This window comes from Chryseobacterium sp. 2TAF14 (assembly GCF_052115105.1).
In the GTDB taxonomy this organism is placed as follows: Bacteria; Bacteroidota; Bacteroidia; order Flavobacteriales; family Weeksellaceae; genus Chryseobacterium.
In genome coordinates this window covers 57,672-115,342 of the sequence record NZ_JBFRGA010000006.1, presented here as the reverse complement: position 1 = coordinate 115,342, position 57,671 = coordinate 57,672, and the positions used below count along the sequence as shown (strand labels likewise).

At 35.9% G+C, this 57,671-nt stretch carries 53 protein-coding genes (1 of these 53 only partly in view); 18 read left to right on the top strand and 35 right to left on the bottom strand.

All coding sequences use genetic code 11. The annotated features are described in order from the left end of the window. Positions 1-157 precede the first annotated feature (157 nt). Positions 158-646 (top strand): YkgJ family cysteine cluster protein, encoded by a 489-nt coding sequence (locus AB4Y90_RS01910; RefSeq protein WP_441555566.1) that lies wholly within the window; start codon positions 158-160, stop codon positions 644-646. Positions 647-937: 291 nt separating this feature from the next. Here the strand turns inward: AB4Y90_RS01910 and AB4Y90_RS01905 are convergent, their stop codons facing one another. The 4 genes from AB4Y90_RS01905 to AB4Y90_RS01890 form a co-directional block, all read right to left on the bottom strand. Next, a complete protein-coding gene (locus tag AB4Y90_RS01905) occupies positions 938-1,147 on the bottom strand; it encodes a hypothetical protein (protein ID WP_441555565.1) in 210 nt (69 codons plus the stop codon). Positions 1,148-1,285: 138 nt separating this feature from the next. Next, a complete protein-coding gene (gene gdhA / locus AB4Y90_RS01900; protein WP_441555564.1) occupies positions 1,286-2,644 on the bottom strand; it encodes an NADP-specific glutamate dehydrogenase in 1,359 nt (452 codons plus the stop codon). Positions 2,645-2,835: 191 nt separating this feature from the next. Next, complete coding sequence (dprA, locus tag AB4Y90_RS01895; protein WP_441555562.1) at positions 2,836-3,945, bottom strand: DNA-processing protein DprA; 1,110 nt, start codon at positions 3,943-3,945, stop codon at positions 2,836-2,838. A 35-nt stretch (positions 3,946-3,980) separates the two neighbouring features. Further along, on the bottom strand, positions 3,981-4,745 hold the full coding sequence (locus AB4Y90_RS01890; protein WP_441555561.1) for a rhomboid family intramembrane serine protease: 765 nt from the start codon (positions 4,743-4,745) through the stop codon (positions 3,981-3,983). 199 nt (positions 4,746-4,944) lie between these two features. Between AB4Y90_RS01890 and AB4Y90_RS01885 the strand changes: the two genes are divergently transcribed. Next, positions 4,945-5,877, top strand: coding sequence for a DUF3078 domain-containing protein (locus AB4Y90_RS01885; protein WP_441555559.1), 933 nt, complete (start codon positions 4,945-4,947; stop codon positions 5,875-5,877). Between the two features lie 65 nt (positions 5,878-5,942). Continuing rightward, a complete protein-coding gene (locus AB4Y90_RS01880; RefSeq protein ID WP_441555558.1) occupies positions 5,943-6,866 on the top strand; it encodes a DUF3078 domain-containing protein in 924 nt (307 codons plus the stop codon). 70 nt (positions 6,867-6,936) lie between these two features. Here the strand turns inward: AB4Y90_RS01880 and sufD are convergent, their stop codons facing one another. The 4 genes from sufD to AB4Y90_RS01860 all read right to left on the bottom strand — a co-directional run bounded on the left by sufD (position 6,937) and on the right by AB4Y90_RS01860 (position 11,086). Then, complete coding sequence (gene sufD / locus AB4Y90_RS01875) at positions 6,937-8,244, bottom strand: Fe-S cluster assembly protein SufD (protein ID WP_441555557.1); 1,308 nt, start codon at positions 8,242-8,244, stop codon at positions 6,937-6,939. A gap of 101 nt (positions 8,245-8,345) precedes the next feature. Further along, positions 8,346-9,089, bottom strand: a complete 744-nt coding sequence (gene sufC / locus AB4Y90_RS01870; RefSeq protein WP_441555556.1) for a Fe-S cluster assembly ATPase SufC — start codon at positions 9,087-9,089, stop codon at positions 8,346-8,348. Between the two features lie 132 nt (positions 9,090-9,221). Beyond that, positions 9,222-10,670 carry a Fe-S cluster assembly protein SufB gene (sufB, locus tag AB4Y90_RS01865; RefSeq protein WP_441555555.1) on the bottom strand — a complete coding sequence of 483 codons (1,449 nt, stop codon included), beginning with the start codon at positions 10,668-10,670 and terminating at the stop codon, positions 9,222-9,224. A gap of 86 nt (positions 10,671-10,756) precedes the next feature. After that, on the bottom strand, positions 10,757-11,086 hold the full coding sequence (locus AB4Y90_RS01860) for a HesB/IscA family protein (RefSeq protein ID WP_441555554.1): 330 nt from the start codon (positions 11,084-11,086) through the stop codon (positions 10,757-10,759). A 145-nt stretch (positions 11,087-11,231) separates the two neighbouring features. On the opposite strand from AB4Y90_RS01860, the gene AB4Y90_RS01855 reads away from it, so the two are divergent. Continuing rightward, positions 11,232-12,059, top strand: coding sequence for a GLPGLI family protein (locus AB4Y90_RS01855; RefSeq protein ID WP_441555553.1), 828 nt, complete (start codon positions 11,232-11,234; stop codon positions 12,057-12,059). A gap of 37 nt (positions 12,060-12,096) precedes the next feature. Here the strand turns inward: AB4Y90_RS01855 and ypfJ are convergent, their stop codons facing one another. The 12 genes from ypfJ to AB4Y90_RS01795 all read right to left on the bottom strand — a co-directional run bounded on the left by ypfJ (position 12,097) and on the right by AB4Y90_RS01795 (position 25,388). Beyond that, positions 12,097-12,951, bottom strand: coding sequence for a KPN_02809 family neutral zinc metallopeptidase (gene ypfJ / locus AB4Y90_RS01850; protein ID WP_441555552.1), 855 nt, complete (start codon positions 12,949-12,951; stop codon positions 12,097-12,099). A gap of 48 nt (positions 12,952-12,999) precedes the next feature. Further along, positions 13,000-13,527 carry a 6,7-dimethyl-8-ribityllumazine synthase gene (gene ribH, locus AB4Y90_RS01845; RefSeq protein WP_441555551.1) on the bottom strand — a complete coding sequence of 176 codons (528 nt, stop codon included), beginning with the start codon at positions 13,525-13,527 and terminating at the stop codon, positions 13,000-13,002. A gap of 3 nt (positions 13,528-13,530) precedes the next feature. Further along, positions 13,531-14,241, bottom strand: a complete 711-nt coding sequence (locus AB4Y90_RS01840) for a tetratricopeptide repeat protein (RefSeq protein WP_441555550.1) — start codon at positions 14,239-14,241, stop codon at positions 13,531-13,533. 235 nt (positions 14,242-14,476) lie between these two features. Further along, the gene (locus tag AB4Y90_RS01835; RefSeq protein WP_441555549.1) at positions 14,477-15,013 is read right to left on the bottom strand and encodes an adenine phosphoribosyltransferase; all 537 of its coding nucleotides are present in this window, start codon (positions 15,011-15,013) and stop codon (positions 14,477-14,479) included. 3 nt (positions 15,014-15,016) lie between these two features. Then, the gene (locus AB4Y90_RS01830) at positions 15,017-15,868 is read right to left on the bottom strand and encodes a hypothetical protein (protein WP_441555548.1); all 852 of its coding nucleotides are present in this window, start codon (positions 15,866-15,868) and stop codon (positions 15,017-15,019) included. Between the two features lie 165 nt (positions 15,869-16,033). Then, positions 16,034-17,053 carry a hypothetical protein gene (locus AB4Y90_RS01825; protein WP_441555547.1) on the bottom strand — a complete coding sequence of 340 codons (1,020 nt, stop codon included), beginning with the start codon at positions 17,051-17,053 and terminating at the stop codon, positions 16,034-16,036. Positions 17,054-17,209: 156 nt separating this feature from the next. Further along, on the bottom strand, positions 17,210-18,541 hold the full coding sequence (locus AB4Y90_RS01820) for a quinol:cytochrome C oxidoreductase (protein WP_441555545.1): 1,332 nt from the start codon (positions 18,539-18,541) through the stop codon (positions 17,210-17,212). 8 nt (positions 18,542-18,549) lie between these two features. Beyond that, on the bottom strand, positions 18,550-19,236 hold the full coding sequence (locus tag AB4Y90_RS01815; RefSeq protein WP_441555543.1) for a c-type cytochrome: 687 nt from the start codon (positions 19,234-19,236) through the stop codon (positions 18,550-18,552). Continuing rightward, the gene (locus tag AB4Y90_RS01810; RefSeq protein ID WP_034677736.1) at positions 19,229-19,750 is read right to left on the bottom strand and encodes a DUF3341 domain-containing protein; all 522 of its coding nucleotides are present in this window, start codon (positions 19,748-19,750) and stop codon (positions 19,229-19,231) included. The genes AB4Y90_RS01815 and AB4Y90_RS01810 overlap by 8 nt, the downstream gene beginning before the upstream one ends. Beyond that, the gene (gene nrfD, locus AB4Y90_RS01805) at positions 19,737-21,134 is read right to left on the bottom strand and encodes an NrfD/PsrC family molybdoenzyme membrane anchor subunit (protein ID WP_441555541.1); all 1,398 of its coding nucleotides are present in this window, start codon (positions 21,132-21,134) and stop codon (positions 19,737-19,739) included. Before nrfD ends, AB4Y90_RS01810 begins: the two co-directional genes overlap by 14 nt. A gap of 25 nt (positions 21,135-21,159) precedes the next feature. Continuing rightward, positions 21,160-24,006, bottom strand: coding sequence for a 4Fe-4S dicluster domain-containing protein (locus tag AB4Y90_RS01800; protein ID WP_441555539.1), 2,847 nt, complete (start codon positions 24,004-24,006; stop codon positions 21,160-21,162). A gap of 23 nt (positions 24,007-24,029) precedes the next feature. Beyond that, positions 24,030-25,388, bottom strand: coding sequence for a c-type cytochrome (locus AB4Y90_RS01795; protein WP_441555537.1), 1,359 nt, complete (start codon positions 25,386-25,388; stop codon positions 24,030-24,032). A gap of 184 nt (positions 25,389-25,572) precedes the next feature. Between AB4Y90_RS01795 and AB4Y90_RS01790 the strand changes: the two genes are divergently transcribed. Continuing rightward, on the top strand, positions 25,573-26,109 hold the full coding sequence (locus AB4Y90_RS01790) for an SPOR domain-containing protein (RefSeq protein ID WP_441555536.1): 537 nt from the start codon (positions 25,573-25,575) through the stop codon (positions 26,107-26,109). A 54-nt stretch (positions 26,110-26,163) separates the two neighbouring features. Here AB4Y90_RS01790 and AB4Y90_RS01785 read toward each other — a convergent pair whose 3' ends face one another. From AB4Y90_RS01785 to AB4Y90_RS01760, 6 genes are all read right to left on the bottom strand, one after another. Further along, entirely contained in the window at positions 26,164-27,438 is a 1,275-nt protein-coding gene (locus tag AB4Y90_RS01785; protein WP_441555534.1) for a DUF6080 domain-containing protein, read from the bottom strand. A 79-nt stretch (positions 27,439-27,517) separates the two neighbouring features. Then, positions 27,518-28,357: a T9SS type A sorting domain-containing protein gene (locus tag AB4Y90_RS01780; RefSeq protein ID WP_441555532.1), complete on the bottom strand. Its 840-nt coding sequence runs from the start codon at positions 28,355-28,357 to the stop codon at positions 27,518-27,520. Positions 28,358-28,426: 69 nt separating this feature from the next. Further along, positions 28,427-29,968 (bottom strand): protein adenylyltransferase SelO, encoded by a 1,542-nt coding sequence (locus AB4Y90_RS01775; RefSeq protein WP_441555531.1) that lies wholly within the window; start codon positions 29,966-29,968, stop codon positions 28,427-28,429. Between the two features lie 76 nt (positions 29,969-30,044). Further along, positions 30,045-32,423, bottom strand: a complete 2,379-nt coding sequence (locus AB4Y90_RS01770; RefSeq protein WP_441555529.1) for a penicillin-binding protein 1A — start codon at positions 32,421-32,423, stop codon at positions 30,045-30,047. Positions 32,424-32,429: 6 nt separating this feature from the next. Beyond that, the gene (locus AB4Y90_RS01765) at positions 32,430-32,891 is read right to left on the bottom strand and encodes a gliding motility lipoprotein GldH (protein ID WP_441555527.1); all 462 of its coding nucleotides are present in this window, start codon (positions 32,889-32,891) and stop codon (positions 32,430-32,432) included. Beyond that, positions 32,884-34,314, bottom strand: coding sequence for a PSP1 domain-containing protein (locus AB4Y90_RS01760; protein ID WP_441555525.1), 1,431 nt, complete (start codon positions 34,312-34,314; stop codon positions 32,884-32,886). Before AB4Y90_RS01760 ends, AB4Y90_RS01765 begins: the two co-directional genes overlap by 8 nt. 277 nt (positions 34,315-34,591) lie before the next feature. Between AB4Y90_RS01760 and AB4Y90_RS01755 the strand changes: the two genes are divergently transcribed. The 7 genes from AB4Y90_RS01755 to AB4Y90_RS01725 all read left to right on the top strand — a co-directional run bounded on the left by AB4Y90_RS01755 (position 34,592) and on the right by AB4Y90_RS01725 (position 42,528). Beyond that, complete coding sequence (locus AB4Y90_RS01755) at positions 34,592-35,830, top strand: OmpP1/FadL family transporter (protein WP_441555524.1); 1,239 nt, start codon at positions 34,592-34,594, stop codon at positions 35,828-35,830. A gap of 9 nt (positions 35,831-35,839) precedes the next feature. After that, entirely contained in the window at positions 35,840-37,276 is a 1,437-nt protein-coding gene (locus tag AB4Y90_RS01750; protein WP_441555523.1) for a G-D-S-L family lipolytic protein, read from the top strand. A gap of 85 nt (positions 37,277-37,361) precedes the next feature. Beyond that, entirely contained in the window at positions 37,362-38,300 is a 939-nt protein-coding gene (locus tag AB4Y90_RS01745) for a ribose-phosphate pyrophosphokinase (RefSeq protein WP_441555521.1), read from the top strand. Positions 38,301-38,356: 56 nt separating this feature from the next. Next, the gene (locus AB4Y90_RS01740) at positions 38,357-38,998 is read left to right on the top strand and encodes a 50S ribosomal protein L25/general stress protein Ctc (protein ID WP_441555519.1); all 642 of its coding nucleotides are present in this window, start codon (positions 38,357-38,359) and stop codon (positions 38,996-38,998) included. 380 nt (positions 38,999-39,378) lie between these two features. Beyond that, the gene (locus tag AB4Y90_RS01735; protein ID WP_441555517.1) at positions 39,379-40,599 is read left to right on the top strand and encodes a cysteine desulfurase; all 1,221 of its coding nucleotides are present in this window, start codon (positions 39,379-39,381) and stop codon (positions 40,597-40,599) included. A 43-nt stretch (positions 40,600-40,642) separates the two neighbouring features. After that, positions 40,643-41,761, top strand: coding sequence for an aspartyl protease family protein (locus tag AB4Y90_RS01730; RefSeq protein ID WP_441555516.1), 1,119 nt, complete (start codon positions 40,643-40,645; stop codon positions 41,759-41,761). A 134-nt stretch (positions 41,762-41,895) separates the two neighbouring features. After that, a complete protein-coding gene (locus AB4Y90_RS01725) occupies positions 41,896-42,528 on the top strand; it encodes an NAD(P)H-dependent oxidoreductase (RefSeq protein ID WP_441555514.1) in 633 nt (210 codons plus the stop codon). Between the two features lie 62 nt (positions 42,529-42,590). On the opposite strand, the gene AB4Y90_RS01720 is transcribed toward AB4Y90_RS01725, so the two are convergent. The 8 genes from AB4Y90_RS01720 to hemA form a co-directional block, all read right to left on the bottom strand. Continuing rightward, positions 42,591-43,112, bottom strand: a complete 522-nt coding sequence (locus AB4Y90_RS01720; RefSeq protein ID WP_441555512.1) for a hypothetical protein — start codon at positions 43,110-43,112, stop codon at positions 42,591-42,593. Position 43,113: 1 nt separating this feature from the next. Then, positions 43,114-44,145 (bottom strand): uroporphyrinogen decarboxylase, encoded by a 1,032-nt coding sequence (gene hemE / locus AB4Y90_RS01715; RefSeq protein ID WP_441555511.1) that lies wholly within the window; start codon positions 44,143-44,145, stop codon positions 43,114-43,116. Between the two features lie 38 nt (positions 44,146-44,183). Beyond that, on the bottom strand, positions 44,184-44,558 hold the full coding sequence (locus tag AB4Y90_RS01710; protein WP_441555509.1) for a uroporphyrinogen-III synthase: 375 nt from the start codon (positions 44,556-44,558) through the stop codon (positions 44,184-44,186). Between the two features lie 327 nt (positions 44,559-44,885). After that, positions 44,886-46,427 carry a T9SS type A sorting domain-containing protein gene (locus AB4Y90_RS01705; protein WP_441555507.1) on the bottom strand — a complete coding sequence of 514 codons (1,542 nt, stop codon included), beginning with the start codon at positions 46,425-46,427 and terminating at the stop codon, positions 44,886-44,888. 180 nt (positions 46,428-46,607) lie between these two features. Beyond that, on the bottom strand, positions 46,608-47,264 hold the full coding sequence (locus AB4Y90_RS01700; RefSeq protein ID WP_441555506.1) for a peptidoglycan recognition protein family protein: 657 nt from the start codon (positions 47,262-47,264) through the stop codon (positions 46,608-46,610). 7 nt (positions 47,265-47,271) lie between these two features. Then, on the bottom strand, positions 47,272-47,853 hold the full coding sequence (locus AB4Y90_RS01695) for a DUF1287 domain-containing protein (protein ID WP_441555505.1): 582 nt from the start codon (positions 47,851-47,853) through the stop codon (positions 47,272-47,274). 120 nt (positions 47,854-47,973) lie between these two features. Then, entirely contained in the window at positions 47,974-48,882 is a 909-nt protein-coding gene (gene hemC / locus AB4Y90_RS01690; protein ID WP_441555503.1) for a hydroxymethylbilane synthase, read from the bottom strand. After that, positions 48,869-50,143, bottom strand: coding sequence for a glutamyl-tRNA reductase (gene hemA / locus AB4Y90_RS01685; protein ID WP_441555501.1), 1,275 nt, complete (start codon positions 50,141-50,143; stop codon positions 48,869-48,871). The genes hemC and hemA overlap by 14 nt, the downstream gene beginning before the upstream one ends. 238 nt (positions 50,144-50,381) lie before the next feature. Here hemA and AB4Y90_RS01680 point away from each other — a divergent pair, with 238 nt between their 5' ends. From AB4Y90_RS01680 to AB4Y90_RS01655, 6 genes are all read left to right on the top strand, one after another. Further along, positions 50,382-51,407 carry a rod shape-determining protein gene (locus AB4Y90_RS01680; RefSeq protein ID WP_066678895.1) on the top strand — a complete coding sequence of 342 codons (1,026 nt, stop codon included), beginning with the start codon at positions 50,382-50,384 and terminating at the stop codon, positions 51,405-51,407. A 28-nt stretch (positions 51,408-51,435) separates the two neighbouring features. Then, on the top strand, positions 51,436-52,290 hold the full coding sequence (gene mreC / locus AB4Y90_RS01675; RefSeq protein WP_441555499.1) for a rod shape-determining protein MreC: 855 nt from the start codon (positions 51,436-51,438) through the stop codon (positions 52,288-52,290). Then, entirely contained in the window at positions 52,283-52,789 is a 507-nt protein-coding gene (locus tag AB4Y90_RS01670) for a rod shape-determining protein MreD (RefSeq protein WP_441555498.1), read from the top strand. Before mreC ends, AB4Y90_RS01670 begins: the two co-directional genes overlap by 8 nt. Beyond that, the gene (locus AB4Y90_RS01665) at positions 52,786-54,813 is read left to right on the top strand and encodes a peptidoglycan D,D-transpeptidase FtsI family protein (protein WP_441555497.1); all 2,028 of its coding nucleotides are present in this window, start codon (positions 52,786-52,788) and stop codon (positions 54,811-54,813) included. Before AB4Y90_RS01670 ends, AB4Y90_RS01665 begins: the two co-directional genes overlap by 4 nt. Continuing rightward, entirely contained in the window at positions 54,810-56,057 is a 1,248-nt protein-coding gene (gene rodA / locus AB4Y90_RS01660) for a rod shape-determining protein RodA (RefSeq protein WP_441555496.1), read from the top strand. Before AB4Y90_RS01665 ends, rodA begins: the two co-directional genes overlap by 4 nt. A 137-nt stretch (positions 56,058-56,194) precedes the next feature. Further along, positions 56,195-56,779, top strand: a complete 585-nt coding sequence (locus AB4Y90_RS01655) for a pentapeptide repeat-containing protein (protein ID WP_441555495.1) — start codon at positions 56,195-56,197, stop codon at positions 56,777-56,779. 227 nt (positions 56,780-57,006) lie between these two features. On the opposite strand, the gene AB4Y90_RS01650 is transcribed toward AB4Y90_RS01655, so the two are convergent. Further along, positions 57,007-57,671 carry the 3' portion of a C40 family peptidase gene (locus AB4Y90_RS01650; protein ID WP_441555494.1) on the bottom strand. It continues 25 nt past the right edge of the window, so 665 of the gene's 690 nt are visible here — the last part of the coding sequence; the start codon falls outside the window, past its right edge; its stop codon occupies positions 57,007-57,009.

Genomic DNA, 57,671 nt, shown 5'->3' with positions numbered 1-57,671 from the left:
ATTTAGTTTAATTCTAAATCTTAATGAAGCTCTATTAATTGATAAAATTCATATATTGAATTTTTATTGTTTTTAATTTGTTATATGTAATCAGGAGATTTCATAAAAACAATATTTTATCTTTGCAGTCTGCTTTCAGCATATAAAAATAGAGACATTGAATTTAGACAATTATAAAACTCAGGCTTTACAAAAACAGAAAGAACATAAAAAGTTTTTGGATGGTTTAAAGAAAAAGCCGCCTAAAAACCTGGATTATGTTGTTCAGGAAACTCATGACGAAGTTTTTGAGAGGGTAGATTGTCTTCAATGTGCCAATTGCTGTAAGACAACCGGGCCGCTTTATACTGAAAAAGATATCGAGCGCATTTCAAAACATTTACGGATGAAACAGGCTGATTTTGAAAGTAAGTTTCTCAGAGTTGATGAAGATAATGATAAGGTTTTGCAGAACCTTCCGTGTTATTTTTTGAATAATGATAATACTTGTTCGATTTACGATGTCCGTCCGAAAGCGTGTCGTGAATATCCGCATACAGACCGGAAGAAAATTTATCAGATTAATCATTTAATGATAAAAAATACGGTGATTTGTCCGGCTGCGTATGAGTTTGTGGAAAGTATGATGAGGAATCTGAACAAGTAAATTTATGGTTCAGAGTTTAAGGTTTAAGGTTCAAAGTTTTGAATTTATTGAATGAAGATAGCAGTCCTACGGATTGCGTTGTCATGCTTATTTGCACTTATTTTTACACAGGTTCGGCTCTGAAGGAGCCGAACCTCCAAACTTTATTACATCAAATTTCATCAATTTCAGAGATTCTAAACTTTACAATTTCTTTAACTAAATCCAAAGGCAATTCTTCTTTTAACGGAAATTGTACAGCGCCTTTAGAGTATTTATATTTTCGGTTAATAAATTCATTTCCAAATGCTTTTAATGCTTCTGGGAGCGGATAAAAACCAATGTGATAAAATAAGCTAAAGGTTTTTCTTTATACTTAAAAGCAGTCATTTGATAGCTGATACATTCTTCAAAATCAGGATTTTGAGAAAGAATTGTTTTTCTTAAAGCTTCAAGTTTTATCTGTACTTCTTCAGGGAATAAAAGAAAATATTCTTCAAAGTTTTTAAATGTGTTTTTCATTTCAATATTTTAATAAAAATACAAAAAAAGCGCTGAAAATTTTCAACGCTTTCCCCTTTCACTATTACTTTTCCCATTTATAATCCCGGGACAGGTTTTAAGAAAAAAAGCCGGGAAAACTTCCCGACTTTTATATTTTTACACTACACCTTGAGCAAGCATTGCTTCAGCTACTTTTACGAATCCGGCGATGTTTGCGCCTTTTACGTAGTTTACGTAGCCGTCTTCCTCTTTACCGTAGTCTCTGCAAGCTTTGTGGATTCCGATCATGATCTCTTTCAGTCTTGCATCAACCTCTTCTGAAGTCCAGTTTAATCTGATTGAGTTTTGAGTCATTTCTAAACCTGAAGTTGCAACACCTCCAGCGTTTGAAGCTTTTCCTGGAGAGAATAATACTTTATTTTCAAGGAAATAATTGATTGCGTCTAATGTAGAAGGCATGTTTGCCGCTTCTGTTACGCAAACGCAGCCGTTTTCTACCAATAATTTTGCATCTTCCAAATGAAGTTCGTTCTGGGTTGCAGAAGGGATTGCTACATCACACTTCACTTCCCAAGGACGTTTTCCTGCGTGGAATTCTGCTGAAGGATATTGTTTAGCATAATCTTCGGCTCTGTTGTTTCCTGAAGATCTTAATTCTAATAAATAATCAATTTTTTCACCGTCGATACCGTCTTTATCGTAAATGTAACCATCCGGACCAGAAATAGTAACCACTTTTCCGCCCAATTCGTTTACTTTTTTGATAACTCCCCAAGCTACGTTTCCGAAACCTGAAACCGTTACTGTTTTATCTTTAAAAGTTTGGCCGATTGTTTTCAGCATTTGCTCAGCGAAGTAAACAACACCGTAACCAGTCGCTTCAGGACGGATTAACGAACCACCGTAAGCAAGACCTTTTCCGGTAAGAACTCCTGTAAATTCGTTTCTTACTTTTTTGTACTGACCAAATAAATATCCGATTTCTCTTGCTCCAACACCGATATCTCCTGCAGGAACGTCTGTTTCAGGACCGATGTGCTTGCATAATTCTGTCATGAAAGCCTGGCAAAAACGCATTACTTCCATATCAGATTTCCCTTGCGGATCGAAGTCTGAACCTCCTTTTCCACCTCCCATCGGAAGCGTAGTCAAAGAGTTTTTGAAAACCTGCTCGAAAGCCAAGAATTTAAGTACAGAAAGGTTTACAGTAGGATGGAAACGGATTCCTCCCTTGTAAGGCCCGATTGCAGAGTTCATCTGAATTCTGAAACCTCTGTTTACCTGAATTTCACCTTTATCATCAACCCATGGAACTCTGAAAATAATAATTCTTTCCGCTTCAGCCATTCTTTCAAGCAGCTTCATTCCGGTATATTCTTTTCTCGTCAAGATAAACGGAATTACAGTTACAGCAACTTCTTTTACTGCCTGTAAAAATTCCGGTTCGTTAGGATTTTTTGCTTCAATTTTAGCAATAAACTCCTGAATTTTCTGGTCAATATTATATTGTTCCATATTAGGTAGGGTTGAATATTATGTCAACAAATTTAATTTTTTTTTCAAGATTCACAATAGCATATTTAATAATTGCTAAAAATTCAATTATAATGAACGGGAATATTATTAAATTGATAATTTTAAACTAAATTTTATTAAAAATTAAATGTTATATATGAAATAATGAAATATTAAGAAATCGTTAATTCTTACATTGCTACAAATTGTCTCCCCGAAAACGATTTTACTTTTCCTAAAAGCTCTAATTCTAAAATTACAGGCAATAATTTGTGTGAAGACACCAACATTTTCTCGGCCAAATCATCCAAAGAGATGTGTGGGTTTTCTGCAATATTTTTATATATTAATTCCTGATTTTCAGATAATTGAATTGTCGTTTTGCTGTGTGGGAAAAGTTCTTCTATTTTTTCTTTGGGATCATTAAAACCAAGCAGATCAAGAAGGTCTTTCATAGTGGAAATTGCAGTCGCTTTATTCTGAAAAATTAAATGATTGCATCCTTGACTGTATTTATCGCCGATTCTTCCCGGTAGAGCGAAAACGTCTCTGTTGTAAGTGTTTGCAAAAGTTGCAGTACTGATAGATCCGCCTCCGAATGCAGTTTCTACAACGATTGTAGCAGGAGAAATACCGGCAACAATTCTGTTTCTCTGGATAAAATTTTCGCGATCCGGCTTTCTTGACGAATTAAATTCGGTGAGTAAGCCTCCGTTTTCTTCGAGAATTTTTTCTGAAAGTTTCTTGTTTTTGGAAGGATAAAAAGTATGAAAACCATGGGCTAAAACTCCAATGGTAGGAATATGATGTTTCAGAGATTGCTCGTGAACTTCWTTGTCAATGCCCAAAGCCAAACCGCTGATAGAAATAAATTGATGAGATTTTGATTCTTCAAAGAAATCTTCGATAAATTTTTTGCCGTAAGACGTTATATTCCTTGTTCCAACTAAACTTATAGTTTTGAGTTTTGTATCAAAGTTTCCTTTCTGGTAAAGAATTGCGGGCGCATCATCGCATTCATCAAGCAAAAACGGAAGACCGTTCTGATGTCTCAAATTAATTTTCACTGAATTTTTTTCGCAAAATAAAAGTTCTTTTTCAGCAAATTTGAGATGTTCCGGATTTCCAATATCGGAAATGGTTTTTGTACCGATTCCGTCGGTTTTGCTGAGTTCCTTTTTAGAAGCTTTCCAGACGTTTTCTGCTGTTCCGAAACGACGTACGAGCTTAAGAAAATTAATGTCGCCAATAAGATTACATTCGCGGAGAGCAATAGAATAGAGATGTTCTTCAGAGTACATTTGTGTTATTTTATTCAAATGTAGCAAATTAGGATTTATTTTCTCCTTAATTCTTCCAAATAATCCCAATCTTCATTTTTTTTGTAAGGTAATTCCAGAAAATCGTCGGGATGGTTTTCTTTATATTCCTGCCAGAGTTTATCGTCTTTTTCGCTGTAATAATTTGGAAATTCCCAGATGTATTTCTTTTTTTTTTCTCCGGAATTTTTAAATATAAAAGCCATTGCGCTTCCCATTAATGCACCAGATAAATGAGCCTGCCACGAAATTTTGCTCGGCTCTTCAAGGTTATAAAATAATTCTTCGGGAAACATTCCCCAGATTAAACTTCCATAATATAAGACCACGAGAAGTGAAATGGTCAGAAGTTTCATATTCCATCTGAAAACTCCGCTGAAAAATAGAAAAAACGCCAAAACATAAACAACACCGCTTGCTCCGATGGTACAGGTGTAAAGATATTCTCCTGTCATCATATCAATCGGAGGCAAGAGCCAAAGAAGAAGCCCGGTACTGATCCAGCCCATTACAAAAACTTTGGTGGCGACTTCAGAATAAAACTGATACAATAAAAACATGAGTACAGCAATCGGAATAGAATTGCCTACAATATGATCGATGCTTCCGTGTAAAAGAGGAGAGGTAATGATTCCCAATAAACCTTCAGGCAAAAGCGGAATAATTGCCCCGAAACAGCTGGAGAAAAACCCCATCGCCTGTAAAAGGTAGCCAAACCACATTGCGGCAAGCATAATGATGGGAGCAATAAATGCTTTTTTGTGAATTATATTTTTAATCATACGGATAAGATGACAAATCAAAAGCCAAGTATAAATTTCGGAAATTTTGGCGATGATTTTACATTGAGGTTGTCACTTGAGACAAAAAGTAATAAATTTGATCATCAGGAGGTTTTTTTTAAATAATAATGTCTCCTTAGAATTGAATTTCAAGATTCAGTTTATTTGTTAAATTTTAGTTCAGAAAAAAAAGGATTTTATGAAAAGGATCTTAATGTTATTTTTTATTTATTTGAGTACGAGTTCTTTTGCTCAGGTAATCATCAATGATTCGGTCGCAGTAGATACCATTAAAAAACCAAGGCATTGGTCTATAATTGCCAAAAACAGTGTAATGTTTAATCAGGCTGCATTCTCAAACTGGGTTGGTGGCGGAGCCAATAATGTGGGTTGGCTTGCAAGTGCAAACTATAATTTGACCTATGAAAAAGAGCGTAATCTTTGGGAAAACATTATTATTTTGAATTATGGACAAAATACAACAAAAGGAATAGGAACAAGAAAAACTCAGGATGTTCTTAATTTTTCAACTAACTATGGAAGGCAGTTTTCTAAAAGCTGGTATGTATCAGCCGGAGCAAGTTTGCTGTCGCAATTTTCGGGAGGATTTGAAGACGGAAATAATCCGGAAGCTAAAAAAATATCAAATTTTATGGCTCCCGGTTATGTAAATGCCGGTTTGGGGATTACCTACAGACCCAATGAAAACTTAACAGTGACTTTGCGTCCTGCCAATGGCAGATTTACTTTTGTTTTAGACAAAGAATTACAGTTTGCAGGAAGTTACGGTTTAAAAGCAGACGGAGATTTCTTTTTAATGCAGCTGGGTTTTCTTGGCTCTGCAATTTATAAAGTAAAATTGATGGAAAATATTGAAATGACCAATACAGGATCGATTTTCTCTAATTATTTAGATAAGCCGGATCACATGGTTTTGTCGTACAATATGCTTTTAAATATGAAAATTAACAAGTATATCTCTTCGATTATAACTCTTGATTTGATGTATGATCACAATCAGATCCAGAAAACGCAGCTGAAGCAGACTTTAGGGATCGGTTTTGCATACAACATTGATAACGGAGTGAAACGTTCTGACAGAAAAGACAATCAATCTTGGCTGAAAAAGTAAAGATCTGTATAGATTAGTATGTATTTTTTATTTAAATGAATAAAACATTTTAAAATAAATTAATGATGAGAAAAATTTTATTTCCGTTTTCCGTATTTCTTGGAATTCTCGTTTCTTCTCAGGAAACAAAGGCAGATTCACCTGCGACAGATACTTTAAAAACTTGGTCCATTCAGGCTCAAAATACGTTAATGCTCAATCAGGCTGCTTTTTCAAATTGGGTAGGAGGCGGAGCCAATAATGTGGGCTGGCTTGCCGGAGTAAATTACAACCTAACCTACGAAAAAGGGCAATATCTCTGGGAAAATATTATTGTTTTAGGATACGGACAGAATAATACCAAAGGAGTGGGAACACGAAAAACCCAGGATGTGATCAACCTTTCAACCAATTTCGGAAAAGAATTTGTAAAAAACTGGTATTTTTCAGCAGGAGCAAGTTTGCAATCACAGTTTGCAGCAGGTTACGAAGATGGCAACAATCCTGAAGCGGCAAAAATCTCAAATTTTATGGCTCCCGGTTTTGTCAATATTGGGGTAGGTGTTACTTACCGTCCCAATGATAATTTTACAATGACATTAAGACCTGCAAACGCAAGAATGACCTTCGTTCTCGATGAAGATCTGCAAAAAGCAGGAACCTATGGTTTGAAAAATGACGGCGATTCTGTGCTGTTTCAGTTCGGTTTCTTGGGAACGGCTGTTTATAAATTAAAATTAATGGAAAATATTGATCTGATTAATACCGGATCTGTTTTTTCAAATTATATCGATGATCCGGAAAGACTCGTGCTTTCTTACGGAGCTGTTTTAAACATGAAAATCAACAGGTTTATTTCTACCAATATTACCGTTGATCTTTTGTATGATCATAATCAGATTCAGAAAACCCAGTTAAAGCAAACTCTGGGCGTTGGTTTTGCTTATATTATTGATAATGGGGTGAAGAGATCGGATAGAAAAGACAACCAGTCGTGGCTGAAGAAATAAGAAATTTTCACTATAAAAAAGAAGCACCTCAAATCGAAGTGCTTTCTTTTTTTATATATTTTTGTTGAGCTTAAAACTCTATACTAACTTCCAGTTTTTCTGTCAGAAGTTTTGAAATTTTCTCTTTCAAAGGTTCGATGTCGATATTCTGCATCGCATCGTTTGCAAAAGCAAATAATAATAAAGCCTGCGCTTCTTTTTTAGAAATTCCTCTTGCTCTCAAGTAGAATAAAGCATCTTCATTAAGCTGACCAACGGTACAACCGTGAGAACACTTCACATCGTCTGCAAAAATTTCCAACTGAGGCTTGGTGTCGATTGTAGCACCTTCGCTTAAAAGAACGTTGTTGTTTTGCTGATAAGCATTGGTTTTCTGGGCAATTTTATCTACAAAAACTTTCCCGTTGAAGACTCCGTGAGATTTATCTTTAAAAATACCTTTATAATTCTGGTAACTTTCACAGTTTGGCTGATTGTGGTGAACAGCAGTGTGATGATCTACCAACTGATCTTTTCCGATAATCGTGATTCCGTTCATAAACGAATTGATATTCGATCCGTTTTGAATGAAATCTAAATTGTTTCTTACGATTTTTCCGCCAAAAGAGAAGGTGTTAACTGTCGTTAAACTGTCTTTTTCCTGTTTTGCAAAAGTATGATCTACCAAATACGAAGTATCATTATCATTCTGCAATTTATGCCAATCTGCTTTTGCATTTGGGTACGTGAAAATTTCAGTTACAGAGTTGGTGAAAACATAAGTCTCATCAAAATTGTGGTGACTTTCAATGATTTCTACTTTTGCCCCGTCTTCTACAATTAATAAATTTCTTGTGTTGTAGAAAGTGTTTTCTTCCTGATTTTGCGAAAGATAAAAAACGTGAATTGGTTTTTCAATCACCACGTTTTTAGGCACTTTCAGGAAAAATCCATATTTGCAGTAAGCTTGATTTAAGTTGGTAAAAGCTAAATCTTTCGCAGCAATCGTATTGAAATAGGTATCGAAAACATCTTTGTGGTTTTCATCATTCAACGCATAATTGAAAGATAAAAATTCTGCATTTTCAATAGAAATCTTAGAAAGCTCTTTGTGAAGCTGGCCGTTTACAAAAACGATCCAGTCAAAATTTTCTTCTCCTAAGTGTAGCTCATCAAGCTGTTCTTTGGTGATATTGTGACTTTCTTTCGGGAAAAAATTGTAATCTTTCTCGATGATTTCCTTAATGTTGGTATATTTATATTCTTCGTCTTTCTTTGTAGGAAAACCAAGTTCAGCAAATTTTCTTAATGCCTCCACTCTCGTTTCATCTAAAAAACGGTGACGAAGTGTACCAAGAAATTCGCTGTGATTGTTTAAAATTTGTTCGTTTAAACTCATTATTTGAACGTTTATTTTGCCACCGTAAGAAGTTTAGATTCTTATGAAATGACAAATATTGCGTTTAATTTTTAAATATTTAAATGCTTTTAATCTTTAAATTAATTAAGAAGCCAGTCGTAACCTTTCTCTTCCAATTCTAATGCTAAAGATTTGTCGCCTGTTTTGATGATTTTTCCGTTCGCTAAAACATGTACATAATCAGGTTGGATATAATTAAGCAATCTTTGATAATGCGTAATCAAAAGAACTGCATTTCCTTCGTTTTTGAAAGCATTTACACCATCTGCAACGATTCTCAGCGCATCGATATCCAATCCTGAATCGGTTTCATCAAGAATAGCCAATTTTGGATTCAGCATCATCATCTGGAAAATTTCGTTTCTTTTTTTCTCACCTCCCGAAAAACCTTCGTTTAGTGATCTTGAAAGGAAATCTTTTTTAATGCCTAATTGCTCAGATTTCTCACGAATCATTGCCAACATTTCTTTTGCAGGCATATCTTCCAATCCGTTTGCTTTTCTGTTTTCATTTAAAGCAGCTTTAATGAAATTGGTCACAGAAACTCCCGGAATTTCCACAGGATATTGAAAAGAAAGAAAAACTCCTTTGTGAGCTCTTTCTTCAGGTGCATCTTCGATGATGTTTTCACCATCAAATAAAATTTCACCTTCAGTAACTTCGTAATCTTCTTTTCCTGCAATGACAGACGAAAGAGTCGATTTCCCGGCTCCGTTTGGTCCCATGATCGCATGAACTTCGCCCGGTTTTATTTCAAGATTGATACCTTTTAATATCTGTGCGCCATCTTCAATTCTGGCGTGTAAGTTTTTGATATTTAACATTATATATGTTTGAAACTTTTATAATTTATTTTTGTCATTTTGACGAAGGAGAAATCTTTTATAGAGATTCTTCACTCCGCTTTGCTTCGTTCAGAATGACAAAAATGTGTCAGACTGAGCGGAACAGAAGTATTATCCTACGGAACCTTCTAAGGAAATCTCCAATAATTTCTGAGCTTCAATTGCAAATTCCATTGGAAGCTTATTTAAAACTTCTTTACTGAAACCATTTACAATCAAAGCAATTGCTCTTTCGGTATCGATTCCTCTTTGGTTGCAGTAGAAAATTTGATCTTCTCCGATTTTTGAAGTCGTAGCTTCATGTTCCAATTGTGCGGTAGGATCTTTAATCTCGATGTATGGGAAAGTATGCGCACCACATTCGTTGCCCATCAATAAAGAGTCACACTGTGAGAAGTTTCTAGCACCTTTTGCAGAAGGCATTACTTTTACCTGTCCTCTGTAAGAGTTCTGAGATTTTCCTGCAGAAATTCCTTTAGAAATGATCGTTGATTTTGTATTCTTTCCAATGTGAATCATCTTTGTACCTGTATCGGCGTACTGATGATTGTTGGTTACTGCAATAGAGTAGAATTCACCAATCGAGCTGTCTCCTTTCAAAATACAAGAAGGATATTTCCATGTTACGGCAGAACCTGTTTCAACTTGCGTCCATGAAATTTTTGCTTTGTACTCGCAAAGTCCTCTTTTCGTCACGAAATTGAAAACTCCACCTTTTCCTTCTTCATTTCCCGGATACCAGTTTTGAACGGTAGAATATTTAATTTCAGCATTATCTAAAGCAATAAGCTCTACAACCGCTGCGTGAAGCTGGTTTTCGTCTCTCGACGGAGCTGTACAACCTTCAAGATAAGAAACATAACTTCCTTCGTCTGCAATGACCAAAGTTCTTTCAAACTGACCTGTTCCTGCCTGGTTAATTCTGAAATACGTTGATAATTCCATCGGACATCTTACTCCTTTCGGAATATAGCAGAAACTTCCGTCAGAAAATACTGCGGAATTTAAGGCAGCGTAGAAATTATCTCCTCTCGGAACTACTTTTCCAAGATATTTTTTAACTAAATCAGGATGATTTTTTATCGCTTCGGAAATTGAACAGAAGATAATTCCTTTCTCAGCTAAAGTATCCTGAAACGTTGTTTTTACTGATACAGAATCTATTACAATATCAACAGCAACTCCTGAAAGTCTTTTCTGCTCTTCGATGTTAATTCCTAACTTTTCGAAAGTCGCCAATAATTCAGGATCAACCTGGTCTAAGCTTTCCAATTCCGGCTTTGCTTTTGGTGCAGCATAATATTTGATTGCCTGAAAATCCGGTTTTTCGTATTTGATATTTGCCCAAGTTGGCTCAACCATTTTTAACCAGATTCTGTAAGATTCCAAACGCCATTCTGTCATCCATTCCGGCTCTTCTTTCTTCGCAGAAATTGCACGGACGATGTCCTCATTTAAACCTGTCGGGAAATCTTCATAATCGATCTTGGTTTCCCAACCAAATTCATATTTTTTATTTTCTAAATCGACTCTCAGGTCGTCTTCAGTATATTTACTCATTTTAATAGATTTTAGAAATTAGATTTTAGAAATTAGATTTCAGACTTTCAAAGTCTTGAGTCTAGTTTCTGGCATCTAGTCTCTAATTATAAGCTAAAACTCTCTCCACAACCACACGTTCTGGATGCATTAGGATTATTAAAAATAAATCCTTTCCCATTCAAACCTCCGGAATATTCTAAAACAGTACCTGCCAAGTAAAGTATAGATTTTTTTTCAACAACGATTTTTATTCCGTTGTCTTCAAAAATCTGGTCTGTTTCGTTTTGCTTATTATCAAAACCCAAAACATACTCTAATCCTGAACATCCACCGCTTTTTACCCCAACTCTTATATAATCTTCAGCAGGGTTAAAGCCATCTTCTGTCATCAGTTGAATCGCTTTTACCTTTGCCTGATCTGAAACCTTTATCATTGTATTAATTTAGAATGATTTAATTGTGCAAAAATACGAACAATAATCAGTAAATAAAAATCGACGTTTTTATTTTATCGATTTTTATCATCGATGCTTTAACTTTGATTAAAATTTAAAATCAAAACTATAAATCAGGAAAATAATGAAAAAACTGGGCTTTCTTGCCGTAGCCTTATTCATGCAGGCTACTTTTGCACAAACCAACAGATTTGTTTATCAGGTTACATCAAAACCGGATATTAATAATAAAAGTGATATTAAAACTGAAAATGCTTATTTAGACATTTCAGCAGAAAAATCAATGTTCTATTCTGAGAATAGAATTAAAAGAGATTCTGTAATGAAAGCCAACTTCCAAAGTGGCGGAGCGAGAGGTTTTAACAGAGAACAGATGGAAGGTTTGAGATCGACTATTAATTATTCCATCGAAAAAAATAAAAAAGATCAGAAAACAATTTATAAAGACAGGATCGGAAGAGATGTTTACACGTATGAAGAAGACCGTCCTCTGAACTGGAAAATTTCTTCTGAAACTACAAAAATAGGAGAGTACAAAGTACAAAAAGCCGAGACCGATTTTGGCGGAAGAAAATGGACAGCCTGGTTTACAACAGACCTCCCTTATCAGGACGGACCTTACAAATTCAGTGGACTTCCCGGTCTGGTTGTAAAAGCTGAAGATTCTACGGGTGATTATTCTTTTGATTTAATGAAGAACTATAAAATCGCCGATTTTCCTGAGATGAATACTTTTGGAAATGTGATGAAGGTAAAACGTACAGATTATGTTAAACAACAAGAAAAGTATAAATCTGACCCAACTGCTTTTATGAACAGTCAACGCGGAAGCAGAGGTGTTGTAATGGGATCGAGAGGCGGAAACCAAAACCCAGCCGAAATGCGAAAAAGAATGGAAGAAAGAGTGAAAGAGGAAGCAAAAAACAACAGCAATCCAATTGAATTGAAATAATAAAAAACCTGAAGGAATTCCTTCAGGTTTTTGTTTTTTATCTTAAAAGCTGGCTGAATGTATCGCCCTGTTTAATATCGGTTGCATTGTATCCTTTCATAAACCATTCTTTACGTTGTGCAGAAGAACCGTGCGTAAAGCTTTCCTGATTTACATAACCTTGCGATCTTTTCTGGATATTGTCATCTCCCACAGCTTCGGCTGCATCTACAGCAGATTCTATGTCTCCCGGTTGTAGAAAATGTTCTCTTTCATTAGAATATTTTGCCCAAAGTCCTGCATAAAAATCGGCCTGAAGTTCTGTCGCTACAGAGATTTTATTCATTTGCGCTTCAGAATATTTTCCGCTTCTTCTTGCATCATCTGTTTTTTGTAAAGTTCCCAAAAGATTTTGTACGTGATGCCCCATTTCATGGGCCATTACATAAGCAATGGTAAATTCTGTGACTTTAGCACCAAAGTTTTTCTGCAGCTCCTGGAAAAAACTCATATCCATATAAACTGACTGATCTGCAGGACAATAAAACGGTCCCATTGCTGATTGAGCCGTTCCGCAACCAGATTGGGTATTGCTTTCAAATAAAACAACTCTTGCAGGTTTGTATTGCCATCCGTTGTCTCTGAAAATCTGCGCCCAGGTTTGCTCGTTTTCGGCGGTAATCATCTTTACAAACTCTCCGATTTTTAATTCTCCTTCTGTTAACTGTCTCTGTTCTGTTTGTTGCGGAGAGCTTCCTCCGCCTGAAGAAAGAATTGCAGAAGGATCTCCGCCTAAGAAAAATACAATTGCTGCAATGATTAATGTTCCTAATCCGCCGCCTACAATTGCACCTCCACCTCCGGAACCACGCCTGTCATCTACGTTGCCGCTTCTGTCGTCAGTCCATTTCATATTAAAGTAATTTTAAGAGTAAAGTTAAAAATTTTCTTAATACAGAAATTATTTGTTTTCAGAATTTCCAAAGCCGATATTTCCTTTTTTATCGGAAAGATTTCTTTTAAACTGAATCATGCTTAAAGCGGTAACCGCTGCTTCAACACCTTTGTTTCCAAGATCGCCGCCGCTTCTTGCAATTGACTGTTCTTTGGTGTCATCTGTCAAAACACAGAAAATAGTAGGAGTATCGGTCAAAATATTACAGTCTTTAATTCCCTGCGCAACTGCATCACAAACGAAATCGAAATGCGGTGTTTCTCCTCTGATAACGCATCCTATTGCAATTACCGCATCAAACTTTCGTTCTTTGCAAAGCTGCATGCTTGCATAGTTTAATTCAAAAGCTCCCGGAACGGAAAACTGTTTTATGTTTTCAGCTTTTACGCCTTCTTTTTCAAGGATTTCTAAAGCTGCATCACGTAGATTATAGGTTACAAAGTCGTTCCACTCAGAAAAAACAATGCCGATAGAAAAATCTTCGGCATTGGTAATATTAAGTGGCTTGTAATCTGAAAGATTAACTGTTGCCATGTTTTAATTTAAATATTTAGTCATTTCGATATAAGAATCAGACATTCCGTTGTCGTAATCCTGATATTTTTCGTCGATGGTTGCAAAGTATTTTTTAGCCTCTGCATTTTTTTTCATTCCTAAAGCTACGATCCCTGCTTTTCTTGTGAAATAATAAGAAGTGTAAGGATCATCAGAAGCTGAAGCTGCTTTGTCTAATAATGCTAAAGCCTCGTCGTTTTTATTAAGACCAGATTTTGCATCTGCCATCGCACCAAACTTCATTGCTACCAATGTTTTGTTATCTGAAGAAAATTTGTCTAAAAGATCAAAAGCTTCCTGATATTTTCCTTCTTTAAGCTTTAATAAACCTGCATTGTAAGCAGAAAGTTTACCCACTTTAGTAGAAGAATATTCGTTATAGGTTCCTAAAAACCCAGGATTAGCTGCAGATTTTCCGCCTAAAGCTTCTTTATCTTTACCTTCTGTAAGGTTTTTTTGTGCAGCCAAATAAGTTTTTACGGCTTCAGCATTCTTTGGAGCTACCACAAATTGCTGGTATCCGAAAAAGCCTAAAACTCCTAAAACTAAAACCCCGAAAGCAATGCTCAATGGTTTTTGATATTTTTCCAGGAATCTTTCTGTGTTTAAAGCCTCTCTGTCAAGGTCTTTAAAGAATTCCACTGTTTCTTTACCTTCTTGCTCATTCGGAGCATTTTTTCCCAATTTTGCCATAAATTCTTAAAAAATTGAACTGCAAATTTAATTGTTTCTGAGTGATTTACAAAATACTTTGCAGTTATTCTCAAATGATTTTTAATTTCCTTTCTGTTTAATTAATTTTTTGTAATTTTTGTACTCAATCTTTTAACGCAAAGTTCGCAAAGATTTTTTAATTGTTGAGTGTTTTTAAGTTCGCAAAGGCGTTTCACTCAGCTAAGAACACAAAGTTTTTAAATTTATAAGAATTTTAATATTCTAACGTGTGATAAATTTCAGCGTTAAATTTTCTGAGTTTTTCGTCTCCTTTCAAATCTTTTAAGCCGATTAAAAAACTAAACTGAACGACTTTTGCGCCTTGTTTTTCTACCAGTTTTGCTGCGGCTTCTGTTGTTCCGCCGGTTGCCAAAAGATCGTCGTGAATTAAAATTCGCTGTCCTTTTTTTATCTGTCCTTCCCGTGTTTCTATTTCTGCGCTTCCGTATTCCAGATCATATTTTTCTGATATAACTGGTGGCGGAAGTTTTCCTTTTTTCCTGATCAAAATAAACGGAACTTCCAAAGCGACTGCGATCGCAATCCCGAAAAGATAACCCCGGCTTTCAATTCCGCAGACTGCATCTACTTYTCCTTTGCTGAATTTTACCAGATCTTCGATTACTTCTTCATACAGTTTAGGGGCAAGAAAAATCGGAGAAATATCTTTAAACTGAATTCCCGGAATCGGAAAATCAGGAATATTTTCTATGGTTTCTTCCAGTTTTTTGATAAGTTCCTGAGATGCCATATTTTAAGGATTGATCTTATAACTTGAGATTTTCCACTCTCCGTTTACGTTTTTAAGACCGAAAGTAACTTTTAAAGAGGTCGTTCTTCCGTTTTTATCGGTAACATCATAAGTTGCATTTACACTTGATGCATTAGTACCTGTCGCATTTGTGGAAATATTTTTAACGCTTACATTTTTTACGGCTCCAAAACCTGAAGTAGGGTTTGAAAACGATTCGTAAGATCCCCAACTTGGGTTGCTTGATGCATCGAAAGCCGCCTTTAAATTTTGAGAGCTTACATTATTTAAAAACTTGCTTACCGTCGCTTTTGGATCTGAAGTCGGCTGCTTTGGCTGAGCCGGAACCGTTCCCGGATCTGTTCCTGTTGTTGGCACAGTCGGGTTATTCGGGTCAATAACTGCATTGGGATCCTGATCGATCATTGTAGAATCGGTTTTTGGTACTTCAGGAACTTTTAAAGCTGAAGGATTTACATCCAAACCAATTTTAGACATTTTAAATGTTTTCGCCGTCGTCTTTACTGAAACAGTTATGTCAATTTTATTGTCGACAATTTTTGAAGCCAATAATGATGAAAACTTAAGATGAAAACCTTTAAAGTTGTTATCCTGCATTAAGTTTTTAGCTGTAGAAAGCTTTACGCCGTTGCTGAAAACTTCTAAAGTTGTTTCCAGTGCAGCACCTGTAAATGTAATGGGATTTCCTGCATTATCGACTAATCTTGGAACGATCTGCATTGCAGTTGGACCGTTTCCGGTGTCTCCTGAAAGTTGAGTAAGAATGCTAAGTGAGCTTGCTCTTACGTCATTCGGATCGCTTTCTTTAGCAGTTTCGTCTCCGAAGATATTCATTTCACCTAAAGATGGCGGAGCTGTACTTGCCCATTCGATCCCGTTTTGTTGAGCAACCTGATCGCTGTAAATAGCAAGAGGCTGAAGATGAGTAGCAAAGAAAACTTTTTCATTTTAATTATGGTTTATGGCAAATTTAGTAAAACCTTTATTAAAACTGATTTTTTATTTTTTGTTTTCTTTTTCTTTTAAATCTTCTTTAAAAAATGAAGAGAAAATTGCCTGCATATTTGGAAAAGAAGCTTCTTGCCAATAGTTTGAAGAATAGTTGCTGTTGTTTTTATTTAGTTTAACTTTTCCTTCCACATCATTGTCGTCACGGAAGTCTAATTCTGTAGGGTAAAAGTTTTTGTAAGAAATAAGCTGGTTATAATCCGGCTCGCTTTTATGCTTAAATTTAATGTAGCCAATCTCGTTTGATTCTAAGAAATCTCTCAAATCTTTTTTAGAATCTTTTTCGTAAGAATGATTGATTAATGCTTTGATATCATAAAGTCTGTAACCAAAAAGAGCCATTTCTTTTTCCTGTAAAGCAGTTCCGCTGATTTCTATTTCGTCTTTTGTTTTTCCCTTTAGTTCTTTGATTGTTGCTCTTCTGTTTTTGTATTCGTCAATATTTCCCACATTCGGAAGTTGCGGAAGATCTAAAAATGCATTGTAGTCTAAAAGTCCGGTTTGTTTTCTGTCGGTTGACGGATTTTCTAATCTGAAAACTCTGTATTGCTCAATGTTTTTGCTTTTCAGTTTCTTAGTTTTATTATCAAATACATAAGTTGCAATCCCGTCCATATAGCAATTCAGTTTACCGTTTACTGTAAGATAAGCATTAAAGTTGCCTTTTACAAAGACATATTTTGCAGGTTTACTGTTTTTAATAACCACCGCTTCAATATCTTTTACTCTGTCATTCAGTTTTACAACATCTTTATTGATTTCGTTAAATGAAAGTTTTGCGATAGAAATGTTGTCGTACACCAACTGAAATTGTTCCTGCTCCTGAGAAAGAACCGATTTTTCAATTTTCCCGTCGATGTCTGATGTTGCCAGAATATTTCCGTCTTTTCCGAATACGACTACTTTTGGTAATGGCTGTCCTGTTTTTTCAGAAATGAAACTGATGTGCTGCGCATTAAATAAATTAAACAGAATGATGAACAGAAAGTTTAAAAGGTAAGTTTTTTTCATAGTTTTTATTTAGTTTAAAAAAATTAGGTTTAAGTCTATTATTAAGACAGCATATTTCTAAAAAGGTTGCCTTTGTACTTTAAAAATTAGCTTTAATGCAAAAAAAAGACTGATTATTGAAATCAGTCTTTTTAAAATTTATTTTGTTACAAGTCCTTAGAAAGGATACTCGTAAATTTCAGATTCGTGTAAGTAAGGGTTACCTGTAGGAATCAGTTTTAGTTTAGATAATGCTGAAAGCACAGTAAACATAAATAATCCGGCTACGAATAGGATAGCACCCAATACTAACAACAGAACTTCAGGAGTGTTCCAGTAAGGTCCTACTGTTCCCGGCATTACCATGTTGAAATAATCTAAGATGTGACCTAAGATTACCACAACCGCCATTGTAGTTACTACTTTATAGTTTCTCTTGATGCTGCTGCTTACCAATACCAATAATGGCAATAAGAAGTTAATAATAAGCATAGGCAAGAAAGTAGGAGAGTAGTGCTGAAATCTTCCGAAGAAATAATTTACCTCTTCCGGGATGTTTGCATACCAATATAACATGAACTGTGCAAACCAAGTGTACGTCCAAAGCATACTTGTAGCGAAAAGGAAAACTCCTAAATCGTGTAAGTGATTGTCGTTGAACTGTGGTAAGAAACCATTTTTCTTAAGATAAACACTCAATAAAATAATTACCGCAATACCACTTGAAAGGCAGCTCACCATTGAATACCAAATATACATTGTAGAATACCAGTGAGGATCAATAGACATTAACCAATCCCAAGCCCAAGCTGCAGAAGCAAACCCAAAGAAAGCGATATATCCTACTGCCCATCTGTAAAGGTACTGATACTCAACCAAAGATTTTGTATCATCTACTTTTTTAGACTGAGCTTTTAATTTCCATGCAAAGAATGAAGCTCCGATTACATAAATTAAAGTTCTTACTGCGTAGAAAGGAATATTTAAGAATATTTTCTTTTCAAATAAGATGACATCGAAGTGTGCAGATCCTTCTTTTGTTAATTCCGGATCCATCCAATGGAAAAGGTGACCGTTGTGCGTGATGTTAAGAATCATTAAGATCACTAAAATAGCACCACCCCAAGGAATGTAAGAAGCAATAGCTTCCATCACTCTGGTGATAATAATTGGCCAACCTGCGTGAGCGGCGTGCTGAATACAGTAGAAAAACAATACACAACAGCTTACTCCGAAGAAAAATACTGCTACAAAATGAATTGAAGCTAATGGCTGATTGTGAACCTGCATTTCTGCGTGCTCTAAATGAGCAGCATGATCCTGAGGTCCTACCATTTCGCTTGAGTGTGTAGGAGCATCATGACCTGCAGCATGAACTGCTTCCATCATGTGTTCTATTTTTTCTGTAGTAATTCCTTTATTTAAAAAGAAACCTGCAGCAAATAAAACTAAACCTACAACAAGAAGGATAATAGAAGTTGATTTTAATTTTGGTGAAAAACTATACATTTCTTTTCTTATTTTTTAGTTTCGGTAGTCTCAGTTGTTGCTGTCGCTGCTGCGGGAGCCGGAGCTGCGCTTTTCTTGAAAGCGCTCATTACATACATTGCCACTCTCCATCTGTCTCCAGGGTTTAGCTGTCCTGCATAAGAACCCATCGCGTTTCTACCATTTGTTAATACATAATGTACAGATCCTACAGTGATTTCTCTGTCTGCATAATTTGGTACACCAGAATAAGCTCCGCTTTGTACGATCGGTCCTTGTCCGTCACCGCCTGTACCATGACAAGCCGAGCAAGTACGATCAAAAAGCATTTTACCTCTTTCTATATCTTTAGCTGCATTAGCTGCATTAAGCGGAGAAGCAGTTATTGCTTTCGAAGCATCGTAGCCTGCGTTATATTCGTCCGGAGTTTTAGGAAGTTTATCTTCTTCAAAAATGCCGTCTTTATTTTGAGCTACCGATCCTTCTACAGGAGAAAGACCAGTTGCACCGTTGTTTTTTACAAATGCAGGGATTTCATTTTCATGATCTGAATAGGCATCCTGAGCTTTCATCAACGGATCGTATGCCACTGGGAAATACATATCCGGAAAATAAACTAGAGGTGCATTTTCATTCGGTCCGCAAGAATTAAGTAAAACTGTAGTTAAACCTAAAACCGCTGTAATTTTTAAAATATTTTTCTTCATTTTAAGCATCTTTAACGGTTATTTCTTCTACTCCTGTTTCTATCAGCAACTGTTTTACAGATTCTACATCTTCAGTTACAAACTCCATAAGGAATTTATCATCTGTAGTTCTCGGATCAGGGTTCTGAGCCGGAGCACCCGGATACATTTTGTTTCTAACTAGGAAAGTTAAAGACATCATGTGTGCTGCACAGAATACCATTAATTCAAACATTGGAACTACGAATGCAGGCATATTGTGTGCCCAGTCGAAAGCCGGTTTACCACCGATATTCTGAGGCCAGTCATGGTTCATTACGTACCAGGTAACTGTAGCACCGATACTCACACCGTATAAAGCATAAATAAAAGCAGCATCAGAAATTCTTGTTTTCTTTAAACCTAAAGCTTTGTCAAGTCCGTGAACCGGAAACGGAGTATACACTTCGTTTATCGCGATTCCTTTATCGTTGAATGCTTTAACGCCGTTCATCAAATCGTCGTCGTCAGCATAAAGTCCGTATACAATTTTAGTGGTGCTCATCTCCTTCTTTTGCTTTATAAGTTTCACCTGAGATTTTCAAAATCGATTTTAATTCGGCCTGTGCAATTACAGGGAATGTTCTTGCATATAATAAGAATAATACAGAGAAGAATCCGATTGTTCCTAAATATACACCCACGTCAATGATTGTTGGTTTAAACATCGTCCATGAACCAGGCAAGTAGTCTCTTGAAAGGTTAATTACGATGATATCGAAACGCTCAAACCACATACCGATGTTGATGATTAATGCAACGATGAACGTCCAGATAATATTCGTTCTAAGTTTTTTGAACCAGAATGAAGCAGGAACTACAAGGTTACAGATAATCAATGACCAGAATGCCCACCAGTAAGGTCCAACAGCAGCACCCGGAGAAAGATAAGTAAAGTCTTCATATCTTGAACCAGAATACCATCCGATGAAATATTCAGTTGCGTAAGCTACAGTTACCATACCACCAGTTAAGATGATTACGATGTTCATAATTTCGATATGATACATAGTGATGTAATCTTCAAGGTGACAAACTTTTCTTGCAACCAACAATAGGGTCTGTACCATTGCAAATCCTGAGAAGATCGCACCGGCAACGAAATAAGGAGGGTAGATTGTAGAGTGCCATCCTTTAATAACCGAAGTTGCGAAGTCAAAAGATACGGTAGTGTGTACTGAGAATACAAGCGGAGTTGCCAAACCTGCAAGAACCAAAGAAAGTTCTTCGAATCTTTGCCAGTGTTTTGCTTTACCACCCCAACCGAATGCAAGGAATGTATAAATTTTCTTAGTCCAAGGAGTTTTTGCTCTATCTCTGATCATTGCAAAGTCAGGGATAAGACCCATGAACCAGAATACTGTTGATACTGAGAAATACGTAGAAATTGCAAATACGTCCCAAAGTAGAGGAGAGTTGAAGTTCCCCCAAAGAGAACCGAACTGGTTTGGTAAAGGGAATACCCAATATCCTACCCACACTCTACCCATGTGAATTACCGGGAAGATTGCTGCCTGTACAACCGCAAAGATCGTCATCGCCTCTGCAGATCTGTTTACAGACATTCTCCATCTCTGTCTAAATAATAATAATACCGCTGAGATTAAGGTTCCGGCGTGACCGATACCTACCCACCATACGAAGTTGGTAATATCCCAACCCCAGTTAATAGTTCTGTTAAGCCCCCATGCTCCAATACCTGTTCCGATCGTGTAAGCGATACAGCCAAATCCATAGATGAAAAGAACTAAGGCTGCATACAATGAAATCCACCATAATTTACCTGCTCTTTCTTCGATAGGTCGTGCAATATCTTCTGTGATATCGTGATAAGTTTTGTGACCAATAATCAGAGGTTCCCTTATCGGAGCTTCGTAATGTCCTGACATTTTTTACCTATTTATTATTTAAACTTTATTTTTCTACTCTGTTTCTTACTTTAGTGTGATAGAACACGTTTGGTTTAGTGCCTATCTCTTCAAGTAAATGATATCTTCTGTTGCTAGAATATAGTTTTCTAACTGCAGATTCTTTGTCATTCATATCTCCAAACTGCATTGCTCCAGTAGAACATGCTGCTGCACAAGCACAAGAGTTTTGGAACTCTGCGTCTGTTACTTTTCTGTTTTCTCTCTTAGCATTTAAGATTGTAGCCTGAGTTTCCTGGATACACATAGAACATTTCTCCATAACCCCTCTTGTTCTTACAACAACATCCGGGTTAAGAACCATTCTTCCAAGATCGTTATTCATGTTGAAATCGAACTTGTCATTCAGGTTATAGGTAAACCAGTTGAATCTTCTTACTTTGTAAGGACAGTTGTTTGCACAATATCTTGTACCGATACATCTGTTGTAAGCCATGTGGTTTTGTCCTTGCTTACTGTGAGAAGTTGCCGCTACCGGACAAACAGTTTCACACGGAGCATGGTTACAGTGTTGACACATTACCGGCTGGAAGATTACATCTGGATTTTCTGCTGGGTTTTCTAATGCTCCATCAATACCTAATACACTACTTCCGTAAAGCTCAGGTACTGCCATTCCTTGTTTAAGACCATCATAAACAGTAACTTTTTGCTCAGATGAATAATAACGGTCAATTCTCAACCAGAACATATCTCTCGACATTCTGATCTCTTCTTTACCAACTACAGGAACGTTGTTTTCTGCCTGACAAGCAATAATACAAGCTCCACAACCCGTACAAGAGTTTAAGTCTACTGATAAGTTGAAGTGAGGACCATCTGTATCATCAAAAGCATCCCAAAGGTCAATTTTACCTGCCGGAAGAGCTCCGCTTATTGTATGATATTCCAAAGGCTTATTCCATCCGCTATGTTCATCATCGAAAGGTACATTAATAAATTGCGCCAAAGGTACTTCTTTTGCAATTTCGTAACGTCCCATCAGTGTATTCTGAAGCTGAACTCCTGCAAACTCGTGCTCTTCTCCTGTTTTCTCAATTGAAACATTTGAAATAACCAGGTTTGAACCATCAAATAAAGGATAAGCATTTACCCCGGTATCTGCAGTTTTTCCAGAATCTTTTTTACCGTATCCTAAAGCTAAACCGACAGATCCGTCTGCCTGACCCGGCTGGATGAATACAGGTACGTTTTCTATTTTTATACCGTTTACTGTAAGATTTACAAGAGAACCGTCTAACTGCATTCTTGCATTAAGGCTGTTTTCTATTCCTAATCTTTCAGCATCTTTAGTAGAAATTGTCAAGTAGTTATCCCAAGACATTCTTGTAATAGGATCCGGTAATTCCTGCAACCAAGGGTTGTTTGCCTGAGTTCCGTCTCCGATAGAAGTCTTTGTATACAATACTAATTCTAAATCTGAAGCTTTAAAATTACCTAATTCTGCAACAGCTTGAGCACCGTTTCCACCAGCATAAGATAAAGTAGTTGCATTAGCAGAAGCTACAATACCATTGTATAATGCTTTGTTGAATGATGTTCCTCCTAAAATAGAAGCTGCATTAGCTTTTAAGTAATCGTAATAATTGTTTGCAGCATTGTTTTTACCATTTTTCCAAACCAATAAAGATTCTTCGATCTGTCTTGACTTGTAAATTTTTTGGATAGTTGGCTGCATCAATGTATAAACTCCGGTCTGAGGTTCCATATCACCCCAAGATTCTAGCCAATTCGCTACCGGAATTACAGCTTTCGCTGCTTTATACATTTCGTTTTTCTTATCTGTAACTGCAATTACATAAGGAACTTTAGCCAAAGATTTTTTGAAATCCTGACCTTTGTTGTTAGAATAAATCGGGTCAACGTTGTTAGTAATCAATACACCGACCTGTCCTGCATTTACCCAACCTAAAAATTCCTGATATCTTGCTTTATCAAATTCTTTTAAGAAGTTTGCTTTACCTGTGAAAGCAACTGAACCTAATTTTTGGTTAATTAAGTGTGCTAAAACCTGTGCCGCTTTAGAACCATCAGCTAAAACAACTGCCTTGCTTCCTTTAGCCTGCAATTCTTTTACAATTTCTGTAGCCACTTTAGTAGTTGGTGCAGATCCTGTAACGATAGCGTTGTAAACTTCCACCAAAGCTTTGTTTACATCACTTGGCTTTAATCTGTATCTTGAGTCAGAGTTTGCACCTGTTAAAGACATATTAGATTCAACCTGAATGTGTCTCAACATGTTTGGTCCCGGAACTCTTGCCACAGCATAAGAAGTTTCTAAGCTTGCAGCGTTATAGTCTCCTAAGAAATCAGCCTGGAATGCAACCACCAATTCAGATCCTTTAAGATCATAAACCGGTAATGCTCTTTGTCCGAAAACTTCCTGAGCTGCATCTAAAGCTGCAGAGTGAGGAAAAGCATCATAAGTTACTAATTCAGCGGTAGGATATTTTGCTTTAAATTCAGAAAATAATTTTTTGAATGTAGGTGAAGCGAAAGACTGAGATAAAAGAACAATCTTTTTACCTGCAGACTGAGCTTCATTTAATCCTTTTAAAACGAAATCATCTACTTTATCGAAAGTTTCGTCTTTACCGTCAAGTTTAGGCTGCTTTACTTTATCATTATCATAAAGTGAAAGTACTGCCGCCTGAGCTCTTGCATTAGTTTTACCTAAATCTCCGCTTCTGGATGTACCGTCAGTTTTTTCGGCACCTTCTATGAAATCTTCTACCGGAATTTCTTCTTGGAACTCTTTAAGAGCCAGCTTACCGTTTAGGGCAGGGTCTTTAAGTTCGTGAATACTTCTAAATTGTATTTTGTTTGAAGCCATTTATACTTCTAATTTTTTAGTTATTAATAATGACATTTACCACACTCAAGACCTCCAATTGCATCTACAGTAATCTTACCGCCATCTTTAGGGTATTGCTTTTTAAGCTTTTCGTGTAGATTTTTGAAGTATTCTTTATTATAACCGTTGTTCATATCAATTTCGGTTGTTCTGTGACATTCGATACACCATCCCATAGTGAAATCGTTTGCCATTTGTACAACGTTCATTGTATCGATTTTTCCGTGACAAGCTTTACAAACTACGTCGATTTTGTTGTCCGGATTTTTCTTGTTGAATGAATTGATGATCGCCTTTTCACCTGCTACTACGTGCTGAGAGTGGTTGAAGTACACGAAATCCGGCATGTTGTGGATTCTTGTCCATTCTACAGGAGTTGTTTTTCCGGTATACTGTTGTTTTTCAGCATCCCATCCTGTTGCAGCATAAATTTTCTGGATTTCTCCATCGTAGAATGCTTTGTCTTTTCCTGGCTCAATGTATTTACCGTTGTATTCAGAAATTGTTCTGTGACAGTTCATACAAACGTTCATAGAAGGGATTTCAGATACTTTACCGTATTTAGCACTTGAGTGACACAATTGACAGTCGATTTTGTTTTCTCCAGCGTGAATTTTGTGAGAGAAATAGATCGGTTGTTCAGGCTTATAACCTTTGTAAACCCCAATCCACATAATCCAGTTCCAGATACCGTAAGTTGCTAAAATAGCTAATATAGCCAATAAGCCTTTTCCGATATAGTGGTACTTTGCGTAGATTTCGCTGAAAGATTTTACTCTGGTTTCGTTAAGACCGGTAAGCTCTTCAGACTGACCCAGTTTTACTAACTGTCTTAGTTTAACCAAGATCCAAACCAATAAACCAGCAATAGCAATAAGTGAAATGATTACAATACTTGAAGTGGTATTGTTTACTGGTGCAGCATTTGCAGTGTCAGCTGCTGTTCCTGCAGCAGGAGCCGGGTCTGGTTCCGGAGCAGGAGGATTAGATGTGTATGCTAAAATATCATCAATATCCTTATCAGAAAGATTCGGAAATTGCTGCATGACGGTTTTATTATGCTTTTCAAAAACCTCATTTGCATACTTGTCACCTGAAGCTCTCAGTGCAACATTGTCTTTAATCCACTTGTGAAGCCAATCTGTGTCAAGTCCCTGCTCAGTTTTAAGTCTTTCTACCACACCTTTCAGTGCAGGTCCTACAACTTGTTTGTCTAAAGCGTGACATGCCGTACAGTTTGCCTTAAAAAGTTTTTCGCCATTTTTAGGATCGCCGTCTTGCCCGTAAATTGAAGCACTCGTTGATAGCAATAAACCTATCGCAATCAGCCCTTTTTTATAATGCTTTCTCCAACTAATCATTTAAATTGTCTTATGTTAGTAAATATTGAATGTGTAATCAATCCCGCAAAAATAATATTTTTAAGAAGAATTTAACGGCTTTAACAAAAGGTAAAATGTCATATAGCTTTAATTTGTAACTATTCTAAATAACTGTATTTGCTGTATTTTTTAAATTATTATAACTTTGCGGAAATAAGTTTAAATGAAAAATTTAATCAAAATATTTTCGCTATTCTCTTTAATGGGTTTTTATACTCTTGAAGCACAGCAGGTTGTAAAGAAAGATACCTTGTCGGGAACTGAGCTTACGATTACCATGGATTCTCGTGTAAGTGAGGCTTTAGATGCAGTAGAAGACCGTTGTGCAAAGGCAACAGCCGCAAAAATTTCTTCAGGAATTGATGATGATTCGCCTTCAAAACCAACAAAAATATTAGTTCCGAGCCGTGAACTGACCAATGCGGAAATCTGCAGGAGAAATCCCAGAATATTAGGTTTTAAAATTCAGATTGCTGTTGTAAAAAGTAATGATGAAGCCAACGAAATTAAAGCTTATTTCAGAAAAAGATTCCCGACTCTTAAAGTTGAAACAGATGCTTCTTTAAGACCAAATTACAAGATTTTGGCAGGAAGTTATTTTACAAAACAAAGTGCAGCAGGCGATTTGGCAAGGGTAAAAGAATACTTTAAATCTGCAACGCCAATTCAGTACAGGGTTTTCTGTGCAGATGCAAAATAAAGATTTAATTAAAATAAAAAATGAAAGGCTGAGATTATTTTTCTCAGCCTTTTTTTATCGGTAAAATTGATTGACAAAATCATAAAATTCCCACATTCTCATATAATTATTAAAGAGTAGGTAAACCAGCATTACTCCAATTACAGCTGTGAAAAACGACGTCATTTTGGGTGATTTTCTGTAAGAAAAAAAGAGCCATCCCAACATAATCGGAAAAACAAAAACAAAGTGTCCTCCGTAAATATATGAGGTGTGAAGCCCAAATCTGAAAACGCAATGAATTAAAACGTCTACAAGTAATGAAAGCATTACGATCTGTACCAATTTATTTTTAAAATTTCTAAAATAACTCCACAAAATCAGTATTAAAAGCAATCCTATGAACAAATAAGGAATAACAGAAGTGTAGACATCCATGAAAAGCGCTTTGTAGTAGAAGCCTTTCATATTGTGTTTTTCTCGGATAAAAAAGCTTGGAAAAAGCACGCTCCCGCCAAAGAAATACGAGTAAATCATATCCCAGGTCGGGGTAGATTTTACATTAGAAAATTTCTCGTACTGTTCTCCCGATTTTGACAGGATGTTTTTGTATTTAAAATCGATCCGGTAAAGATATAGCAAGATAAATGTTGCACAGGTAAGTGTCACTCTGAGAACGGCATTGCCAAATTTTTTCCAGCTTTTAAAAAGATCTTTTTCAAATGCAACCGGAATGAAAACTTTAACAATATTTGTAACGGTTAATCCGCCGACTGTAACTCCTGCCAAAACCAAAGCAGAACCGGCAATTTTTTTGTCTTTTTTAAACTTTATTGCAGTGTAATAATTAAATAAAACCAGCAAGAAGAGTGTGTATGTATAGGTTTCCGGCGTGAATGATAATAAAATATTAGTTGAAAAGATGCTGAAAAAAGCAATAATCAGCAAGTTTAATCCGATAGGAAGAAAAGTGATGTTTTTTAAATATTTATAAATCTGAATCAGGCTTAAGCTGATGGTAATGTTGCTTAGCCAAGCTAATGTTAACCTGAAATTACTTCCTGTTTTTCCGTCAGAGACATAAAAAGCAAGCTCCTTGATCCAATTAAAAAAATAATACGACAAAGGGTGTCTTTCAAAGCTTCCGCCACTCATCACAATGGCTTTATTGTCGAAGCTGAAATATCCGTCCCAAGGAATTCTGGCGTCAAAAATAATACGATAATGTTGTGCTAAATAAGTTCCAAATGCGCCATATGCAACAAGAAAGAACGTAAATAATCCTAATTCTACAAGCGAAGAAGGAAAAACGATTTTAAAAAAGTTTAAAAATTTTGATTTGAATGACACTAATTATAGTTTTTGCAAAAATAGAATAAAAAACTCACCCAAAAAGGTGAGCTTTACAATATTAGAAAAAGATGTTTAATTAATTTTTAATGATTTTTTCTGTTTTGCTGCTTCCGTCAGAAAACTCTACTTTTACCAAGTAAGTTCCTTTGGTAAATGCGCTAAGGTTTACTTTTTCAGAACTTCCTGTTGTAAGTACTTTACCTGATAGATCTAGTACCGTTGTTGATTTTATTTTTTTATCGGTTTTGATATTTATTTCTCCTTTTGTAGGGTTGGGGTAAATGCTTGTTTTAGATTTTGAAACTTCATCGGTTGATAAAGTTGAGGCTAAAACTTCAATATCATCTATTGAAACAGCATCAGCGTCATTTCCTACATATTGGAATCTAATTTGAACGTTTGTCTGACCATTATAAGCAGAAAGACTTTTTTGTACATTAACTGTATTATAAAGGTCTGTGTCTGGATCGTTGTCGCCATCATCTCCGAAGAGAGGTTCTGTATCTTCGTCCCAAAGAGTTGACCAGCTTGTACCTCCATTTGTAGAAATTTGAGCTACAAGGTCACCAGCGTCATCATCAATCATATAAGACCAGCCTACTTTTACTTTAAATTTAAGTGTGGGATTGGTAGCAGTAGCTAAACTAAATGATGGGCTTACCAAACTGCCGGTATTCGCTGAATCAATCCAATCTATACAAGCTGATTTGTTACCTGAAATCTTGAAAGTTGTTTCTAAAGTCGAAGCCGGAGTAAAATTGACATTTGTAAAATCCCAAGGTCTATTCGCATTGGTATTTGATCTGATCCATCCTGTTGGAGGGAAAGCAGCTCCTTCAAAGTTTTCAGATAATAATGTCTGAGCATTCATTGACATACAAGATAAAATGCCTAAAGAAAGTAGAAGTTTTTTCATTTAAAATTATTTTTTTTCAAAATTAATAAAAATAATCTTTTATGATTAACAACTTTTCATAAAATTACGTTATGAACTGCAAGAAAGCATAGAACATCCGGAAATATCGTCATAATCTGTAGGTCTTTTTACGGAAAACTCCGGGAAAATTTCTTCATATGGATTTTTTAAGGCTTTTGTGAGTTTTTGCAATAATTCTGTTTTACCATTATTGATTTCTTCAATACATTCAAAAAGAAGATAGTTTCTGAGAAGGAATTTTGGGTTTGCTTTTTTCATTAAATCTAAAGATTCCTCTTTTGAAATACTATTGTTTTTTAATCGAAGAGAATAAATTTTGATAAAATGTTCGAGTTTTTTTACTTTATCATCATCTAAAAAGGCATAAGATATTTTCTGAAAATCTGTTTTAATATCTGTAATACCATCCAGTTTTTCTAAAAGATTAAAAAATAAAGTGTAATCAAGCCGAAGTTCCTGCATCAGACCTTGCCAATTGATGAAAAACTCTTCATCCTCTTTTTTGAATTCACCAAAACCGAATTTTCTGCAAAGCATCTTATCGTGGTTTTCCCAAAAATAATTTCCGTAAGAATTTAAAGTTTCTTCCAAAAATTTTTCATCTTTTATTAACGGGAAAAGTGCATTGGCAAGCTGCCACAGATTCCATTGCGAAATTTGCCCCTGTTTTCCGAAAGCGTATCTTCTTCCGGGTAAATCTGTTGTGTTGGGAGTGAAATTTAAATCATACTCATCCATCATTGAGTAAGGTCCAAAATCGATTGTTAATCCTAAAATCGACATATTATCGGTGTTCATCACGCCGTGTACGAAGCCAACTCTGAACCATTCAACCATTAAATCAGCAGTTCTTTTACAGACTTTACCGAAAAAATCTTTGTATTTCTGTTCGCCTTCAGATTTAATGTCTTTAAAGTAATTTTCGATCRTAAAATCGGCGAGGTCAATTAAAGTATTAATTTCTTTTTGTGCAGACATCAGTTCAAAATGACCAAAACGAAGAAAACTTTCAGCCGTTCTGATAATTACTGCGCCTTTTTCTTCCTGAGGATTTCCGCTGTACATCATGTCACGAACTACATTTTCGCCCGTGAAAGACAAACTCAAGGCTCTTGTTGTAGGAATTCCCAGATGATGCATTGCTTCACTCATCAGATATTCACGAACGGAAGATCTCAAAACGGCTCTTCCATCTGCATGACGGGAATAAGGCGTTGCACCTGCTCCTTTCCACTGAATTTCATTTTTTTCTCCTTTTTCATTAGTGATTTCTCCTGCAAGAATTGCACGACCGTCTCCTAACTGACCCGCCCAGTTTCCGAACTGATGACCTGCATAAGCAGTCGCATAAGTTTTTATATTTTCAGGCAGATTGTTTGCCGCTAAAAAATTAAGGTCATTTACGTTAAATTTTCCCAGGCCTATTTCTTCTGAAAGTTTTTCGTTAAAAATAATTAATTCGGGATTTTCAAAACCAACGGGATCGATAGTTGAAAAAAGGACTTTTGGTGTGTTTCTCTGTAAGGTATTTCCTGAAAAATCTCCCGGAAAAATCTTTATAAAAGGTTGGGTAATCTTGTCGATATTCATATTTCAAAGATATTAAAGTAAGAAATAAAAAAGACCTCTCAATTATTGAAAGGTCTTATGATGATTATAAAGAAATTTACTTATTAAAATCTATATCTTCACTGGTATTGAGATGTTCATTTACATTTTCTTCTTTTTTACCAGAGTTGTTCTTCGGTTCTTCTGCAGGACGTGGATTTTTTAAGTCGTCAATAGTCTGTAATCCGCCATCGTCACCATATCCTCCGCCAAGACCCTGAAGGTTTGAGCATCCGTCTTTCCAGTCAAGAGGTTTTACAAATTTATCATCAGGAGATATTTTTAAGCTTTTATCTGCCCAGACTTTTTTCATAAAAATCGCCCAGATCGGAAGCGCCATTTTAGCACCCTGACCTTCACCGGTTCCCCAGAAGTGAGTCGCTCTGTCTTCCCAGCCAACCCAAGCTCCGGTTGCAAGTTTTGGTACGATTCCCATAAACCAACCATCGGAATTATTTTGAGTTGTTCCTGTTTTACCGGCAATTTCTACATTTTTAGAGATTCCTTTTCTTCCCAGTTCGCCTGATGCGGTTCCGTATTGTGCCACACCTTTCATTAGCTCAATCATGGTGTAAGCGTAATTAGGATTCATGACTTCTTTAGGTTCAGAAATGACTTCTTTTATTACTCTTCCGTTTACATCTTCAATTCTCCAGATCATTTCAGGTTTGTTGTAATTTCCATAGTTGGCAAACGTGCTATACGCTCCAAGCATTTCATAAATTGTAATATCTGAAGCTCCTAAAGCCATTGGCAAGCTGGTAGAAATTTCTTCTGTTACCCCTAAATCTCTTGCCGTCTGAATAACACTTTGAGTTCCTGTCATTTCAGCCAATCTTAATGCTACAGGGTTTTGAGAATGTGCTAAAGCATCTTTTAATGTTAACATTCCGCCTCTTCCCGGAACACGATAGTTTCCTTTGGTAAATGTTGCATTTGAAATGGTTGAACAAGGCGTTAAACCTAGTTTCATAATTGCTGTAGCATAAACAAATGGTTTAAAAGTGGATCCCACCTGTCTTTTCCCCTGCTTAATATGATCATACTGGAAATGTTGCCAATCAATACCTCCAACCCAGGCTTTAATTTCACCTGTTCCCGGAACCATAGACATTAAACCAGCCTGTGCAATTTGTTTGTGCCATCTTATAGAATCCCACGGACTCATTTCTACTTCTTCTTCACCTGCCCAAGTAAATCTTGACATTTTTATAGGCTTGTGGAATTCTAACATGATCGAATCTTCAGGAACTCCGGCTCTGCTCAATTGCTTGTAACGACCGGTTCTTTTTACAGCCTGCATCATTACTTTATTTACCTGCTGGTCATTCAGGTAATAGAAAGGTCTGTTTTTTCTGCCTCTCTGCTCTGCATCAAATCTTTTTTGAAGATCAGTTAAATGTTCTTTGATAGATTCTTCTGCATATTTCTGCATTTTAGAATCCAGGGTTACAAATATTTTTAAACCATCTTTGAATAGGTTTAATGGTTTTCCTGTTTCTTTTTCGTAATCTTTAAGATATCCGTCTATTTCTTTTTTTAGATAAAACTTATAATATGCAGAATAATCATCAGTTATATTTTTAATCGGACGATAATCTAAAGTAATAGGCGTTGCTACTGCTTTTTCATAAGTTGGCTGATCTAAATATCCTGTTTTAAGCATTTGATCTAAAACGACATCTCTTCTTGCTTTGGCTCTTTCAGGATTACGTAAAGGATTGTTTTTAACAGGGTTTTCGAGCATTGCTACAAACATTGCCGCTTCAGGCAATGTCAGTTGTTGAGTCGATTTATTAAAATATATTTTTGATGCCATTTCAATTCCGTTGGCATTATATAAAAAGTCGAACTTATTAAAATATAATTTTATAATTTCTTCTTTTGTATATCTCTTTTCAAGACTTACGGCTACAACCCATTCTTTTAATTTCTGAAATCCTCTTTGTATTTTGTTTTGAGAAGCACTTCCTGTAAAAAGCAATTTAGCCAACTGCTGGGTAATCGTAGAACCCCCTCCTCGTTTCCCTCCGTAAACTACTGCTCTTGCGACTGATTGTAAATCAACTCCTGAATGCTCTTTAAAACGCTCATCTTCTTTTGCCTGAAGCGCATAAATCAAATAAGGAGGTAAGTCTTTATACTCAATAGGCTGCGTTTTTTCTTTTTCAAATTTGCCTAAAAGAACTCCGTCTGCAGAATATATTTCGGATGCAACATAAATATCGGGATTTTCAAGCTCTTTTACATCGGGCATTTCACCAAGAAAACCTTGGGAAACTGCAAAGAAAAGTCCTGAAATGCCTAAAACTACTGCAATAAGCCCAATCCAGATGAATTTTACCCATCTTTTCCAGGCAGAATTTTTAGCGTTTTTTTTAGGAGGAAGCGGGAAGTTTTTTCCCCTGTTTCCTGTATTTTGTTTGTTCTCTTCCATGTATAATTACGGTTTAGCCGTTTCTACTTTTATACCTAAGTCTTCAATTCCGGGAAGATTATCGTTTCTCATCGCCTGAGCGACAGCAATTTCATAATTGCCTTTTTCCGGAAATTTATAATTCAGTTTATACTGAAATAATGTCTCTTTCGTTTCTCCAAACCCTGTTCCAAGCCATTCACCGTTTGGTTTTGCCAGAATATAATTTAGCGTATCGGTTTGTTTAGCTTTGGTTTTCGGGTTGGTAAGATTTACAATAAACCTTATGTTGCTGTAAGGATATTCATTATTGTTTCTTACAACAAATATAAGATTTTTAGGATTTTGCGGATCCGAAATTTCAAGATTAAATTTTTGTTCGGTCTTCTTATTCCATTTATTATCAACGTTATTCATCATAACATCCTCTCCGGAAGCGTTGCAGCTTACCAGAARAATAAGGAGAAAAAGTCCTGAAATTTTATGCATTATTATCTTTTTTTGGAGGAAATTTCTTTTTAAACTTCTTTTTCGGTTGTTGATTTTGAGGTTTCTTCTCACCATCGTTTTTTACAGCTTCTGTTTTTTCCAATTGAGGCTTTTGCTGTTGCTGCTTTTGAGGTCTTTGGTTGTTGTTTTGGTTAGACTTCGCCGTTTTTTCTGGTCTTGGTTGGCGTTCTTGTCTTTCCTGTTTTTCGCCTCTGTCGTTTCTCTCAAGTCTATCGTTATTATTCTCAGGTCTGGGTTTTCTTGGTCCCTGATTTTGATTATTATTTGACCTGTTTTGATTCCCCTGATTTCTGTTTTTGTTGAAACCTCCTCTGTTTTTCTTTTCAAAACGATCCACACTGTTTTCCTGAATTAAATCTACTGTTTTTACAGAAATTTCAGGTTGTTTTAAATCTTCGAGAGGTAACGTTTTTTCACCTCTTTTATTTTGCGAGATCATTTTTTTAACTAAATCAACATCGAAATCATACCACGCCATCGAGCTGTCAACATAAGCAAACCACATTTTCTTTTTGAAAACGTCGATCTTTATACAGAAGGCTCTTCCTTTTTCAGTATCAATCATTGTTGAAGAAGAAGGGAAATGGCTTAATGCGTCAAGATAGCTGTCTAATTCATAGTTTAAACAACATTTAAGCTTACCGCATTGTCCTGCAAGTTTTTGCGGATTGATGCTTAATTGCTGGTATCTTGCAACATTGGTATTTACAGACCTGAAATCAGTCAACCAGGTTGAGCAGCACAATTCTCTTCCGCAAGATCCAATTCCGCCAACTTTTGCAGCTTCCTGCCTGAAACCGATTTGTTTCATATCGATTTTCGTACGGAAAGCTCCCGCAAATTCTTTAATCAACATCCTGAAATCCACTCGGTTATCAGCGGTGTAATAGAATGTTACTTTAGAAGAATCGCCTTGATATTCCACATCTGTGATCTTCATTTCAAGACCTAATCGGTGTGAGATTTTTCGGGCTTCTATTTTTACATTTTCTTCTTTTTTTCTAGCTTCCTGCCAAACCTCAATGTCTTTTTGGTTGGCAAGTCTATATATTTTAAGCGGGTTTTCTTCTGAAGATCTTTTTTTCTTCATCTGAATTTTTACTAATTCTCCCGTGAGGCTTACTACGCCCACATCATGTCCCGGACTCGATTCTACTGTTACTACGCTACCTATATGTAAAGGAATATTGTTTACATTTTTATAAAATAATTTTCTGTCATTTTTAAATCTAACTTCTACAAAATCACACCTGTTTGATGCAGGGTTTTGTACGTTAGACAGCCAATCGAAAACACTTAATTTATAACTATTACCGCAGGTATTTACACTTTCACAGCCATTCGCAGATTTTGTTCCGCAAGAATGTGCAGAATCGCCGGATGTTTTACATCCACAACTCATATTATAATTTGTTTAATCTTGCAAATTTATTGATTTTTATCTTTATACAATTCCAAATGTACTAAATATTAATTTTTGAAAATGTTTAATATTAAACAGAGCGAAAATTGCGGAATTGGTTTTTCTTTAACGCCATGTTATAGAGTATGTTATTTTAAATTTTACGTAAAATGTTATTTTAAACATAGTTTTCTTTTAATGCATTGTTTAAAAATTTAAGAATTATTAACAGACCTAAACAAAATAATTTTATATTTGGGTTATATAATAAAAGTCTATGAAAAAAATATTAATATCAACTGCTTTATTGGCTGGAGTTTTATCTTATGCGGGAGGCTTTAGAGTTTCTTTGCAGGGGGTTAAACAATTGGCAATGGCGCACACAAGTGCTCATGCCGAAGATGCGAGTGTTGCATTTTTTAATCCGGCAGGTATGTCATTCATCCCTTCTAAACTGAGTATTGTTGCGGGAGGTTTCGGAGCAAGTAATAAAGTTACTTTTCAGAATTTAAACACTTTGCAGAGTACTGTTACAGATAATCCTCTAGGTACTCCAATTTATGCGGCGATCGCTTATAAGCCGATTGAGAAACTATCAATTGGTTTTAGTTTTTCTACCCCTTTTGGAAGTACAATTCAGTATCCTTACGATTGGGAAGGAAGAGAAATGGTACAAAAGCTTGAGCTGAAAAGCTATTATTTCCAACCAATGGTTTCTGTGAAAATGGCTGACTGGGTTTCTTTCGGGGCAAGTTACATTTATGCAAGAGGATCGGTAAACTGGGATAAAGCAGTGACGCAATTTGGCGGAACAGTTAATATTAACGACGATAAAGCAAGCGGTCATGGCTATGGTTTCGGCTTCTACTTCAGACCAGATCCAAAATTAGATGTGAGTATCGCATACCGCTCACCTGTTGATATGAAAGCTAAAAAAGGTACAGCTACATTTGTTGCTCCTTCACAGGCAACAGTAAACACACTTTTAGGACTGAACGGAGCCGGACAGGATAGTTTCACCGCTACTTTACCTCTTGTAGAAGAATATACTATTGGTTTAACGTATAAAGTTACTCCGAAATGGTTAATTTCAGCAGATTTCAATTATCATGGCTGGGAAAGATACAGCAGGCTGACTTTAGATTTTGCTAATGCGCCTATCGGAAACCAGGCTGATCCTACTATTTTGGTAGCTCCAAAGAATTTTAAAAATTCCAAAACAGTGAGATTGGGAACTCAGTATGCATTTACGAATATGATTTATGGTCGTTTAGGTGCTTATTATGATGAATCTCCATATTCTGACGAAAATTTCATTCCGGAAACTCCATCGTTTGACTCTTTTGTGCTGACAGGAGGTTTAGGTTTCAAGCTTAAAAAATTCGGAGTAGACGTTGCTGGTGGTTATGCAATGCCACAAAGCAGAGATGTGAAAAATGATTACTTAGGTTTCTATGGTCAGGCAAAGGCTAAAGCATTCTATTTTGGTCTGGGTTTATCTTATAATGCTTTTTAATTTTAAATTATGAAAAAAATATTAATATCTACAATAGCTGTTTCGGCGCTTCTTTTTACAGTAAGCTGTAATACAGATTTTGATACCGATGTAGAAGATATCGTTGTAACGAAAGGTGATGCCGATTTTTCTAAGTTTATTTCTTTAGGAAATTCTTTAACATCAGGTTACAGAGACGGTACATTATATTCTGGCGGACAAGCTGAATCTTTTCCAAGTATGATTGCCATGCAAATGAAACTTGCTGGTGGAGGAGAGTTTAAACAACCACTTATGCCAAATAACGTTGGTGGTTTTACAAACTTACCTGGTTTCCCGGGGAAGCTTGAGCTTAAAATGGTTAATGGCGCGTTAAGTCCGGTTGCTAATGCTCCTGCAGCAGCTTTAGATAATGTTGCGGCGGGAGGACCTTACCAAAACATGGGAGTTCCGGGTGCGAAAGTTGCTCACTTATTAGCTCCGGGTTATGGTAATGCAGCAGGACTTTCTGTAGGTCTTGCAAATCCTTATTTCGTAAGGTTTGCCTCTTCTACGACAGCATCTGTTGTTGGTGATGCATTAGCCCAGAATCCTACTTTTGTTTCTTTGTGGATCGGGAATAATGATGTTTTAGGATACGCAACTTCAGGTGGAGACGGAACCAACCCTATCACTCCGGTTGATGGAGCCGTTGGTATAGGATTTAACAGTACTTACACAGCTTTAATCACTACGGTTTTCCCTACAGGAACTACAAGAAAGGGTGTTGTTGCCAATATTCCTAATGTAACCAGTGTGCCGTTCTTTACAAGAGTTCCGGCAATGCCTCTTACAAATCTTACAGATACACAGGTTTCTCAGCTGAATACAGCTTATGCTACTTATAATGCAGGTTTAGCGCAGGCCAAATCTTTAGGAGCAATCAATGATGCGGAATATCAGAAAAGGCTGATTAAATTTACTGCAGGAGCTGTTGCTAATGGAGCGGTTATTTCTGATAAAGATTTGACTACTGTTCCTGGTTTACCAAAATATAGACAGACAACAGCGAAAGATTATATCTTATTAACTGCAAGTGCTGTACTTACTCCGCAAGCAGGAGGTGGTACTTCTGTTCCTTTGGAAGACAAATTGGTTCTTACAGAAGCTGAAGCTGCAAAAGTATTAGCTGCTACAACTGCTTACAATACTACAATCAGATCTTTGGCAGATTCTAAAGGCTTAGCTTTTGTTGATATGAATGCTAAAATGATTGAATTAAACTCTAAGTCAGGAATTTCTTGGAACGGAGTTAGATATACTGCAACTTTTGTTACCGGAGGAACATTCTCTTTAGACGGAGTTCACCTTACTGGAAGAGGATATGCAGTGGTTGCGAATGAGTTTATTAAGTCAATTAATAAAAAATACAGATCAACTTTACCACAGGTAGATCCTAACAAATATTCAGGAATTACTTTTCCTTAATCAGGAATAAAAATAAATAATAGAAACCACAGGATTGATTCTTGTGGTTTTTTTTTAAATTTGCAAAATCTTTTAAAAAGTAAAAATGGCCGATCAGTTAAGTTATCTATTTTCAACAAGAACAAGTAAAGATCTTGCAGAAAAAATTGCCCAGCATTATGGGAAAGAATTAGGAAAAATCAACTTTCAGGAGTTCAGCGACGGAGAATTTGAACCTGTTTTAGATGAATCTGTAAGAGGAGGAAGAGTTTTCCTAATCGCATCTACGTTTCCGCCGGCAGACAATCTTTTAGAATTGCTTCTGATGATTGATGCATCAAAAAGAGCTTCTGCAAAAAGCATTACCGTAGTGCTTCCGTATTTTGGGCTTGCAAGACAAGACAGAAAAGACAAGCCAAGAGCTCCGATCGGGGCAAAATTGGTTGCAAATCTTTTAACTGCTGCAGGCGCAACCAGAGTAATGACGATGGATTTACACGCAGATCAGATTCAGGGATTCTTTGAAATTCCTGTAGATCACTTGTATGCTTCTACAATTTTTGTAGATTACATCAAAGATCTTAATCTTGATAATCTTACCATTGCTTCTCCGGATATGGGAGGTGCAAAAAGAGCGAAAAACTATGCGGGTCACCTTGGTGCAGATGTAGTAATTGCTTATAAAGAAAGAAAAAAGGCAAACGTTGTAGAAGAGATGTTCCTTATCGGGGATGTTGAAGGTAAAAACGTTATCCTTATCGATGATATGATCGATACTGCAGGAACACTTTGTAAAGCTGCAGGCATCTTAATGGAAAAAGGAGCAAAATCTGTAAGAGCAATGGCTACTCACGGAGTGCTTTCAGGAAAGGCTTATGAGAATATTGAGAACTCACAATTGTTGGAAGTAATCGTAACTGACTCAATTCCTGTAAAAACTAATTTGTCATCTAAAATAAAAGTGCTATCTTGCGCCCCATTATTTGCAGATGTTATGAAGATGGTGCATGAGCATCAATCTATTAGCAGTAAGTTTGTTATTTAATTGATAGTTAGCTGATTGCAATTTAAATTGAAACAATTTTTTTAAATTTTTTATAAATGAAATCTATTACAATTCAAGGTACAAAAAGAGAAAGCGTGGGCAAAAAGTCTACAAAAGCTTTACGTGATGCTGAATTAGTTCCTTGTGTTGTTTACGGAGGTGGTGAGCCATTGAACTTCTCTGCAGAAGAGAGAGCATTCAAAGGTTTGATATACACTCCTGAAGCACACACGGTATCTATTGAGGTTGACGGACAAACTATTCCGGCTGTTCTTCAGGATATTCAGTTCCACCCAATTACTGACAAAATTATTCACATCGACTTCTACAGATTATCAGACGATAAGCCTGTTATTATGGAAGTTCCTGTAAGAATTACTGGTCGTTCTAAAGGTGTGGTTTCTGGTGGTGTTTTACGTCAGTCTTTCAGAAAACTAAAAGTAAAAGCGATCCCTGCAAACTTACCTGATGAGGTAGTTGTAGACGTTACTCCTTTGAAAATCGGTAACAAGCTTTATGTTGGAAGCATTAAAACTGAAGGCTATACTTTCGTTCACCCAGACAATGCAGTGGTAGTAGCTGTTAAGATGTCTAGAAATGCAATGAAAGGAGGTGCTGCAGCAATGGATGATGAGGATGAAGAAGAAGTAACAACTGAAGGAGAAGCTCCTGCAGCTGAAGAAACTTCTGCAGAATAAGAATTTTCTTACTCGAAATAAATGAACCTGTCAATTTTTTGGCAGGTTTTTTTGTTTAAAAAGTTCATGTTCTTAATTTTCTTAACTTAAATAAACTTTGTTTATTCTTTATTTTAAACATATGTAATTAAGAATTTCTTTGATAATAAATAGTTTGAGAAACCGAAGATTAAGATTCGGAGAAAAATTGATTTCATTAAGCTTAAATTTTTGAAAATCTTAATTTTCTTAATGGTAAAAAATAGATTATAAAATAAAGAGGCTCTAAAATTTTTGAAAAGAATAGAAGAATTCTATCCCGAATCTCACACCTCAAATCCCGAAAAAGCCGTAAAYTTGATGCGTTCTAAATAAAGAACTTTTAATTAAAATTTTAATAAATGTTTGACATTCAGGAAATCAGAAGTCAGTTTTCTATATTAAATCAGGAAGTGAACGGTAAGCCATTGGTTTATCTAGACAATGCAGCAACATCTCAAAAACCCAACTCAGTGCTTAAAGTTTGGGAAAAATATTATAAAGAACTCAATGCAAATGTACATCGAGGAATTCATACCTTGAGCCAGTTGGCAACCGAAGAAATGGAGCTTTCGAGAAGAAAAATCCAGAAATTCATCAATGCCAAACATGATTTTGAAGTTATTTTCACCAAAGGAACAACCGAAGGTTTAAACCTCATCTCTTATATTTTAACATCAAAACTAAAGAAAGATGACGAGATTATTATTTCGTATCTCGAGCATCATTCCAATATCGTTCCTTGGCAATTGCTTTGTGAAAGAACCGGTGCAAAATTAAGAGTAATCCCGATCGATGAAAACGGTATTCTTCAGCTTGATTATTTAGATAAATTTTTAAGCGAAAAAACAAAAGTAGTATCTGTTAATCAGGTTTCTAATGCTTTAGGAATTGTAAATCCTGTTGAAGAAATTATTGCTAAAACAAGGGCTAATTCAGAGGCTTACATTGTGATTGATGGCGCACAATCTGCTCCGCATTTTACAATTGATGTTCAAAAATTAGATTGTGATTTCTTCGTGTTTTCAGGGCATAAAATGTACGCTCCGATGGGAACCGGGATTTTATACGGAAAGCAGGAAATCCTTGAGGATTTGCCGCCTTTTCACGGTGGCGGAGAAATGATCGCAGTTTGCTCGTTTGACGGAACAACTTACGCAGGTTTGCCTTTTAAGTATGAAGCAGGAACTCCAAACGTAGGCGGAAATATCGCTTTGGGAGCGGCTGTTGATTTCATTAAAAAAGTAGGTCAGGAAAACATTCAGAATCACGAAAATGCGTTGCTGGAATATGCGCAAAGACAGCTTTTGGAAATTGAAGGTTTAAAAGTTTACGGCGAAAAAGCGCACAGAACGGGTGTAGTTTCTTTTAATCTTGAAGGAATCGGGATTTCTTCGGATGTTGGGATGATTCTCGACAAAATGGGGGTTGCAGTAAGAACAGGACATCATTGTACACAGCCAATCATGGATTTCTTTAATATTGCCGGAACCGTAAGAGCAAGTTTTGCAGTTTACAACACATTCAACGAAATAGATTTGCTTGTAGAAGGCGTGAAAAAAGCGCAAAGAATGCTTTCTTAATAATTTAACAGGCTGCTTCGTTGAAGCAGCCTTATTTTTTACGATGAGATATAAAATTTTTTACACATTTGCTTTATTGATGTTTCCGTTGTTTTTCTGTGCAACAACAATTCCTTTCGAATATATCGACGGAAAAATGATCATTAATGTTGAAATTAAAAATAACAAACATCATTTTATTTTTGATACCGGTGCTTTAACGATTATTTCTTCTGAACTAAAAGGTTCGTTGAACGAAAAGAAGAGCAAAATGGTATTTGAAGCAACAGATGCCAATAATTCTAAATCAAAGATGGATCTTTTCTCAACCAACGAGTTGAAGATTGCCGATCTGAAATTTAAAAATATTGATTTTTCTTTTGCGGATATTAGCTGGATGGAATCTCGTGCCTGTAAAAAAATCAGTGGAATTTTCGGAGCCAATATGATGAACGGTAAAGTTTGGCGAATCGATTTTAAGCTTAAAACAATTATTGTTTCTGATAAAGTAACCGAAAACTCTTCCCAATCATCGGTTTCACTGCCTTTTTCCGAAGAAAATTTCACTCATGTTCCTACAATTAATCTCAATATAAGAACGCAAAATTTTAATGTATTTTTCGATACAGGAGCGGGTTCAGGTTTTTCGCTCGATTCAAAATCTTATCAATTAGTAAAAGACGATCATTTTCTAACTTTTGAAGGGCTTTTATCACAATCGTTAAGTAGCATTAGTAAAGGCGAAAGACAGCTTGATGTGATGGAAGTTGAGGTTGATAATAAATTTCTTGGCAACCAGATAGTCGATATCAGTTCAGATTCCCGAAACTTGGTTGGGACGAGGTTTATGGAAAATTACATTATCGATTTAGACTTTGTCAATAAAAAAATTATTCTTACTCCAACAGGTAAAGCTGCGGAATATAATAGCTTCGGAATTGCTTTTGCTCCCATTGAAAATCATTTGGTTATTGTTAATAAATTAAAGATTCCTCAGTTATCAGAATTAAATGTGGCAGATAAAATTGTTAAAATAAATAATATGGATATCTCAAAAATAAATTCTGAGAAATTTTGTGCAATTAAAAACATTATTGATGACAGTTTAGAAATGACCATTCAAACCGAATCCGGAAACGAATATAAGCTTGAGAAGAAAAATGTTTTACAATATTTAAATTAATTTAAAATCAATCTCAAAACATTCTGTAATAGCTTTTGTTACATTATAGATTTTAACAATTGTTCAAATTGCCTTTTTATCGGTTTTTTTTAAATTGTTTCAGCTAATTTTGTCGGGTAAAATTTATTCAATTTATGGAATTGTTAGATAAACTAAACTGGAGATTTGCTACCAAAGCAATGAACGGGCAGAAAGTGCCACAGGAAAGATTAGATAAAATATTAGAAGCGGCAAGATTGGCTCCTACATCAAGCGGTTTGCAGCCTTTTGAAGTGATTGTGATCAGCAATCAGGAAATCAAAGAACAAATAAAGCCTCATGCCTGGAACCAGCCTCAGATTACAGATTGCTCGCATCTTTTGGTTTTTGCAGCTTGGGATAATTATACCGAGGAAAGAATCAACAAAATGTTTGATTTAACCAATGAGGTAAGGGGTTTTAAAAACGAGGGCTGGGAAAATTACAGACAACAGCTTTTACAAATGTATCCTCCAAGACCGGCTGAAGAAAATTTCATACATGCAGCAAAGCAGGCTTACATTTCTTTTAGTGCAGCAATTATCGCAGCGGCTTTCGAAGGGGTGGATTCTACACCAATGGAAGGTTTTTCACCTGAAGCGGTAGACGAAATTTTAAATTTAAAAGAAAAAGGTTTAAGAAGTGTTCTTCTTTTGCCAATCGGTTACAGAGATTCTGAAAACGATTGGTTGGTAAACCTTACCAAAGTGAGAAAATCGAAAGAAGATTTCGTCACAGAACTCAATTAACGGCTAATTTTTTTCTTCATAGAAAAATCCCTTTCAAAGTTATTTTTGAAAGGGATTTTATTTTATTTATCTGAGTTAATTTTATGTCCAAATTCTATTAAAAGTTTTTTTAGATTTTCATAAACACTTTCATCAGCATCTATGAAATCTTTATTTGAGTTTTGAATAAACTCACAAGAAAAACAAATATTTAAAACTTCAGTAATGCAATTCTCTTTATCATAAAATACAATTGCATCACGGTAAATTGGAGTACACATCCAAGACGGAATGTTTTGAGTTTTAGTTTTAAATATTTTAATTAATTCTTTTGCCTCATTTTCTTTTGAATAAAATCTCTTCTGTTTCTTAGCTGAAAAGTGTAATTCATGAAATTCATCAAACAAAAACTGAACATTATTTAATTGAAAATCTAGGAGTTCTAACTCTTTACTTTGTTCTGTTTTTTTAATTAACCGATTATAAAGTTCTTCTTTTTCGTGAATAATTTTTTCATATTCCGAACCACGCTGTAAAGAATATGTTTCAAAATATTCAAAATTAAAGACATTACTTAATTCTGATAAATCAAAATTGGGCTGCATTTTAATTATTAGGCTTCCAGTCTACCACCGCTCTGATAAACGCTTCCGCATTTTCCAAAGGAATATTCGGTAAAATTCCGTGTCCCAAGTTGGCAATATATCGATCTTTACCAAAACGGGTGATCATTTCATTCACCATTTTCTTGATCGTTTCTGGTGTAGAATGTAACCTTGCAGGATCAAAATTTCCCTGAAGCGTCATCGTGTGATTCGTCAGAGTTCTTGCAAATTCAGGTTTGATTGTCCAGTCAACTCCCAAAGCTGAAACCGGCGCCATTGTCATTTCTTCCAAAGCAAACCAGCATCCTTTTCCGAAAACCACAACATGCGTTAACGGGCTCAAAGCTTCAACAATCTGGTTGATGTATTTCCACGAAAATTCCTGATAATCTGCCGGAGAAAGCATGCCGCCCCAAGAATCGAAAACCTGAACGGCAGAAACACCTTTTTCAACTTTTCTTTTTAAATAAGCAATGGTAGTGTCTGTAATTTTCTGAAGTAACAAATGCGCCGCTTCCGGTTGCTGGAAGCAGAAAGATTTGGCAATATCAAAAGCCTTGCTTCCTTTTCCTTCTACGCAATAGCAAAGAATCGTCCACGGTGAACCTGCAAAACCGATCAAAGGAATTTCGTTGTCTAATTTTTGTAAAGTAAGCTCAATCGCATCAAAAACGTAACCTAAAGTATCATTCACATCCGGAACGACTACATTTTGTACATCTTCCATCGTTCTGATCGGATTATCCAACCATGGACCTACATTTTCCTTCATTTTAAAATCAATTCCCATTGCCTGAGGAACTACCAGAATATCAGAAAATAAAATTGCAGCATCCAAAGGATATCTTTTGATGGGCTGAACTGTAATTTCAGAAGCCAGTTCCGGAGTCTGACATCTTGTGAAGAAATCGTACTTGTCGCGAAGTGCAATAAATTCCGGTAAATATCTTCCTGCCTGTCTCATCATCCAAACCGGCGGTCTTTCTACAGTTTCGCCACGAAGGGCTTTTAAATATAGGTCGTTTTTAATCATATCTTTTAGTTGATCGTTGACGGTTTTTAGTAGATGGCTTATGAAAGATCTTTCACCAATCTGTTTTTTATGACCGACAATATGTTTAATAAAGTATTTTCCTGACTTGTAAAAATCTCAGAATTTGTATGTTTTCTTATCTCTTTAGAAGTGGTTTCACCTATCGAAAAAAGGATGGCATTTTCTAAAGAATTATTTTTCGCAAAACTACGAACTCCGCTCGGGCTAAAAAAAACTATCGCATGATATTTTTCATGTATCACAGGATTAAGCGCTTCGGTCTCATAAACAGTGACTTTTTTATACGAAATATTCTGCAGCGGAAGCTCTTTGTCTAAAACATCCAATGCCAAATTTCCGCAAAAATGAATGAATTTTTCGTGAACGCAGTTTTCAATAATAAATTGAGACAATATTTCTGCGTTTTTCAGAACCTTGAATGTTCCAAAACCGTTTTTACGAAGTAATCTACAGAAATGTCATTTCCTAATTTTTCGGAGATGTATTGCCGGTCTACATTTTTGGTGAATAAGATTTTCATTATCTGTTGCGTTAAAAAAAACTGAAGAGCAGATGTTTATTTTATTAAAAAAACTTGTCAGCAAAGTTACGAACAATGTAACCGAATATGATTTATTTGTCTGTTTTTTTGATGCTTCTCTTAATTTCGGAAAGTCTGCAAATTTTTATAAAAAAACAGCAAACCAAGATTATCGATTTGCTTGTTTATATTTATTGTTTTATTCCTTTAAAAATTTTTTACTGAATATTTTTTTGTTGCTCATTTCTATACGAATTACATACGCACCGGCAATTAACCCGGAAGTAGAAATAGGATTTTTCCATTCTTCCTGCGGAACGGTTGCGATAAGGTCACCATTCATTCCATAAATCTGAACGCTAAGAATGTCTGCAGATTGAGATTCACACATGTCGATATGAATATATTCTTTGGCCGGACTCGGATAAATTTTAATGTCTTTTTCTGAACATCCTTCTTCGATTGCTTCAGCTAATAAGGTTTTGTTGTTGAAAATACGTAATATATCGTCATTTCCAAGGGAAACCAGTTCCAGGTCATTGTCATTATCAAGATCGGCTAAAAGTAATCCGTGTCCATGTTTTTCAACCTCTGTATTCTCCATATCTAATGTGAGTCTACTGAAGTTGCCATTGATGTTCAGCGGATCTTTTATAACTTCAAAACTGTTTTGATTTGGCGCATAAAATCTGTTATGGGTTACAAAATCTTCTTCTCCGTCATTGTCAACATCTCCCCATACTGCCTTTTGTAAAAAATAGCCGAGAAAACCTCCGCCTCCACCAAAGGAAGGTCCCTGAAAATCTGCTGAGGTTCCAAAATGAGGAGTCTGCGGCTCGGAGTAGGCTACCTTTACGCTTTTACTATGTATATCATCAATGAAAAGGAGATCTTTATGATGGTCTCCGTTTACATCTTTGATCCAGTAAGTAAACCGTTCATTAACAGTGTTTTGCATGTCCGAAGAAATTATCTGTACTTCAGCTGTAAATGTTTTGTCGACATTCTGTATCCAGCTGTTCATTCTTTCCTTGTTGTTGGCTGCTCCGTCTGTAGAAAAACTTATAACATCATGCCGATTATCTCTGTTGAGATCAAGGATAAAAAATACAATATTGTAGCCATGGTCTGGCTGATGAAAATCTGTTCCTGTAATAGTTGCCGAACTCGATTTGTTGAAAGTATTCCCAAGATTTTCAAAAACATGCAGGGTGACTACTGCGGCAGATCCTGAACTTATATTGACGATGTCGAGATCCCCGTCTTGATCAATATCATTAAACTTACCCTTTGCGCCATGTACTCCGGTTGGTAAAGTGTGAGCAAGCGTAAAGGTGAAGTCGCCGTTTCCGTTGTACAGCCGCATTCCGTTTGCCCAAAAATCAGCAACCAGAATATCTGCAAAGCCGTCTTTGTTGTAATCGGCAGCATCACATATGAAAGATGAGTTTCCGGGATGTGCAAAAGCTGTAGTCAAAGGGATGAGATTTGATGATCCGTTACCTGAAAAAAAGATAGGTTTTGAGTTGAACTGGATAAAACCGGATTGATTCAAAGGTAAATCTCCGTCGACAACGACGTCCATATTGCCATCATTGTTAAAGTCAGCAGCGATCATTTCTGCAGGCTTATCATTTGCTAAGTTTTTGTGAAAAGGAACTTCAATAATATTGTCTACACTAAACTGCGCAAAAAAATGTCCTGCAAAAAAGACAGATAAAAAAAGTAGAGTTTTATTCATAATATTATAATTGTTTAAATTAAATGACAAATTAATAACAAATATAATAAAAAAATGAATTTTTAACACAAAACAAGAGGTTGTATTAAGATTAATATTTTTTAAATTTAATTTAGTGATTAAATTAATAAAACACCAGAATTATATTTAAATAATGTAAAATATAATGGAAAATAAGAATTAAGGTTTATCTTTTAAATTTAAATCATCAATCAATACCCTTACTTTTTTCATAAAGTCTTTTCCCGGATCTTCTTTTCCTGTGAAATATTTCGGGTCAGATTCTTTCCATAATTTAGAATTTCTGAAAGCCCCGTATTCAGAATGACCGATGAGGTATTCGATCTTGTATTTTTTTGTTAAATATCTTACCAGCTGTGCGTTGGCTTCAACCTGTTTTTCGGTAAGCGGTTGTTTTTTGCTCCCGATATTTTCAATTCCGATGGCGCAATAATTTAATCCGATCGTGTGTCTTGCAAACCGAGTTGGCTCCATCAATTGATAAATGGTTCCGTCGCGGTCGATGATGTATTGTGAAGAAACATTTAAGGTACTTTGTTTTTTTAAAGTATTTCTCGCACTTTCAAGATGGGTTTTATTGAAATATTTAAAGTTGCTTTCTACGGTTCCTCCCGCTGTGTAGTGTAAAACGATTATTTTCGGAACAATCGTCGGCGTTTTTTGAGTTAAACCGTGATGTTCTTTTAGATATTCCAGACTTAATTTAATTCTTTCCGCAGAATAATTGATGGGCTTTTCAATGATCTTTAAATCTGAGTTTTGCGCCGGAACAAAATTTAAAACAAATAAAAAGAAAACAAAAATTACCTTTTTCATGATAAAATTATTTTGAATACTGGTAATGTCCGGTAATTGTAAATTTAAATAAACAATCTTCTAGAACTTGCCCTGCTCCGATGTTATGTACAATTAAATATCTTTTTCCGTCTGCAGATTTTTTATTCACAACAATTCCGATGTGCGTTAAATTTCCGGGAAGAAGCCAGGTTACAATATCTCCCGGAACGTAAGAAGCAGGGTTTTGATCTGCTGGTTTTGATTTACCAAATTTCGCAAAGAAAACTCTTAGGTTTGGAACTCTTCTGTGGTCGATATTCGTATCCGGTCTTTTTAAACCCCAGTTTTTAGGATATTTAGAAAAATTCTTCTTCATATCTTCATGCACTTCCTTTTGAAGATCAATCCCTAATTTTCTGTAAGCTCTTATTACGACGTCTGTACAAACGCCTTTGTCAGCCGGAACATCGCCATTCGGGTATTTGATCGTGAAATAAGCAGGGTCGTAAGTAACTTTATCTTTCGTTAAACTTAAAGCCGCATCAGATAATTTTTGTGCAAACTGATTCTGAGCATTCGCAATAAAAATAAAAAACAGAAAAATGAAGATTGAAAAGAACTTTTTCATCGGCTTAAAATTTAAAATTGAAAAACAGTTCTGTAAAGTTCAAAAATTAATTTTAAACATGAAGATTCTTGAAGCATAAAGAAATGTTAAGATTCAGAAAATCTTAATTTTGCCTAAAACCTAAATCTGACTTTTAATTTCCGCCATCAATTCTTTACCCCCGTTTTCCAAAACGATATTGGCAAACTTTTCACCAAAATTTTCTTCTTCATTGTATTCAAAACTTTCGYCGGTTGCGATATAGTTTTTCCCGTCAAGCGAGCAAAGAGCAGCTTTAAACCTGATTTGGTTTTCAATTTTTTCGGCAAAAGCCCCGATTGGTGCAGTACAACCGCCTTCAAGAGTGCTCAGGAAATTTCTTTCGATTTCTACACAGATTTGGGTCTGTTTGTGGCTGATTTTCTTCAGGATATCGTTAATTTCTTTTTTATCGGAATGTCCGGCAACGGCAACCACACCTTGTGACGGCGCAGGAATCATGAACGGAATAAATTCGTAATCGATATCCATTTTCATTCTTTTAATTCCGGCAAGAGATAAAATGGTCGCATCAAAATCTTGCTCTTCAAGCTTCTGAAGCCTGGTCTGAATATTTCCTCTGATGTCAAAAAATTCTGTGTCAGGATAATTCTTAAGCCAGAAAGCCCTTCTTCTTAAACTGCTTGTTGCCAGTTTAAGCTCATGAAATTCTTTATTGATTGCCGATTTTCTTTTAATTAAAACATCCTGCGGATGATCTCTTTCAAGATAAGCAACGATTTCTATGTTTTCGGGTAATTTTGTGGGTACGTCTTTTAGGGAATGCACCGCAATATCAATTTCATCATTAAGCAATGCAATGTCAAGATCCCTTGTGAAAACCCCTGTAATTCCTAAAGAATAAAGAGGCTGGTTGAGATTTTTATCACCTGAAGAAACGATCGGGACGATCTCTGTAAGATAATTAAGGTTTTGCAGATGTCTTGCCACTTCTCTTGCCTGCCAAAGTGCAAGTGCAGAATTTCGGGTTCCTATTCTAATGCTTTTCATTGAATTCGTTATTGGGTTGTTCAACTAAAATTTCGTGCATTAATTTACTAATTTCTTCGGCTTTTAAAGGATTATCGATAATATATTTTGCAAAACGGTTGGTTATTTTCTGGATCATCTTGTCAGAAAGCTCCATGTCGTTGATATTGATGTACTTATTTTTTCTGTAAAAATTATGCATTTCGTTGCGTTCCATATTTTTTAGCACCGCTTTAAAATGATGGATGTTTGGCGCCAGTTTTCTCTTTTTTTCCCACTCCAGGAAGTCTTTGGTCATTTCTTTAATAATAACTTCGGCTTTTGGGATCTCTTTTTCTCTTTGCTGAATCGTCTCCTGAATTTGCTTTGAAAGCTCATCAACATCGATTAATATAACATTTTCAGCTTCTGAAACATTTTTATCAACATTATGAGGAATCGAAAGATCAATAATTAAAATTTCTTTTCCGGTTTTTAAATGAGATTTGTTGATGATTGGCGTTTTTGCTCCCGTTGCAACAATTAAAATATCGGTGTTTTCTAATTCCTTTTCAAAATCATTGTAATCAATATTAGGGATATTATATTTTTCGGAAATTTTGGCGGCTTTCTCCTGGGTTCGGTTAGCGATTTTTATTTTAGGCTGATAAACGTGCTTTACTAAATTTTCAACAGTATTTTGACCAATTTCACCAACACCGAGAAGAAGAATGTTTTTTTCGGTAATTCTTTTCTGATTGTTTAAAATGTAATGAACGGCTGCGTAAGATACAGAAGCAGCTCCGTTTGAAATTCCCGTTTCGTTTTTTATTCTTTTTGAAATCTGAATGGCAGAGTTAATCGATCTTTCTAAAAAAGGATTGGAGTTTTTTCTTTCTTTTTTAAATCTTGCATACGCCTTCTTAATTTGCCCGATGATCTCAAAATCTCCGATAATCTGGCTTTCCAGTCCTGCTGAAACCCTGAAGAGATGCTGCAACGCTTCTTCTTTTGTGAAAATATTGGCAAAACGTAAAAAATCTGAAAAATTTACCCCGATCGATTTGCAGTATTCTTCGGCAACCAAAAGATAATTGGGCGAGGTGGTATAGATCTCGGTTCTGTTGCATGTGGAAACCACAAACGCGTCCCCTAAATTCTCATCATGAATTCGGGTGACAAAGTTTTTAATATTGTCATCAAAAAAAGCAAATTTCCCCCTCGTTTCTACATCAGCTTTTTCGTAACTGATCGATAACACGGCAAAATTTGATGTCTGATGTATATTGGAATACTGTATCATAAGCAACCGCAAATTTACATAATTTTTAGCTATTGGGTCTGTGAAAGTCTGTATGATAATTATCGTAAAAAGCTATAAATATCCCAACGAGACGCAATTTAGAATGTATATAAACAAGATCAACTAGGTTTATGTACTGTGCAAATTTTAATAAAAATTTAACCAAATTATCTATCCTATAATATTTTTTAGTAGCCTTAAATTTATATATTTGTAAACTTAAATCAAGGAGAAAATTATGAGTTTATTCGATATGTTTACGCAAGAAATTGCGATAGACCTTGGAACTGCCAACACGCTTATCATCCATAATAATAAAATTGTTATAGATCAGCCCTCTATCGTTGCAATAGAGCGTTCTACAGGAAAGCCGATTGCTGTTGGTGAACAGGCAAAACATATGCAGGGTAAAACCCATGAAGATATAAAAACCATCCGTCCTTTGAAAGACGGGGTTATTGCAGATTTCCATGCTTCGGAGCACATGATCAAAGAATTTATCAAAAAAATTCCGGGAATCAAAGGGAGATTTATTCAGCCGGCTTTAAGAATCGTAATCTGTATTCCTTCAGGAATTACGGAAGTTGAGAAAAGAGCGGTACGAGATTCTGCACAAAAAGTAAACGCAAAAGAAGTACGTCTGATTTACGAGCCAATGGCTGCTGCAATAGGAGTTGGTATTGATGTGCAAAAACCTGAAGGTAATATGATTATCGACATAGGTGGCGGTACTACCGAGATCGCTGTAGTTGCTTTGGGAGGTATTGTTTGTGATAAATCTGTGAAAATTGCAGGTGATGTATTTACTAACGATATTGCCTATTTCTTAAGAACACACCACAATTTATATATCGGAGAAAGAACTGCTGAAAGAGTGAAAATTGAAGTAGGTTCTGCAGTTGAAGATTTAGACGTTGATATCGACGATATTCCGGTACAAGGTAGAGATCTTATTACCGGTAAACCAAAAGAAATTATGGTTGGCTATAAAGAGATCGCTCGTGCTTTAGATAAATCAATTATCAGAATTGAAGATTCTGTAATGGAGACTCTTTCTCTTACACCGCCTGAATTGGCTGCAGATATTTATAAAACAGGTATTTATCTTGCAGGTGGTGGTGCTTTACTGAGAGGTCTTGCAGACAGATTACACAAGAAAACAGGATTACCAGTTTTCGTGGCAGAAGATCCTTTGAGAGCGGTTGTTCGCGGAACGGGTATTGCACTTAAGAATATGGATAAATTCAATTTCTTAATTAAATAATTTTAACTTTTTACGACTTTTTATCTGAATGGGATTTTTGCTGAGATTATTTTCTAAGAATGCTCTTTTTGTATTCTTTATTTTCCTGCAAATTATTGCTCTCATTTTGATATTCTCTAAAAATGCCATGCAGCAATCATGGCTTGCAGGGCAGACTGCGGCTTTCAATTCGTGGGTTTCCGGAGGGATTGATGAAGGTGTTTCTTATCTTAAATTAAAACAGGTTAACGAAGATCTTGTTGCCCAGAATAAGGCTTTAATGGGCGAGCTTTACGGGAAACAGGGTACTGCAAATCCGCAATTCAGAAGAGTGCACGATACTTTGGGAGGCGGTCAGATCTATACTTTTGTAGATGGCGAAATTGTTTTTAACAGTATCAACAGAAGAAACAATTACTTTACGATCAACCGTGGTACAAAAGACGGAGTTTATCCGCAAATGGGTGTAATGGCTCCGAAAGGAATTGCCGGAATTGTTATTAATTCTACCGAAAGTTACGCTTTGGTACAATCTGTTTTGAGTGTTAATAAAATCAGGATCAATGCTGCATTAAAAAATTCAGGTTATTTCGGAACATTAACATGGAAAGGAGATAACTCACGTGTGATGCATTTGGCAGATGTGCCAAAATATGTTTCTCTGAAAATTGGGGATACGATAGAGACCGACGGTAAATCGGCGATTTTTCCTAAAGGAGTTATGATTGGTAAGATTGCGGGTTACACCGTAGATAATAAAACAGGGTTTTGGGATATTTCTGTAGAATTAAGTGAAAAAATGGGAGCTTTAAACAAAGTTTACGTTGTTAAAAATCTTAAAAAAGCTGAGGTTCAGAAAATTCAGGATACCATGCAGGCTGTAATAAAGAAAGAAAATGATTAGCAGAACCGTATTTACAGATCTTTTGATCATGGCTTTTCTTGTTGCATTACAGATTTTTGTACTGAACAGGATTACGTTGTTCGGTAAATTCACGCCGGTTTTGTATCCCGTTTTTGTCATGTTTTATCCTTTCTTCAGGAATAGATTTCAGTTTTTGGCCTTAAGCTTTCTGATCGGTTTGTCGATTGATGCCTTTTTGTATTCTTGGGGAATTAATGCTTTGGCAACTACTATGATCGCTTATTTCCGTACGTTGATTTTCCGTACGTCTACAGATACTTCCACAGATTTCTTTTCATTTCAATCTTTGCAATGGTCACAGTTTTTACTGTTTTTGTTCTCAAGTATCTTTCTGCATCAGCTTTTGGTGCAGTATATCGAGTTTTTTAAATTCAGCAGAATTTTTGAAATCTTACTTAATGTGTTGGTAACTAGCGGAATTTCCTTTATATTTATCATAGTTTACGCATTAATTTTTAAAATCAAACAGAAAGTTTGAACGCACGCCATATAAAAATCTTAACGATTCTCATTGTCATTGCTCTCATTTTTGTAGCAAGGCTTTCTTATTTGCAGCTGTTTACAGACCGTTATGCGCTCAATGCAGCCAATACTTCCATCAAAACCGAATATATCATTCCGCAACGCGGCGTTATTTTCGACAGAAACGGAAAAATTATGGTAGGAAACCAGCCTGCTTATGAAATTTCTTTTACCCAGGCTTTGATGAAACCTGATTTTGATACTTTGGCTTTCTGTAGTTTAATGAAAATTGACAAGAGAGATTTCATTAAAAGAATTAATTTAATTAAAGCAGAAAAATATTATTCCAGACTCACTCCGATGACTTTTATTAAAGATCTGAGCAGAGAAGAGATTGCAAGAGTTCAGGAGATTATTTTCAAATATCCGGCTTTCAGTATTGTTCAGCGTCCGCAGAGACAGTACGAAGTTTCTACTTCCGGAAACCTTTTAGGATATACAAGTGAAGTAAACGACAGAGAAATTAAAAAAGACTCTACTTATTATCTTCCGGGTGACCTTATTGGTAAAACAGGTATTGAAAAAGCCTACGAAAAAGAGCTTCGTGGTGTAAAAGGAATAAAATATATTCAAAAAGACATTAAGCTCAGAAATGTAGGACCTTACAAGAATGGTTCTTTAGATAAAGACGTTATCACCGGAAAAGATATTACTTTAACGATTGATTACGATCTTCAGAGAATGGCTGAAGAAATGCTCGTTAATAAACACGGCGCTATCGTAGCTTTAGATCCTAATAATGGCGAAGTTTTAGTCTCGGCAACCGGACCGGATATTGATCCCAACCTTTTTACCGGACCTAATAAATCTAAAAACCTTTATGCACTTTCAAAAGATACAATTTATGAAAATAAACCAACTTTTGACCGTGCTTTACAGGCAGGATATCCTCCCGGATCTACTTTTAAATTATTGACGGCTTTAGCTGCAATGCAGATGGGCGTGATGGATGAAAAAACAATTTTCCCTTGCGGTGGCGGTTTTTATTATAAAGGTAAAAGAATTAAAGGTCACGGTGGAGCAGATCCTTTGATTCCTTCCATTCAGGTTTCGAGCAACTGTTTCTTTACCTATGCTTTTATTGCTATCATTAAAAAATATCCGGGAAATCCGTCTAAAGGTGTTGATGAATGGAAAAAAATCATGAGCAGCTTTGGGGTTGGCGAATTTCTGAATAACGATTTTGCGGTTGGTGCAAAAGGAAGAATCCCTTCCGGAGATTTTTATGAAAGAAGATTTAAGGCAATTATCAAAGCAAACGGTTCTACCAGAACAGATTACAAAAACTGGGACGAAATGTCAACCGGAGCCATTTACAACGGAATGGGACAGGGTGATGTTTTGGTTACGCCTATTCAGCTGGCTAATTATGTAGCAGCAATTGCCAACAGAGGTTGGTATTACACACCACATATTGTAAAATCAATTGACGGAAGACCAAATCCTGATCCAAGATTCAAAAAAAAGCACCAGACCTTGGTTGATCCAAAACATTTCGGGCCTGTTTTAAAAGGTATGGAAGCGGTAGTTTTAAACGGAACTGCAAGAGGATTAAAATCAAGCGACTTTACTCAGCTTGCAAAAACCGGAACGGCACAGGTTCCGCAAGGAAAAGATAATTCGATCTTTGTTTTGATTGCTCCTGCAGAAAAACCAAAAATTGTGGTGGTTGCTGTAATGGAACATGCCGGATTCGGAGCAACCTGGGCTGGACCTGCTTGTACAGTAATTGCCGAAAAATATATTACCGGAGATCTTAAACGTGAACATCTTTACAAAAAAATGATCACATCGAGTTTCATGCCCGAATATAAAAGACAATGGATTGCCGACCTGAAAAGGAAAGGTTTGTATAAAGAACCAAAACCGGATTCTTTAAAGCTTAAAAGAATGCAGGACAGCCTGAATCTTGTGAAAAAAGCAAAAGAAAAACTGCAAAAAGCCCAAAATGTAAAACCTCAAAAACCTGTAAAACCATGAAGTGGACAGAAGGAATAGATAAATTAGGTCTTGGGTTGTATTTTTTGCTTTGTGTATTTGCAATAGCCAATATTTACAGTGTAGATGAAGGTTTAGGTAAAAAGCAACTGATCTTTTTCGGGATTTCAATTTTTGTAGGATTAATTATTTTCTTCAGCAGAAGCAAATTTTTCGAAAATATGTCGGGGATCATCTATATTGGCGGAGTTTTAATGCTTGCCGGTCTTCATGTTTTCGGAACAGAAATTCTCGGGCAGAAAAACTGGTACAAATTCGGGAGCTTTACCATGCAACCGGTAGAATTTTCAAAAATCGGCACGGCTTTAATGCTGGCAAATTATGTTTCAGGAGCAGATTTTGATCTTAAAAATAGGAAGTCATTATTAACCGCTTTGGCAATTATTGGTATTCCTGCTGTTGTTGTATTGTCGATTCCCGATGTTGGGTCGCTCCTTGTTTTTACTGCGTTTTTTATTGCATTATACAGAGAAGGTCTTTCCGGGAAATTATTTTTAATAGGAGGACTTTTCGGTGCGGTATTTCTTATCGCAAATTATCTGAATGATCCGTTGAAATGGAGTTTATGGTATTTCACTGTTTTTATTATTTTCATCGGTCTTTTGTGGTTTTTGTTTAATGCGGCTCTTCTTCGTAAAAATATTTATAATCTGTTGCCTGGAGTAGGAGTTGTTCTTTTACTGGCGGCTTTATCATTTGTTTCGCCCGTTATTTTTGATAAATTACCAAAACATCAGCAGGAACGGGTAGAGGTTTTATATAAAGGTGAAAAAGAATTTCGGGACACTTCTGGGTATAACTTGTTGTATTCAAAAACAGCGATCGGTTCCGGAGGAATGTTTGGCAAAGGATTCCGTGAAGGTTCTGTAACGCAGGGGAAATTTGTTCCGGAGCAGGAAACCGATTATATTTTTTGTACCGTAGGTGAAGAATGGGGCTTTGTAGGAAGCGTAGTTCTGGTTTTTGCTTACATGGTTTTCATTGGTCGGATTTATTATCTCGCAGAAAAGCAGAAATCGGTATTTAACAGGGTTTTCGGGTATTGCTTTGCATCTATTCTCCTGATGCACTTTTCGATCAATTTAGGCATGGTTATGGGCTTGTTTCCGACCGTTGGGATTCCGTTGCCTTACTTCAGTTACGGAGGAAGTTCTTTGCTTGCCTTTTCTATGATGACTTTTATTTTCTTTAAACTTCATTACGCAGATAAAAACAGTTTGGTTTAAAGATGGAAGTTAGATGTTGGATGATGGACGTTGACAAGCTTTCTTCAAATTTTTTTATATTAAATCTGCTCCATCTGCAAAATCAGCGAGAGGCCTATTTTTGAGCCTCAAACAATTAATTCTAAAATTAAATAACGATGATGAGAGAAGCTTATATCACTGACGAAAATTTTGAAAACATTGATTTCACTCAGAAGTCTTTAGATTTAGGCGAATACGAAAACTGTACTTTCCAAAACTGCAATTTTGAGTACGCTGATTTTTCACATTTTAAATTTACTGATTGCGAATTTATTGACTGCAATTTAAGCATGACCAAATTGGCAGGAACTGCTTTYCGTGACGTTATTTTTAAAGATTGTAAAATGTTCGGAATGCATTTCGACGATTGCAACGAATTTGGAATGTCTTTCAGGTTTGAAGGATGCGCTTTAAATAATTCTGTTTTTTATAAAACGACGATTAAAAGAACGTTATTTAAAAATTCTAAACTAATTGAAGTTGATTTTGCCGAATGTGATCTGTCTAATTCTGTGTTCTCAAATTGTGATTTTAGCGGAGCAACATTCGAAAGAACCAATTTAGAAAAAACCGATTTGAGAACTTCTTTCAATTATACCATTAATCCTGAATCTAACAAGCTTAAAAAGACCAAATTTTCACTTTCTGAAATTCACGGGCTTCTTCGACAGCTTGATATAGAAATTGATAAAAACAGTTAATTTAATTCATACTTCTACAGATTATATTTCATTTCAAACGCAAAGTTTTTATTTAAATAATTTAGATTTTAAGGAGCAAAGAATTGCGACAAGTCGCTGATTAAGCAGGCTTCATTAGATCATTTAAACTTTGCGTTAAAAATTTATCAGTGTTTTTGAAATAGATTTGTAAAAAATTAAAGCCATCAAAATCTGATGGCTTCATTTATATAATCAATTATTTAAGACTAAAAACTAGTAGATGCTAAGTTGTTGTAATTTTCTCCGTTCTCGTTGATTACTCTTTTGGCAAACCTGTATTTTGGTCCCCAGTAAGAATCATTCAGTGATGAGATCATTACCCCTTTTGATGTGGCTGCATGTATAAACTTTACTTCACCTTCTTCTGTTACATCTTCTACAATTCCTACGTGAGAAATTCTTTTTCCGTGAGAAAAGAAAATTAAATCTCCTTTCTGAAGGTTTTCTTTATCGATCGCTTCACCTTCCTGAGACTGAGATGCTGCTACTCTTGGTAATGTAAGACCTGCTGCAGCTCCGAAAACCGATAGTACAAATGCTGAACAGTCGATCCCGTTTCTTGTTGTTCCCCCGTATCTGTAAGGAGTTCCAAGGTAAGTCTGAGCTTCTGCCAAAATATTATCAATGGTCTTATTATGTTTGATCGCTTTTGCGATTTCAGAATTTTTTAAAGAATTTTTTGCGTTTGCCAGCACCGCTGCTTTTTCAGAAATGAAAGAGTTGATTAACAACTTTTTATCATTCTCTATCTTAGTATCTATTGCAGCAAGTTTGGCATCTGTTTTGTATTCTTTAGTGTAAGTTGCTGGTTTTGAAACTACATAGTTTGTAACACATGATTGTAACGAGATAGTAGACACAAATGCAACTA

Bases quoted from the DNA above. Each gene is read 5' to 3' on its own strand.
- AB4Y90_RS01800 (WP_441555539.1), bottom strand. From the start codon at position 24,006: ATGGCTTCAAACAAAATACAATTTAGAAGTATTCACGAACTTAAAGAC.
- ribH (WP_441555551.1), bottom strand. From the start codon at position 13,527: ATGGCAACAGTTAATCTTTCAGATTACAAGCCACTTAATATTACCAAT.
- AB4Y90_RS01735 (WP_441555517.1), top strand. From the start codon at position 39,379: ATGTTTGACATTCAGGAAATCAGAAGTCAGTTTTCTATATTAAATCAG.
- AB4Y90_RS01815 (WP_441555543.1), bottom strand. From the start codon at position 19,236: ATGCTTAAAATGAAGAAAAATATTTTAAAAATTACAGCGGTTTTAGGT.
- AB4Y90_RS01760 (WP_441555525.1), bottom strand. From the start codon at position 34,314: ATGAGTTGTGGATGTAAAACATCCGGCGATTCTGCACATTCTTGCGGA.
- AB4Y90_RS01825 (WP_441555547.1), bottom strand. From the start codon at position 17,053: ATGAAAAAAACTTACCTTTTAAACTTTCTGTTCATCATTCTGTTTAAT.
- AB4Y90_RS01725 (WP_441555514.1), top strand. From the start codon at position 41,896: ATGGAATTGTTAGATAAACTAAACTGGAGATTTGCTACCAAAGCAATG.
- AB4Y90_RS01840 (WP_441555550.1), bottom strand. From the start codon at position 14,241: ATGGCAAAATTGGGAAAAAATGCTCCGAATGAGCAAGAAGGTAAAGAA.
- AB4Y90_RS01705 (WP_441555507.1), bottom strand. From the start codon at position 46,427: ATGAATAAAACTCTACTTTTTTTATCTGTCTTTTTTGCAGGACATTTT.
- AB4Y90_RS01770 (WP_441555529.1), bottom strand. From the start codon at position 32,423: ATGGAAGAGAACAAACAAAATACAGGAAACAGGGGAAAAAACTTCCCG.
- AB4Y90_RS01740 (WP_441555519.1), top strand. From the start codon at position 38,357: ATGAAATCTATTACAATTCAAGGTACAAAAAGAGAAAGCGTGGGCAAA.
- AB4Y90_RS01880 (WP_441555558.1), top strand. From the start codon at position 5,943: ATGAGAAAAATTTTATTTCCGTTTTCCGTATTTCTTGGAATTCTCGTT.
- AB4Y90_RS01750 (WP_441555523.1), top strand. From the start codon at position 35,840: ATGAAAAAAATATTAATATCTACAATAGCTGTTTCGGCGCTTCTTTTT.
- gdhA (WP_441555564.1), bottom strand. From the start codon at position 2,644: ATGGAACAATATAATATTGACCAGAAAATTCAGGAGTTTATTGCTAAA.
- AB4Y90_RS01890 (WP_441555561.1), bottom strand. From the start codon at position 4,745: ATGATTAAAAATATAATTCACAAAAAAGCATTTATTGCTCCCATCATT.
- ypfJ (WP_441555552.1), bottom strand. From the start codon at position 12,951: ATGAAATGGACTGACGACAGAAGCGGCAACGTAGATGACAGGCGTGGT.
- sufD (WP_441555557.1), bottom strand. From the start codon at position 8,244: ATGAGTTTAAACGAACAAATTTTAAACAATCACAGCGAATTTCTTGGT.
- AB4Y90_RS01860 (WP_441555554.1), bottom strand. From the start codon at position 11,086: ATGATAAAGGTTTCAGATCAGGCAAAGGTAAAAGCGATTCAACTGATG.
- sufC (WP_441555556.1), bottom strand. From the start codon at position 9,089: ATGTTAAATATCAAAAACTTACACGCCAGAATTGAAGATGGCGCACAG.
- AB4Y90_RS01720 (WP_441555512.1), bottom strand. From the start codon at position 43,112: ATGCAGCCCAATTTTGATTTATCAGAATTAAGTAATGTCTTTAATTTT.
- AB4Y90_RS01695 (WP_441555505.1), bottom strand. From the start codon at position 47,853: ATGAAAAAGTTCTTTTCAATCTTCATTTTTCTGTTTTTTATTTTTATT.
- mreC (WP_441555499.1), top strand. From the start codon at position 51,436: ATGGGATTTTTGCTGAGATTATTTTCTAAGAATGCTCTTTTTGTATTC.
- AB4Y90_RS01730 (WP_441555516.1), top strand. From the start codon at position 40,643: ATGAGATATAAAATTTTTTACACATTTGCTTTATTGATGTTTCCGTTG.
- AB4Y90_RS01680 (WP_066678895.1), top strand. From the start codon at position 50,382: ATGAGTTTATTCGATATGTTTACGCAAGAAATTGCGATAGACCTTGGA.
- AB4Y90_RS01795 (WP_441555537.1), bottom strand. From the start codon at position 25,388: ATGATTAGTTGGAGAAAGCATTATAAAAAAGGGCTGATTGCGATAGGT.
- AB4Y90_RS01790 (WP_441555536.1), top strand. From the start codon at position 25,573: ATGAAAAATTTAATCAAAATATTTTCGCTATTCTCTTTAATGGGTTTT.
- sufB (WP_441555555.1), bottom strand. From the start codon at position 10,670: ATGAGTAAATATACTGAAGACGACCTGAGAGTCGATTTAGAAAATAAA.
- AB4Y90_RS01700 (WP_441555506.1), bottom strand. From the start codon at position 47,264: ATGAAAAAGGTAATTTTTGTTTTCTTTTTATTTGTTTTAAATTTTGTT.
- nrfD (WP_441555541.1), bottom strand. From the start codon at position 21,134: ATGTCAGGACATTACGAAGCTCCGATAAGGGAACCTCTGATTATTGGT.
- hemA (WP_441555501.1), bottom strand. From the start codon at position 50,143: ATGATACAGTATTCCAATATACATCAGACATCAAATTTTGCCGTGTTA.
- AB4Y90_RS01830 (WP_441555548.1), bottom strand. From the start codon at position 15,868: ATGAATATCTTCGGAGACGAAACTGCTAAAGAAAGCGATCCGAATGAC.
- AB4Y90_RS01855 (WP_441555553.1), top strand. From the start codon at position 11,232: ATGAAAAAACTGGGCTTTCTTGCCGTAGCCTTATTCATGCAGGCTACT.
- AB4Y90_RS01755 (WP_441555524.1), top strand. From the start codon at position 34,592: ATGAAAAAAATATTAATATCAACTGCTTTATTGGCTGGAGTTTTATCT.
- AB4Y90_RS01810 (WP_034677736.1), bottom strand. From the start codon at position 19,750: ATGAGCACCACTAAAATTGTATACGGACTTTATGCTGACGACGACGAT.
- AB4Y90_RS01780 (WP_441555532.1), bottom strand. From the start codon at position 28,357: ATGAAAAAACTTCTACTTTCTTTAGGCATTTTATCTTGTATGTCAATG.
- AB4Y90_RS01745 (WP_441555521.1), top strand. From the start codon at position 37,362: ATGGCCGATCAGTTAAGTTATCTATTTTCAACAAGAACAAGTAAAGAT.
- AB4Y90_RS01885 (WP_441555559.1), top strand. From the start codon at position 4,945: ATGAAAAGGATCTTAATGTTATTTTTTATTTATTTGAGTACGAGTTCT.
- AB4Y90_RS01905 (WP_441555565.1), bottom strand. From the start codon at position 1,147: ATGAAAAACACATTTAAAAACTTTGAAGAATATTTTCTTTTATTCCCT.
- AB4Y90_RS01670 (WP_441555498.1), top strand. From the start codon at position 52,283: ATGATTAGCAGAACCGTATTTACAGATCTTTTGATCATGGCTTTTCTT.
- hemE (WP_441555511.1), bottom strand. From the start codon at position 44,145: ATGATTAAAAACGACCTATATTTAAAAGCCCTTCGTGGCGAAACTGTA.
- AB4Y90_RS01820 (WP_441555545.1), bottom strand. From the start codon at position 18,541: ATGTATAGTTTTTCACCAAAATTAAAATCAACTTCTATTATCCTTCTT.
- rodA (WP_441555496.1), top strand. From the start codon at position 54,810: ATGAAGTGGACAGAAGGAATAGATAAATTAGGTCTTGGGTTGTATTTT.